At 56.2% G+C, this 45,119-nt stretch carries 38 protein-coding genes; 18 read left to right on the top strand and 20 right to left on the bottom strand.

What is annotated here, in order from left to right; all coding sequences use genetic code 11:
* Positions 1 to 180, bottom strand: a 180-nt coding sequence (locus KGZ66_08270; protein ID MBS3985588.1) for a hypothetical protein, incomplete at its 3' end; no start/stop codon positions are given.
* A gap of 50 nt (positions 181 to 230) precedes the next feature.
* Here KGZ66_08270 and KGZ66_08265 point away from each other — a divergent pair.
* Positions 231 to 1,871, top strand: coding sequence for an amidohydrolase (locus KGZ66_08265; GenBank protein ID MBS3985587.1), 1,641 nt, complete (start codon positions 231 to 233; stop codon positions 1,869 to 1,871).
* Here KGZ66_08265 and KGZ66_08260 read toward each other — a convergent pair.
* Positions 1,860 to 2,828 carry a deoxyhypusine synthase family protein gene (locus tag KGZ66_08260; GenBank protein MBS3985586.1) on the bottom strand — a complete coding sequence of 323 codons (969 nt, stop codon included), beginning with the start codon at positions 2,826 to 2,828 and terminating at the stop codon, positions 1,860 to 1,862. The genes KGZ66_08265 and KGZ66_08260 overlap by 12 nt on opposite strands.
* 382 nt (positions 2,829 to 3,210) lie before the next feature.
* Here KGZ66_08260 and dut point away from each other — a divergent pair, with 382 nt between their 5' ends.
* On the top strand, positions 3,211 to 3,657 hold the full coding sequence (dut, locus tag KGZ66_08255) for a dUTP diphosphatase (protein ID MBS3985585.1): 447 nt from the start codon (positions 3,211 to 3,213) through the stop codon (positions 3,655 to 3,657).
* On the opposite strand, the gene KGZ66_08250 is transcribed toward dut, so the two are convergent.
* Both KGZ66_08250 and KGZ66_08245 read right to left on the bottom strand, forming a co-directional pair.
* Entirely contained in the window at positions 3,651 to 6,200 is a 2,550-nt protein-coding gene (locus KGZ66_08250) for a PAS domain S-box protein (protein MBS3985584.1), read from the bottom strand. The two genes, dut and KGZ66_08250, sit on opposite strands and share 7 nt — an antisense overlap.
* Positions 6,194 to 8,743: a PAS domain S-box protein gene (locus KGZ66_08245; GenBank protein MBS3985583.1), complete on the bottom strand. Its 2,550-nt coding sequence runs from the start codon at positions 8,741 to 8,743 to the stop codon at positions 6,194 to 6,196. Before KGZ66_08245 ends, KGZ66_08250 begins: the two co-directional genes overlap by 7 nt.
* A 96-nt stretch (positions 8,744 to 8,839) precedes the next feature.
* Here KGZ66_08245 and KGZ66_08240 point away from each other — a divergent pair, with 96 nt between their 5' ends.
* The gene (locus KGZ66_08240) at positions 8,840 to 10,618 is read left to right on the top strand and encodes a M3 family oligoendopeptidase (protein MBS3985582.1); all 1,779 of its coding nucleotides are present in this window, start codon (positions 8,840 to 8,842) and stop codon (positions 10,616 to 10,618) included.
* Here the strand turns inward: KGZ66_08240 and KGZ66_08235 are convergent.
* Positions 10,615 to 12,141 (bottom strand): hypothetical protein, encoded by a 1,527-nt coding sequence (locus KGZ66_08235; protein MBS3985581.1) that lies wholly within the window; start codon positions 12,139 to 12,141, stop codon positions 10,615 to 10,617. The two genes, KGZ66_08240 and KGZ66_08235, sit on opposite strands and share 4 nt — an antisense overlap.
* Positions 12,142 to 12,289: 148 nt before the next feature.
* On the opposite strand from KGZ66_08235, the gene KGZ66_08230 reads away from it, so the two are divergent.
* Both KGZ66_08230 and KGZ66_08225 read left to right on the top strand, forming a co-directional pair.
* A complete protein-coding gene (locus KGZ66_08230) occupies positions 12,290 to 12,952 on the top strand; it encodes a L,D-transpeptidase family protein (protein ID MBS3985580.1) in 663 nt (220 codons plus the stop codon).
* Complete coding sequence (locus KGZ66_08225; protein ID MBS3985579.1) at positions 12,949 to 14,238, top strand: extracellular solute-binding protein; 1,290 nt, start codon at positions 12,949 to 12,951, stop codon at positions 14,236 to 14,238. The genes KGZ66_08230 and KGZ66_08225 overlap by 4 nt, the downstream gene beginning before the upstream one ends.
* Here the strand turns inward: KGZ66_08225 and KGZ66_08220 are convergent.
* From KGZ66_08220 to KGZ66_08185, 8 genes are read right to left on the bottom strand one after another with little or no spacing between them, the layout of a single operon-like run.
* On the bottom strand, positions 14,190 to 15,026 hold the full coding sequence (locus tag KGZ66_08220; GenBank protein ID MBS3985578.1) for an aminotransferase class IV: 837 nt from the start codon (positions 15,024 to 15,026) through the stop codon (positions 14,190 to 14,192). The two genes, KGZ66_08225 and KGZ66_08220, sit on opposite strands and share 49 nt — an antisense overlap.
* Positions 15,019 to 16,398, bottom strand: a complete 1,380-nt coding sequence (gene pabB / locus KGZ66_08215; protein MBS3985577.1) for an aminodeoxychorismate synthase component I — start codon at positions 16,396 to 16,398, stop codon at positions 15,019 to 15,021. The genes KGZ66_08220 and pabB overlap by 8 nt, the downstream gene beginning before the upstream one ends.
* Positions 16,395 to 16,988: an aminodeoxychorismate/anthranilate synthase component II gene (locus KGZ66_08210; protein MBS3985576.1), complete on the bottom strand. Its 594-nt coding sequence runs from the start codon at positions 16,986 to 16,988 to the stop codon at positions 16,395 to 16,397. The genes pabB and KGZ66_08210 overlap by 4 nt, the downstream gene beginning before the upstream one ends.
* A 2-nt stretch (positions 16,989 to 16,990) precedes the next feature.
* Positions 16,991 to 17,857 (bottom strand): 2-amino-4-hydroxy-6-hydroxymethyldihydropteridine diphosphokinase, encoded by an 867-nt coding sequence (gene folK, locus KGZ66_08205; GenBank protein MBS3985575.1) that lies wholly within the window; start codon positions 17,855 to 17,857, stop codon positions 16,991 to 16,993.
* Positions 17,850 to 18,674: a dihydropteroate synthase gene (gene folP, locus KGZ66_08200; GenBank protein MBS3985574.1), complete on the bottom strand. Its 825-nt coding sequence runs from the start codon at positions 18,672 to 18,674 to the stop codon at positions 17,850 to 17,852. Before folP ends, folK begins: the two co-directional genes overlap by 8 nt.
* Positions 18,674 to 19,240 (bottom strand): GTP cyclohydrolase I FolE, encoded by a 567-nt coding sequence (gene folE, locus KGZ66_08195; protein MBS3985573.1) that lies wholly within the window; start codon positions 19,238 to 19,240, stop codon positions 18,674 to 18,676. The genes folP and folE overlap by 1 nt, the downstream gene beginning before the upstream one ends.
* Before the next feature lie 7 nt (positions 19,241 to 19,247).
* Positions 19,248 to 20,069: a hypothetical protein gene (locus KGZ66_08190; GenBank protein MBS3985572.1), complete on the bottom strand. Its 822-nt coding sequence runs from the start codon at positions 20,067 to 20,069 to the stop codon at positions 19,248 to 19,250.
* Between the two features lie 37 nt (positions 20,070 to 20,106).
* Complete coding sequence (locus tag KGZ66_08185) at positions 20,107 to 21,375, bottom strand: arsenic efflux protein (protein ID MBS3985571.1); 1,269 nt, start codon at positions 21,373 to 21,375, stop codon at positions 20,107 to 20,109.
* Positions 21,376 to 21,588: 213 nt separating this feature from the next.
* Between KGZ66_08185 and KGZ66_08180 the strand changes: the two genes are divergently transcribed.
* The 3 genes from KGZ66_08180 to KGZ66_08170 all read left to right on the top strand — a co-directional run bounded on the left by KGZ66_08180 (position 21,589) and on the right by KGZ66_08170 (position 26,106).
* Positions 21,589 to 23,043, top strand: coding sequence for a glutamate--tRNA ligase (locus KGZ66_08180; protein ID MBS3985570.1), 1,455 nt, complete (start codon positions 21,589 to 21,591; stop codon positions 23,041 to 23,043).
* A 53-nt stretch (positions 23,044 to 23,096) separates the two neighbouring features.
* Entirely contained in the window at positions 23,097 to 23,714 is a 618-nt protein-coding gene (locus tag KGZ66_08175) for a pyroglutamyl-peptidase I (GenBank protein MBS3985569.1), read from the top strand.
* A gap of 70 nt (positions 23,715 to 23,784) precedes the next feature.
* On the top strand, positions 23,785 to 26,106 hold the full coding sequence (locus KGZ66_08170; GenBank protein MBS3985568.1) for a PAS domain S-box protein: 2,322 nt from the start codon (positions 23,785 to 23,787) through the stop codon (positions 26,104 to 26,106).
* On the opposite strand, the gene ttdB is transcribed toward KGZ66_08170, so the two are convergent.
* From ttdB to KGZ66_08150, 4 genes are read right to left on the bottom strand one after another with little or no spacing between them, the layout of a single operon-like run.
* Entirely contained in the window at positions 26,087 to 26,686 is a 600-nt protein-coding gene (gene ttdB / locus KGZ66_08165) for a L(+)-tartrate dehydratase subunit beta (GenBank protein ID MBS3985567.1), read from the bottom strand. The two genes, KGZ66_08170 and ttdB, sit on opposite strands and share 20 nt — an antisense overlap.
* Entirely contained in the window at positions 26,683 to 27,594 is a 912-nt protein-coding gene (gene ttdA / locus KGZ66_08160; GenBank protein ID MBS3985566.1) for a L(+)-tartrate dehydratase subunit alpha, read from the bottom strand. The genes ttdB and ttdA overlap by 4 nt, the downstream gene beginning before the upstream one ends.
* A 6-nt stretch (positions 27,595 to 27,600) precedes the next feature.
* Positions 27,601 to 28,770, bottom strand: a complete 1,170-nt coding sequence (locus KGZ66_08155; protein ID MBS3985565.1) for an NADP-dependent malic enzyme — start codon at positions 28,768 to 28,770, stop codon at positions 27,601 to 27,603.
* A 33-nt stretch (positions 28,771 to 28,803) separates the two neighbouring features.
* Entirely contained in the window at positions 28,804 to 29,802 is a 999-nt protein-coding gene (locus tag KGZ66_08150) for a hypothetical protein (protein MBS3985564.1), read from the bottom strand.
* A 148-nt stretch (positions 29,803 to 29,950) separates the two neighbouring features.
* Between KGZ66_08150 and KGZ66_08145 the strand changes: the two genes are divergently transcribed.
* From KGZ66_08145 to KGZ66_08120, 6 genes are read left to right on the top strand one after another with little or no spacing between them, the layout of a single operon-like run.
* On the top strand, positions 29,951 to 30,718 hold the full coding sequence (locus tag KGZ66_08145) for an AAA family ATPase (protein ID MBS3985563.1): 768 nt from the start codon (positions 29,951 to 29,953) through the stop codon (positions 30,716 to 30,718).
* 25 nt (positions 30,719 to 30,743) lie between these two features.
* Positions 30,744 to 31,919: an ABC transporter substrate-binding protein gene (locus KGZ66_08140; GenBank protein MBS3985562.1), complete on the top strand. Its 1,176-nt coding sequence runs from the start codon at positions 30,744 to 30,746 to the stop codon at positions 31,917 to 31,919.
* 9 nt (positions 31,920 to 31,928) lie between these two features.
* On the top strand, positions 31,929 to 32,957 hold the full coding sequence (locus KGZ66_08135; protein ID MBS3985561.1) for an iron ABC transporter permease: 1,029 nt from the start codon (positions 31,929 to 31,931) through the stop codon (positions 32,955 to 32,957).
* The gene (locus tag KGZ66_08130; protein ID MBS3985560.1) at positions 32,954 to 33,769 is read left to right on the top strand and encodes an ABC transporter ATP-binding protein; all 816 of its coding nucleotides are present in this window, start codon (positions 32,954 to 32,956) and stop codon (positions 33,767 to 33,769) included. The genes KGZ66_08135 and KGZ66_08130 overlap by 4 nt, the downstream gene beginning before the upstream one ends.
* Positions 33,748 to 35,061: a nitrogenase component 1 gene (locus KGZ66_08125; GenBank protein MBS3985559.1), complete on the top strand. Its 1,314-nt coding sequence runs from the start codon at positions 33,748 to 33,750 to the stop codon at positions 35,059 to 35,061. The genes KGZ66_08130 and KGZ66_08125 overlap by 22 nt, the downstream gene beginning before the upstream one ends.
* Positions 35,048 to 36,283: a nitrogenase component 1 gene (locus KGZ66_08120; GenBank protein MBS3985558.1), complete on the top strand. Its 1,236-nt coding sequence runs from the start codon at positions 35,048 to 35,050 to the stop codon at positions 36,281 to 36,283. Before KGZ66_08125 ends, KGZ66_08120 begins: the two co-directional genes overlap by 14 nt.
* A gap of 17 nt (positions 36,284 to 36,300) precedes the next feature.
* Here KGZ66_08120 and KGZ66_08115 read toward each other — a convergent pair whose 3' ends face one another.
* Both KGZ66_08115 and KGZ66_08110 read right to left on the bottom strand, forming a co-directional pair.
* Positions 36,301 to 37,677, bottom strand: coding sequence for an MATE family efflux transporter (locus KGZ66_08115; GenBank protein ID MBS3985557.1), 1,377 nt, complete (start codon positions 37,675 to 37,677; stop codon positions 36,301 to 36,303).
* A 304-nt stretch (positions 37,678 to 37,981) separates the two neighbouring features.
* Positions 37,982 to 38,665: an N-acetylmuramoyl-L-alanine amidase gene (locus KGZ66_08110; GenBank protein ID MBS3985556.1), complete on the bottom strand. Its 684-nt coding sequence runs from the start codon at positions 38,663 to 38,665 to the stop codon at positions 37,982 to 37,984.
* Between the two features lie 193 nt (positions 38,666 to 38,858).
* On the opposite strand from KGZ66_08110, the gene KGZ66_08105 reads away from it, so the two are divergent.
* The 4 genes from KGZ66_08105 to KGZ66_08090 all read left to right on the top strand — a co-directional run bounded on the left by KGZ66_08105 (position 38,859) and on the right by KGZ66_08090 (position 42,317).
* Positions 38,859 to 39,215, top strand: a complete 357-nt coding sequence (locus tag KGZ66_08105) for a response regulator (GenBank protein ID MBS3985555.1) — start codon at positions 38,859 to 38,861, stop codon at positions 39,213 to 39,215.
* A 54-nt stretch (positions 39,216 to 39,269) separates the two neighbouring features.
* A complete protein-coding gene (locus tag KGZ66_08100; protein MBS3985554.1) occupies positions 39,270 to 40,322 on the top strand; it encodes an NADPH dehydrogenase in 1,053 nt (350 codons plus the stop codon).
* A 354-nt stretch (positions 40,323 to 40,676) separates the two neighbouring features.
* Positions 40,677 to 41,699, top strand: a complete 1,023-nt coding sequence (locus tag KGZ66_08095) for an aspartate--ammonia ligase (protein MBS3985553.1) — start codon at positions 40,677 to 40,679, stop codon at positions 41,697 to 41,699.
* A 102-nt stretch (positions 41,700 to 41,801) separates the two neighbouring features.
* Positions 41,802 to 42,317 carry a hypothetical protein gene (locus KGZ66_08090; GenBank protein ID MBS3985552.1) on the top strand — a complete coding sequence of 172 codons (516 nt, stop codon included), beginning with the start codon at positions 41,802 to 41,804 and terminating at the stop codon, positions 42,315 to 42,317.
* Between the two features lie 70 nt (positions 42,318 to 42,387).
* Here KGZ66_08090 and KGZ66_08085 read toward each other — a convergent pair whose 3' ends face one another.
* The gene (locus tag KGZ66_08085; GenBank protein MBS3985551.1) at positions 42,388 to 44,814 is read right to left on the bottom strand and encodes a DUF4173 domain-containing protein; all 2,427 of its coding nucleotides are present in this window, start codon (positions 44,812 to 44,814) and stop codon (positions 42,388 to 42,390) included.
* Positions 44,815 to 45,119: the final 305 nt, after the last annotated feature.

The raw sequence follows: 45,119 nt of genomic DNA, 5'->3' as shown, positions 1-45,119 counted from the left end.
TTGTACCACAATGGGGGTGGGGCTTGTGGCTTGTCGCTTGTCGCTTGGGGAGTGGCCGCCGGCCGCCAGCTCTGAGCGGTGAGCTGTGAGCAGTGAGCGGTGAGCAGAAAGGGGAACCGATTTCTCCCTGTAAGCTGTAAGCCGTATGCCGTACGCTACGAAGCACGAAGCACGAAGCACGAAGCACGCTCCCCTCTACCAATGATAATCCACAATGGGAGGAATCAAACTTGTCCACTATAGAAAAAATCTTCTACAACGCTAACGTCATCACGGTAGACACGGCACGGCCGCGTGCGGCAGCGTTTGCGGTTACGGCGGGACGGTTCGCCGCAGTTGGCGGTAACCAAGAAGTACTGGCCTTGCGCCAGGCGGGAACCGAGGTATTTGACCTCGGTGGCGCGACAGTGCTGCCCGGATTTAACGACAGCCATATGCACTTAATGAGCATTGGGTCAGGGCAAGAGAAGGCCGATTTGGGTTCCGCCACGTCGCGGCAAGAGCTTATCCGGCTAGGGCGAGACTTTTTGCAGTCGCAGCCTGATCGCACTTGGGTGCTTGGGCGCGGTTGGTCGCAGGAGCGATTCCACGACAAAGCCATGCCCACCCGCCACGACCTAGACGCAATCGCCGCTGACCGCCCGGTGTACTTTGTCCGCGTGTGCGGGCATGTGGCCGTGGCCAATAGCATTGCGTTGAAACTGGCGGGAATCGCAGGTGAGGCCGATGCACCTGCCGGCGGCCAAATCGACGTCGATGCGAGCGGCGCACCCACAGGTATCCTGCGGGAAAACGCGCTTGGCCTCGTCGGGAACTTGTTGCCCGCCGCGGATATAGCTGACTACAAGCGCATGTTTCTTGCCGGCGCGCAGGCTGCGCTGCGCTATGGCATCACAAGTGTTACCAGTGACGATATCGGGGAACTCGCGGATGCGGAGCTAAAGCTTGAAGCGTTGCAGGAGCTCCTGTGCGAAAACCGATTTCCGCTCCGCTACAATATCCAGGCGCGCGTATCCACGCCGGCACAAGTGGAGAAGTTGCGCGAGCTGCGGGAGCGGTACGTTTTCCCGGCTCACACGGTTGAGTTTGGGCCGCTAAAACTCATGTGCGACGGCTCGCTCGGGGGACGCACGGCCGCCTTGAACGAGCCTTACAGCGACGACCCAGAGAACCGCGGCGTGGCCATCCTTACGCAGGAGCGCATTAATGAGATGTTTGCCTTAGCGCACGCTCTCGGCTGGCAGGTTTCGGCACACGCCATTGGCGACCGCACGATGGAGATGCTTATAGATGGGTTTAGGTTTATGCTGCGGCAGAAGCCCGCAAGTGACGCGCGCCCGCGGATTATCCATGCCCAAATTACTAGCCGGTACATACTTGACGCTTGTCGCGAGTTAGGTGTGGTCTGCGACATTCAGCCTATTTTCGTGGCTAACGACCACTCCTTCGTTGAGCGGCGCGTCGGAACCGAGCGCGCTAAGCTCAGCTACGCGTGGAAAACCATGCTGCAACTTGGGATTTCGGCCGCCGGCGGCTCTGACGCACCGGTAGCCGACTGCAACCCTTTGCTTGGCCTCCACGCCGCAGTGACGCGCCAAGACAGCTCAGGCAACCCACCTGACGGTTGGCTGCCTGAACAAAAGCTTACGCTTGACGAAGCTATTCATCTGTTTACGTTAGGTTCGGCCTTTGCCTCGTTTCATGAACACAACCGCGGCTCCATTACCGAGCACAAGCTAGCAGACTTTGTCGTGCTCAGCGAAGACCTGACGCAAGTCGCTCCCAGTGCGCTTAAGGATGTCACTGTCGCCGCGACCTATATCGGCGGGGAGTGTGTTTGCGGCAGTTCGTGCCAAGGGTTACCAGCCTAGCACGTAAGCGAAAATAAGTGGCGCGACTATAGAGGCATCAGATTCAATCATGTACTTCGGCGTGTCTACCCCGAGCTTGCCCCACGTAATTTTTTCGTTGGGAACTGCTCCGGAATAGGAACCGAAAGAAGTGGTTGAATCGCTAATCTGACAGAAGTAGCCCCACAGGCGTACGTCTTCTAGTTCGAGGTCTTGCTCTAGCATGGGTACGACACAAATCGGGAAGTCGCCGGCGATGCCGCCACCAATCTGGAAAAAGCCAATCGGTGCGGTTGCCGTGGTCTTACGATACCAATCCGCAAAGGTGACCATGTACTCGATGCCAGTCCGCACCGTGTGAACGTTCTTTACGTCGCCCTTAATGACGTGTCCGGCATAGATGTTGCCTAAGGTAGAGTCTTCCCACCCGGGGACAATCATGGGCAGTCCCCGTTCGGCTGCGGCGTAGACCCACGAGTCGCGCGGGTCAATCTGATAGTACTCCTTAAGGGCGCCCGACAGCAGAATCTTATACATAAACTCATGCGGGAAGTACGACTCGCCCGCTTGGTCTGCCTTCTGCCATTCCCCAAGCACCGCGCGCTCTAAACGCCGAATAGCTTCTTCTTCTGGGATACAGGTATCGGTGACGCGGTTGAGGTGGCGGTTAAGCAGCCCTTCTTCGTCAGATGGCGTTAGGTCGCGGTAGTTAGGGATACGGACGTAGTGGTCGTGCGCCACAAGGTTAAAGATGTCTTCTTCCAGATTGGCGCCCGTGCAGCTGATGGCGTGCACCTTGCCCTGCCTAATCATTTCAGCCAAAGAAAGTCCTAGTTCGGCCGTGCTCATAGCCCCGGCTAGGGTCACGAGCATTTTGCCGCCTGACGCTAAAAACGCGCTGTAACCGACCGCCGCATCTTTGAGCGCGGCAGCGTTGAAGTGGCGGTAGTGGTGGTTGATAAAATCGGTGACTCGCATCGGGATTCCCCTTCCAGTTACTTTGCACCATGGTACCAAAAAAAGAGGGGGATGTCACGGTGAAGGATTGTCGCTTGGGGAGTGCCGCCGGGCGCCAGCCGCCAGGCGCCAGCTGTGGGCTTTGAGCGGTGAGCGGTGGGCGGTGAGCAGTGAGCGGTGAGCGGTGAGCGGTGAGCGGTGAGCGGTGAGCGGTGAGCAATCGTGAATCGTGAATCGTGAATCATGAACTGCAACGGCGGAGCGGCTTGCCGCTTTCCGCTTTCCGCTGTAAGCCGTAAGCCGTAAGCCGTAAGCGGTGATCGTCTTCTCCACTAAGTGCCAAGTGCGAAGTGCGAAGTGCCAAACTCAATGCGCCTCACCACGAGCCAAAAGGAGGCAAATCATGCGAGAAACTATCACCGTACCGGTAGAACGGCTGCATCCGGCAGCGAAACTCCCTACCTATGCTCATGTGGACGACGCAGGAGCGGATGTCTATGCGCTAGAAGAGACTGTTATTCCGCCGCAGGCGACGGTAGCCGTGCGGACCGGGCTTAAGTTCGCTGTGCCGCGAGGGTACGAGCTACAGGTGCGGCCGCGCTCAGGCTTGTCGCTTAACACTAAGCTCCGCATCGCCAATAGCCCCGGTACCATCGACTGCGGCTTCGCGGAAGAAGTCCTTGTCCTGGTAGACAACACAGGCGCGACTCCGTTTGTCGTTTCGCCGGGGTTGCGGCTATGCCAACTGGTCTTGCAGCGGGTGCCGCAAGCTCTTTTCGCGGAAGTGGAGAGCATTGCCCCGTACCTGCCGGCCGACAGAAAGGGCGGCTTCGGCTCAACAGGTCAGTGAGCGGGCGGGAAAGACATGTAGAATGTCGTCACGCCTTCCTCGCTGTCAAAGGTAAGCGTGGCTCCATGCTGGCGGGCAATGGCTTGACATACGGTAAGCCCAAGCCCCGTGCCCTCAGGCTTAGTAGTGAAAAACGGCGTGCCAATCTGCGCCCGCACGTCAGCAGGGATACCGACCCCTGTATCGCGCACGGATAGCACTACCCGCCCGTCTACAGATGCCGTGCGTACCGTGACATCTCCGCCTGGGGACGAAGCCTCCAGCGCATTGCGCACGAGGTTAACTAACACCTGTCGTATCGCCCGCTCGCTGGCAGAGATATGCGGCACAGGCTCTAGCTCGCACTCTAATACGCACGCGGCCTGTCGGGCATCGGCTTCAAGTAACCCCAGCAGAGCTCTGATGACAGCATTGATGTCGACAGGCAGAAGCTCTACGGGGTGATTGCGGGCCAGTGCGAGAAACTCTGAAAGAGTCTCATTCATGCGGTCTATAGCGCCAATTAGCAGCTTAAACTGGGCGGTGTAACCGACTAGGTCTTCACGCATACAGAACAGCTGCAGGAACCCCCGAATAGTGGTAAGGGGATTACGCACTTCATGGCCGATGCCGGCAGCGAGTTGGCTGGCCAAACTCAGCCTGTCGAGGCGCGCAATCTCTTTGTCGCGGATGTGTTTGGCGGTAAGGTCGCGAAGAATCAGCGATATGCCGTCCGCATTGCCGCGCTGACTCGGCATCAGGGACAGAGTGATAGCCACCGGCACCAAACCCCCGTCTGTCGTATAGAAATTCAAGTTTGCTCGCCGCGCAGCGCGCTCCAAACGGACGCGGTCTAACTCCCGCTGAAAAATACTGCGCTGCTCCGGCTCTACCAGCCCCAGCACAGATTGCCCCACAACCTTCGCGGCGTTACAGCTAAGCAAGGTTCCCGCGGCACTGTTCGCCGTAAGGATGCGACCGGAGAGATCGGTGCTCATAATCGCGTCTTGCGACTGCTCCACCAGTGCCGCCAAATGCGCTGTTGCTTGGCGTGCATTTGCCTGTTCGGTAACATCGCGGCTAACCTCTAGTATGGCAACGGGAAGATGTCGCTCATCGCGCTTCAGTGCCCAGTGACATGACACCAACATCTTTGTGCCATCTCTGTGAAACCTAACTACCTCACCATGCCACTCTTCGTTTCTCTCTAGCTCCGCTTCGATTTGCTCTAGAGGTATTGGGTAGCTAACCCCAAAGAGCGCATGATACTGCTTCCCTAAAGCCTGCTTGCGAGAATATCCGTAGGTGCGCACGGCTCCGCTGTTCCAGAAAGTGATATTCCCGCTCAGGTCCCGTACGATAACGGCGTCGAAGGCTAATTCCAAGAAGAGGCTCTGTTCTTTCAGTAGGGCCGTCGTAGTGCGCAGGGCATCAAGATACTTCCTGTCTTCGGTTATGTCACGCCCTACGGCGTAGACCCTCCCACCCGGCGCGTCGGTCACAAAAGACCAGGCCAGCCACCGCAGTGCACCGTCTGTGCGAGTAAAGCGGCCTTCAAAGAAGCTGTCGCGAGCTTTGGCACCGACGCGATCTTCGGGGTGCGCGAAGTCTAAAAAGTTCGCCACTGGCTGCAGGCCAAACAGAATAGCGGCCTGGTTGGCATGCAAGACCTCGTCCTGCGGACCAAGCACAACCATAAGGTCTTCTGCTAGCTCAAAGAAGTTGCGCAGCTGCTCGATGGCGTCATGCCAAGCTGTAACATCGTCTTCGGTGACGAGTTCCCCACACTCCACCAGAGGCATACTTAATGGTTGCCGCCCGACTAGATACTTGCGCCCGTCAATTAGCAGCGGGTCTTCTCCCGTCACACGGGGAAGCTGCGACGGCTCGACTAATCTCGCTGTTCGATTTGTGGCCAAGACGCGTCCCTTAGCATCCAAGACGGTCAGTCCGGTAGGGAGTGAGGTAACCAGAGCTTCAAGCGTCGCTTGCTCGACGAGCCGCTTGTGTACCTGTGCAAAAGCCACAAAGGCCATGGCCGTACCCAGAGGCGTCAGGCTAAGCAGCAGCAGGGCCAATGGCCAAGTCATTACTATTCCCTGTCGCGACACCAGGGATCCTATCAAGGTGAACGAAATCGTTATTATGGCCAATAGCGTCCCCAAACCTAGGAGGCTGGTCACCGATGGGCCCTTTCTCGCAGGGGTCCTTCGTCCAAAATACACACCGACTAAGCCTGCGGCACATATCGCTGCCACTCCGGGGAAAGCACCGGCGCCCCCCAAGTAGAGCCGATAGAGAGAGCCTATAGAGGCAGCGGTGAGATAAGTAGGCAAGCCGCCTGCAAAGCCGCTAAGAGCGATGACGACAGCGCGAAAGTCAAACAGCCACCCAGGCTGAATCATCACGGGCTTGATCATGGTGAAACAGATTGCTAGGCCAAACACCGCGCCCCACAGCCAGGCGTTTGGCCTTCGGCGAGACGACAAGACAATAGCTGACCCAAATAAGGATACCAGTAGCGCCAAGAGCAGGTTGAGCACCAAGCGCAAAGCCATTAGCATGCCTTATCCTCCCTGCCGAACTCGACCGTAAATGTAGTGCCCTGCGCACCGGTCGCAAACGTAATTCGTGCACCTTGCCGTGTCGCTATACACTCGCAAACTGCTAAGCCTAAACCTACTGCCCCGTCACGCGTAGTAAAGAAAGGTATCCACATTTTCTCCGCAACTTCCCGAGCAATGCCGTGACCGGTATCGGCTACTTCAAGTAGAATAGCGCCGTCGCGCTCCCGCGTGCTAATAGTCAGGACACCGCCTTCGTTCATAGCTTGCAGGCCGTTTCGCGCTAAGTTCAAGATGAGTTGTGAGACATCCCCTTCTACTAGGCGTAGGCTGGGCAAAGGATGGCAGCAGAAAAATACGCGGCAGCCGCGCATATGCGCATCCGCGCGCAACATGGGCAGAACCCCACGCACTACTTGGTTGAGGTCAAGGCATTTTGCCACACCGCCAGAATCGCGCGCCAGTGATAAGAACTGAGAAATTATCTCATGTGCAGCGTCTAGATCTGTCAGCATAATGTCCAACTGCGGGTGAACCGCAGCTAAGTCACTGTTTCTGGCAAAGAATTGCAGAAACCCACGTACCGTGGTTAAGGGGTTGCGCAACTCGTGCCCGATGCCTGCGGCTAACTGCCCCATTACCGAGAGCAGCTCTAACCTGGCAGACTCCCGTTCCATAACACGCTCGGCGGTTACGTCTCGTGCGAGAAGCGATATACCATTAATCTTGCCCCGCTCATCCGTAATGGGAAACACGGAGGACGAAGTGCACAGCGTAGTCCCCAACTTGTGTCTAAAGAGGTCACGGCAGTCGCTGACACTTCTCCCCGCCGCCGCCTCGCGCAGGGCTTCATCTGCCTCGTGGTACTTCTCCTCTGCTACTAGCTCTAGGAAAGGCCTGCCGCACACTTCCTCCTTGGTGAACCCACACATCTGCTCCGCGCCGCGGTTGTAGGTTAGCGTCTCGCCTTTAAGGGAAAGGCTAATCACGGCGTCATCGGTGCTCTCGACGATAGTCGCTAATTGCTGAAGACGGCGGTTGTCGCGCAGGGCAGCCGTAACGTCGCTAGATATTTCTACTATGTCTCGCGGGCTGCCCCCCTCCTCGCTAAGAATAGTCCACCTTACTTCGACGAGCCTGCCTTCGCCTCGCGCTGTGGTGCGTGCCACGGTGCCATGCCAACTTCCATCCCGACATGTGAGCTCTATAATTTCCTCCCGAGGTGAGGGACAGCGCGTAGCCAACAGCAGTGGTTCCTCATGCGCAGTCGCGTTGCGAGCGGTGTAACCATACAGCTCCACAGCTCCGCGATTCCAGTAGCGCACCACGCCCGCAAGCGAAAACACTACTATGGCTTCCTTGACCATGGCGAGCATCTTCGTCTGTTCTACTGCCTGCCGATAGCTCTCCGTCAGTTCGCGCTCGCGCAGGAAACGTGCATGTGTGTCGTGCACGACAAAATAAATGACGTCCTTTTCTTCGCTTAACACACCCGCCACATTTGCCCACCTGTACTCGCCCCCGCGATGGCGGAGGCGCACCTCTACTCGCACGTGTTCGCGGCGCCTAGAGCGCAAGGTATCGGCAAGCATGCGGACTTGATCGCGTTCGTCTGGGTGTACAAAATCCATGACGCAGGGGTTATTAGCACTAGGCGTGTACCCCAACATATCCTCGAGTGCCTGGTTAGCTAAGATGAGCTCTCCGTCTGTCGTGCAAACCCCAAAGCCCTCTGTGGCTAGGGCAAAAAACTCGGCTTTCTCACGCAGAGCCCGGGTCGTGCGCGTAACGTCCTGAAAAGAGGCGAGGCGTCCTACTTCACCGGTAGGCAACGCGACGGGCGACAGGGTCATAAGAAACTGCCGTCCCGCATGTTCTATTGGAACGACGCTGCCGAGCTGATGAAAGAAAACGTTGGAGTGTCGCCTGAGAGCCTCCGCCGCCGGTCCATCCCGCCCGAGAGCAGCGCTTTCCATCATCACTTCGCCGCCCCCGCTGTAGAGGATGACGAGTCCCCCATCGTGTAGGTACCGCTGCCAAACGGCTCGCCACATATTGCGCTGCAGCAGTTCCCGCGCAAAGAGCAGCAGAAAGAGCACACCCAGCAGTAAAAGCAGGCGTGCAGTGAATCCCAACGGCCACAGGAGAAAAATCCCTGTCGCGCTTACCGCAAGTGCAAGTCGTCTTCTATCTCCCCGCCGCAGCGGTATACGGGACCAAACACAGCCTAGCAGCCCGACGAGCAATGATGACCACCAACATACCGGGGCAACGCCTAGCACATAAGCGACGGCCTGTGCCGCGACCCACGACACGAAAACCGTAGTGATGCCCCCGAGATACCCCGCTGCCCAGAGAGGGAGGTAAAGCACACACCCTACCGCCCCGTAGAAGGGCACAACCGCAGCCGCCGTCGCTGTACTCAACGCAAAGGCTAACGCGGTGTGCAAGGCAGAGGGTTTGTCACGCATGAAAGCCACATAGAAGGTAGCTCCGGAGGCTAACAGCAGAGAGAAAACGAAGCTGACAAGTGCATCCGGCAAGCTACCCGCCTCCACATCGCATTATGCGTTTACATTTGCGCTAACAACCAGTTACAATTGGGGTGACGCGAATTCGTAGGAAAGGGTGTTATGAAAATGGCTCTTAACCAAAACTGGGACCTCGAGTCGATTTTCCCGGGGGGCAGTAGTTCGCAAGCGTACATAGCTTACCTAGACTCGCTTGATGCGGCGCTAAAGTCCTTGCTCGCCGAAACGTCCGGTGCCGCTCCGGCAGACGCAGAGCAGTGGGTAGTGCTGCTCGACCGCGTACAGGACTTGGCAAAAAAAGTGCGACACGCCGGCGCCTTTGTGGGTTGCTTGACGGCACAGAATGTCAAAGACGAACAGGCGAAGCTCCTAGCCGGCAGAATGCGGGTTATCGGCGCGGCATTTGCCTCGTCCTTAACCTACCTCGACAAGCACGTCACCGATATGAGTGAGGAAGAGTGGGTCTCGCTCGCTTCTCATCCTTCACTTGCTCCTATCAAGTTTAACCTCGACGAGCGGCGCCGCCGCGCTAAAGAAAAGATGCCCACCGCACAGGAGACTCTCGTCAACGACCTGTCGATTGACGGCTACCACGGCTGGTCTACCCTCTACGACACAGTCGTCGGCCGCATGTCTATTGCCATAGAGGAGAACGGCAAGACAGTGCGCTTGTCGCCGGGTCAAGCCGAAAACAAAATGAAGAGCCCGGACCGCGAGTTTCGCGAACACGTCTTCGCGCGTTGGGAAGAGGCTTGGACCAATGAGGCCGACTTCTGTGCGCTAGCCCTAAACAACTTGGCTGGGTTTAGACTAAACCTTTATAAGCACCGCGGTTGGACGGACGTCACCTCCGAGCCGCTCGACTACAACCGCATGCAGCCTGCCACGCTCGCGGCGATGTGGTCGGCCATCAAAGCCAACGAGGGGCGACTGGTTAAGTTTCTCAAGCGCAAGCAAGAGCTGCTCGGCACAGACAAGTTAGACTGGCACGATGTAACGGCACCGATTGGCTCCGCAGGCAGCCACATGAGTTTTGATGAAGCCGCAGAGTTTATTGTTGAACAGTTCCGCCGCTTTAACCCGGCCATGGCCGACTTCACCGCCAAGTGCTTCCACGAGCGCTGGATTGAAGCGGAAGACCGGCCCGGCAAGCGCCCGGGGGCGTTTTGCACCACCTTCCCGGAAAAACAGGAGAGCCGCGTGTTTATGACCTTCTCGGGCACGATGGGCAATGTAACTACGTTAGCACATGAACTCGGGCACGCCTATCACCAGTCGGTGATGAACGAACTGCCGCCTTTCGCGCAGCAATACGCGATGAACGTCGCGGAAACGGCCTCGACCTTTGCGGAGGTAGCGGTAGGCGACGCAGCCTTAGCTCTGGCCAAATCAAAGGACGAGAAGATTACGCTGATCGAGGATAAGCTGCAACGCGCGGCAACACTACTCATGAACATCCAAGCGCGCTACCTTTTTGAAACGCGTTTCTATGAGGAGCGCAAGCTAGGTGTAGTCAGCAAACAGCGCCTAAACGAACTGATGGTGGCGGCGCAAAGAGAGGCTTTTGCCGATACTCTGGAGAAGTATCACCCGCATTTTTGGGCAGCGAAGCTGCACTTCTACATGACGACCGTGCCGTTCTACAACTTCCCTTACACCTTCGGCTACCTCTTTGCCACCGGCGTATACGCGCAGGCCATGAAAGAAGGCCCCACGTTTGCCAAGAAATACGACGACCTGCTGCGCGATACCGGCCGCATGCGTACGGAGGACTTAGCCTTGCGTCACCTCGGTGTAGACATCACGCGGCAAGACTTCTGGCAGTCGGCCATCGACTCGGCCTTAGCAGAACTAGACGAGTTCTTAGCGTTAACCGCCAAAGCCTAGGGTCGGAACCTCACGCGACTTAAGCGCAGCGCGCCGTTTGGCCCGACGTCTATGCCCTCTACAGATTGCGTGTAAGCAGCATAACGCACGGGGGTAGACAAAAACAGCCAAGGTGCGTCCGCGAGGACAAGCGCCTGCAGCCGCGCAAGCTCCGCGAGCGCGGCGGCCATAGGCTGAGCTCGCGCCTCGGCGAGCCGCTTCTCTAGCTCCGCATTAAAGTAGCCGCCGGCGTTGTTGTTCTTATGTGAAGCATCAGGCCGTGTAAAATTCCCGCTAAGCACCTCGTAAACTTCCCCCGCATAGGGCCGCCAGTGCATGAGCCACATGTCTGGCGGTTTTCCTGTGTCAAGGCGCGTGAAAAGTTCGCCTTGCGGTAAGGCGACCACCTCCACACTTATGCCCACCGCCGCGAGATCCGCCTGAACAGCTAGGGCCAGCGCCTTGGTCTCGCGTCGGTCAGCGACCAAAAGTTCCAGCGGAGCGGCCTGCGTAAAGTCTGCTTCTGCCAGCAGACTACGCGCTCGCGCCGGGTCGTGCGCCAAGGGCTGAATAGGCGCGTGCCCAAATATCGCGGGTGAAATGGGAGTAGCCAGAGCGAGCCCTTGTATACCAGATGCTGTCATAAGGCGCTCTCTATCTACCGCATAGTTCATGGCCCGCCTTACTCTGACATCGCTAAGCTCGCGGCGCGTGAAGTTAAACCCCACAAAGTACACTTCCTGGCGCGGCAGCCTAAGTGTGGTCAGTCCCACGGCAGAAGCTGGTTCTGTAGACGCCGCGGGGAAGGCGGCGTGCGCTTTGCCCTGCTTAAGCATAGCGAGGCGCTCTTTGGGGTCGGGGACGAAGAGGAACCTGAGATGCGTCTTAGGTTTCAAGTCGGCGTTCCAGTAGTAGGGGTTAGGCTCAAGCTCTACATAGCGCCGGCCGTGCCACAGAATAAGGCGAAAGGGGCCGGTGCCCACGGCCGTGTGGGTGAGATTATGTAGCGGGTCGCGGGCTCGCTTGTCTAGTTCCTGCGCCGACTTAATGCCCGCTGCGGGATGCGCGAAGTAATAAGGCAGTGCGTAATCCGCCCGCTTGCTAGTAAAGGTAATGGAGTAAGGGTTGTTGACGGTAATGGTGTCAATAAAGTCAAACAGGTAACGACGCGCCATTTCGTTACTGGCATCTAGCAAAAAGGCAAAGTTCTGTTTAACTGCCGCGGCGTTAAAGGGCGTGCCATCGTGAAACCTGACGTCTCTGCGCAGGGTAAAGGTAATGGCACGTCCGTCCTCACTGACCGCAAAGCCTGTGGCAAGCTGTGGCAAAACAGAATTGTTCTCGCCTAACGCAAGTAACCCTTCGAAAATAACTTGTTGTATGACCGGCGATATATGGTCGACAGCATTAAAGGGGTCGAGCGTAATCGGCTCGGCCTCTATGGCTACAACTATCTCTTGCGGCGCAGGCTGCCGCGCAACTAGCCAAATAAAGGGGGCAACGAGTAATACGACCCCCACCGTCACCAGAATGATTCGCTTCATGTGCACCTGCCCTTTCCACCCAAAAGCACGCCGCTCGCGCAGGCGTGCATTATACCTATTCGCTGTGCTAGAGCCTAGCTCCTGCCCACTCATATCACTTTTGGGCCGCACATATACTTAGGCGATAATGCACGGGAGGTTCGCGTCTATGGCGAAGCGGCTGATGGTAAGTTTACTGGCCATCCTGGTATCCTTAGCTTGGTATGCGACGGCTGCGCCGGCACCGGAGGGCATGCGTCTGGTCATTGACACGGATAAGCGCACGCTTACAGTGTTGGTTGACGGTCGGCCGACGCGGACGCTCCCCTGCGCAGTCGGCAAGTCACTTACGCGGACACCGGTAGGTGAGTGGACCGTAGTGGACAAGAGCACCAACTGGGGGGGCGGCTTTGGTACGCGTTGGCTCGGGTTAAATGTCCCGTGGGGCATTTACGGCATTCACGGCACCAACAAACCCTCCTCTATCGGCACGGCGGCGAGTGCCGGGTGCATCCGCCTACAAAACCGCGACGTGGAATGGCTGTATTCGGTGGTGAAAATCGGCACGCGGGTAACGATAGTCGGCGCTCGCCAGAGGGTAACGGTGGAGCGCCCGTTGCGCCGCGGGCAGACAGGCAAGGAAGTGCTGGAGCTGCAGTTCGCCCTGCGTCAGGCGGGATTTCACATTGACCCGGTAGACGGGCGCTTTGGCAGTCAGACAGAGCAGGTGGTCAAAGCAGTGCAAGCCCGTTACGACTTGCCCCAAACCGGCAGGGCCGACAGGAACGTGCTAGCCCTGCTGGGTCTACTGCCTGCGACGACAGGCAGATGACGATGTTACGGCGAGTCGTCGCTCTTATCGCCCTCGCGGTGAGTTTAGCTCTGGCGCTAAGTGCAGTGAGAGACCTTGCCGACGCGCCGGTCAAGGTCAACCCGAGCGTGCAGCTGTCGGCACACGAAACGTACTCCGTCAGCATGTGGGTCTCGGTTCCCGCCATGCCGCGCAGCGAGTTGTTTGTACAGGCTATAGAGGAACTCGTGGCTACCTTCACCGCTACTTGGAGCAACGTGGCCGTGACAACGTCGTTTGTTCCCGCACAAGAATTGCAGGATGCCTTGCGCGCAGCGCTGACGCGGGGCGAACCGCCGGACGTACTCGTCAACTCTGCTCCTTCGCCCGCTGATTACGGCGCGCTGCAAGTGCCGCTTGGCATGTACTTAAGCGCCGCCGAGAAGGGGCGCTTGTCGCCAGCGATTATCGCGCAGCTTTCCGCACGAGGGGAGCTCGCTACTTTGCCGCTTGCCTACACCTTTCGCGTGTTTGCCGCCAACCCGGCCGTGTTGCGAGCAGCGGGAGTAGACATAGCTCTGTACGCACAGCGGGCTTGGTCATGGGACGAGTTCTTTGCGGCAACCGCGGCACTTAACCGGCAGGGCAAGCGCGGGCTGGTTCTGACGAACGCTCACTTTCCTCTGCTGCGTAGCCTGGCAGCCTCACTTGGCAAGCCATCTCCGTTTGGCGCGGGAGGCGGCTTGGAGTGGGGCCTTAGTGAACTACAGGCCCTAGGGGAGACGGCGAGGCGATTGGCGCCTGCGGAAGCCGATGAAGATGCGCTGGCGCGCTTTCTCGGCGGGCAGGCAGGGCTAATCGGCCCGCTTAACCCTGAGCTTACCCGCTGGCTGTTGTCAACCGCACAAAAAAGGGGGCTAACGCCCCTGCTCTTGCCTGTGCCATTTCTAGGGCCAACCCCGGTTGTTGACATAGCCGCTGTCAGTGTGGTGCTCATTCGGCAGGCAGCCTTCCGCGGTCACCGCCACACCCGCGCGGCGGCAGAGCTAGCCAAGCACCTCTCTGCTAATGCAGCGCCGGTTTTTAGCACGCATCTCGCCTTATTGGCTCAGCACACGGAGGGGGCAGCCTACGCCAATCTGTCCTTGGCGCCTGCTACCCCCTATTACCCTGCTTGGGGTATGGCGCAACACGCGCACGGCTGGGAACAGGCCCTGCTGCCACTGTGGCTTCGTCTGTTGGCCGGAGAGCTCTCGCCGAGTGAGTTCGCCACAGAAGCCTACTCTGTCCTCAGCGCATCCGTCAACCGCGCGGTGACTGGTCGATAGCTCCCAAAATGGTGGTCCTCTACACGGCAAAGCGGCATAATCTGCATCAAGGCATTAGTTACAAAGGCCTCGTCGGCAGAAAAAAGGTGGTTCGGCTGCAGCGTAGTTTCGCTTACGGCTAAGCCAAGGCTGTCACAGACTCGCATCACCTGCGAGCGCATAATGCCGGGCAAGGCTCCGTCCGTCAGCCGCGGCGTCAGGACAACGCCGCCACTAACCAGAAACAAATTCGTAATCGCGCCTTCGGCTAGATTCCCGGCCGTGTTCTGCAATATGGCTTCGTCGGCGCCGCGGGAGCGGGCTTCTTGCTTGGCCAGTAAGTTGTCGCCGAAGCCGGTGGTCTTGTGGCTACACAGCGGCGAATGCTCGTTTCTGCGGGTAGAGCGCGCAATTACGGCGACGAGTCCCTGTTCGTATTGCATGGCGGTGTAAGACGAACCTCGCCGCGCCGTGACAGTGACGTTGATGAGGCTGTCTTTGGCGGCAAATACGCCTAGGCCGGCACGCGGGGAAAGTGTGAGGCGAAGCGCCCCGCTGTCGAGGGCATTTTTGGCCACGACCGCGCTTACCGCCTCCCTGAGTAAGCTAGAGCCGGGCACTGTAAAGCCAAAAGCTGCGGCCGACTTTGTGATGCGCGCGAGATGTGCCGATAGTAGTCGCACTTGTCCCGCGCGCACTGACATCGTCTCAAACAGCCCTTCCCCATAAAGGTATGCTCGGTCGGTAACGGGGACAGACCCCTCCGTTAGCGGCAACAGCTCGCCGTTGACATAGCAGTAGTCAGTCATACCGCTCTACTCCGAGGCTCAGTAGCATGGCCCTAGCTTTGTGCAGTGTCTCCTCGTATTCGAGTTTGGGTACGGAATCATACACCACGGCACCACCTACCTGTAGATACAGCCGGTCCGCTTGATTAACAATTGTACGTATCGCGATATTTAGGTCGGCACTGCCGTCAAACCCAATGTAGCCGATAGCCCCGGTATACACGCCGCGGCGCACCGGCTCTAATTCTTCTATGATTTCCATGGCGCGGATTTTTGGCGCGCCGGTAATCGAACCGCCGGGGAAAGTAGCTTTCAGCAAATCCACAAAGTCCTTGGTCGGGGCAAGCTCGCCGCGCACCGTCGAGACGAGGTGAAATACCTTCGCGTATTTTTCAAGTACCATCAGTTCAGGCACGTGCACTGAGCCATAAGCGCAAACGCGCCCTAAGTCGTTACGCATAAGGTCGATGATCATGACGAGTTCGGCGCGGTCTTTAACACTTGCCAGGAGTTCCTTGGCATTAGCTTCATCTTCGGCAGCTGTGCGGCCACGCGGACGCGTCCCTTTGATGGGGCGCGTTTCTACTTGGCGATTCCTAAGCGTCAGGAAGCGCTCCGGCGAGGAACTTAGCACCCGCAGTTCGCTGCCGCAGTCTAAGTACGCGGCAAAAGGCGCGGGGTTAGCCCGCCGCAGCCTGCGGTACAACTGAAAGGGAGGTAACCGCAGAGGGGCACTAAGGCGCTGGGTCATATTGACTTGGTAGACGTCGCCCTGCACTATGTATTCCTTGATGGCCTCTACGGCCCGCGCATACGTGTCGCAATCAAAGTGAGCCTCTATTTCCGGCGGGGAAAGCTTTGGGCCTGCCCACGGGTCGGATATCAGCGGTTCTGCCGCCAGCACCTGCTGCCGGAAGCTCCCGAGCTCGCTTTCTGACTGTGAGACAATGTAGGCCTTATTCTCGCTGTGGTCAAACGCCAAGACCGTTCTGTAAAACGACAAATAGATGTCCGGAGTTGCAAGGTCGTCTTGCGCTAATCGCGGCAAAGATTCAATCATGCGCCCAAAGTCATAGGAAAAAAAGCCCACAGCTCCGCCGGTAAAGGGAATGGATACCTCTGTAGGTGGCAGGGCATAACGCTTAAGTAGCGCCCTAAGTTCGGTCAGCGGATTGGCATCCTTGACCATGGGCTTACCCTGCTCCTCGTACCACACTTTTCTCCCCCACGACTTAAATGTCAGGAAAGGGCGGCTACCCATAAACGACCAGCGGCCGAAACGTGCGCTTGCAAGGCTGCTGTCGAGCCAAAACGGGTAGGGGTCGTGCCGCAGCACGTCAAAGATGTCTTCGAGTGTGCACAGAAGCTCAACTTGCTCTACGAGGACCTTCATTGCGCCACCCTCTCGACCCTAATGTCGTAGCGGAGAAAGTTGGCGAGGAGTGTCTTACCGTGCTCGGTCAAGATGGCCTCGGGATGAAACTGCACGCCTTCAACGTAGGCAACCGTGCGGTGGCGTAGTCCCATGATTTCGCCGCTCGCAGTCTCCGCCGTCACCTCGAGGCAACCCGGCAAACTCGCACGCTCGACAAGCAGCGAGTGATAGCGCGTCGCCGAGAAAGGCGAGGGCAGGCCCAAAAAAACGCCTTGCTGCGCGTGGACAATATCTGAGTTCTTGCCATGGACCGGCACGCCGGCTTTGACCACGCGCCCCCCAAAAACTTGGCCCAAACACTGGTGTCCAAGGCAAATGCCAAGTATTGGGATATGGCCGGCAAAGCGACTAATGGCGGCAAGCGATACTCCGGCCTCATGCGGTGTACATGGGCCGGGGGAGATTACGAGGTGGCTAGGATTCAGGGCGGCTATCTCGTCACAGGTGATGCTCCGGTTCCGGAACACGCGGATATCCGCGCCTAACTCACCGAAGTACTGCACGAGGTTGTACGTGAAGGAGTCGTAGTTGTCGATCATCAGGAGCACAGCTACACCTCTTTACCTAGCACGCGCGCGCAAAGCTCTTCTATTGTTATGTTGTCGGGAGGTACGATTGCGTGTGGTGCAATCTCGATAAACGGCACCAACACAAACTCGCGCTCGCGCATACGAGGGTGCGGGATGACAAGCCCTTCTTCACTAATGACTTTGTTGCCATATAGGAGAATATCTATGTCGAGTGTGCGGGGGCCGAAGCGAATGTCCCGCACTCTACCCGCCGCCTCCTCAATGCGCTGCACCGCCAGCAATAGTTCGCGCGGACTCAGGGTAGTGTCTATCTCTACCACTGTGTTAAGAAACTTTCCCTGCTCTAAGTACCCCACCGGGTCGGTCTCGCGCACTGCGGCTACTTGCCGCACCATGATACCGGGCGTAGCCGCTAGAGCCTCTACGGCGAACGACAGCATTCTTGCTCTGTCGCCTAGATTGCTTCCCAGACTCAAATACGCCCGCTCAAAACCAAAACAAGGGGGACCAAAACAAGGGGGACGGTTCTTTTTGTTTTTTCGCTTTATTTGTACCGCGGCGTAGTCCATTTGGATGGCCACAGGGGGGTGTAGTTTTTTAACCGTTACTAGTACCGAGACTGCCCCCATAGCCAACACAGCGGACGCGATTTTTTCGGCGACAGTTTCTAGGAGCTTGCAGGGTGGGCCCTCCACGATGTTTTTAACTACTTCGCAAACAGCGGCGTAGTTAAGCGCGCGGGACAAGTCGTCGCACTCTGCGGCAGGGCGCGTATCGACCTCTAGTTCCAGCGAAACCGAAAAACGCTGCCCAAGCACGGCCTCCTCAGGCAGAGCGCCGTGATAGCCATAGAACAACATATTGGAAAGAATTAGCCTGTCAGTCAACTGACGCGCCTCCTCGCATTAGGGCATCCGTCATTTGCGCTACCCGTTTCATAGCTTTAACATCGTGCACGCGCACGATTTTTGCCCCCATCGCAATGCTGTAGGCGACGGTTGCGGCAGTCCCTTCCAAGCGCTCGTCTACCGGGAGCCCTAAAACGTGGCCGATCATGGATTTGCGGGAAGTGCCGATTAACAGCGGAAAGCCTAAGTCCACAATCTCGCGCAAGCGCTGCATCACCACGAGGTTCTGTTGCCATGTCTTACCGAAACCAATCCCGGGGTCAAGGATGATATCGCCCCTTGGTACGCCGGCCAGAAGCGCCTGCTCTGCCATGCTGGCGAGGTCGCACTTTATCTCCCCGATGAGGTCGCGATAGCGCGGCTCTGCTCGATTGTGCATAAGGCAAATGGGGACCTTTGCTGCGGCGGCAAGTGCCAGCATGGCCGGTTCTCTCTGTCCTCCCCACACATCATTGAGCATGGCGGCTCCTTCCGCAAGTGCTAGGCGCGCAACCGCGACCTTATATGTATCGACGGACACCGGCGTAGAAGTAGCGCGGCACACGGCCCGCACCACCGGGATGACGCGCTCTGTTTCCGCTTGTGCGTCTATAGGTGTGGCCCCGGGTCGCGTAGACTCTCCTCCGATATCGATTATGTCGGCGCCTTCGTCTACCATTTGTAGCGCGCGCTCGACGGCCATAGCGGGGTCTAGGTATGTTCCGCCGTCGGAGAAAGAGTCAGGCGTAACGTTCAATATGCCCATAACGAGCGTGCGCGGCACATGAAAGTCGATAGTTCTCTGCTGTTTGCCCATTACAGCCTACCCTTAATCAAGGTCAATGCTTCGGTGCGTGTAATATGGTTAGTGCGAAAGATACCCCGCACGGCAGAAGTAACGGTTGTAGAACCGGGCTTCTTTACGCCGCGGATAGTCATACACAAGTGTTCTGCCTCAATCACGACTAATGTGCCTTTGGCCTCTAGCTTATGCATGATCGTGTCGGCAATCTGTGTGGTCAAACGCTCTTGGAGTTGCGGCCGACGCGACAGCGTCTCTACGACGCGTGCTAACTTGCTTAATCCGGAGATTTTTTTGGGATGAGGAATATAGGCGACATGCGCCTTGCCGAAGAACGGGAGCAAGTGATGTTCGCACATGGAATAGAGGGCGATGTCGCGCACAAGCACCATTTCGTCATGCCGCTCGGTATAAAAGCACTTATCTAGGTGTTTGCCGGGGTCAGCGTGCAGTCCCGAGAACACCTCTTCGTACATTTTGGCCACCCTGAGCGGCGTCTCGCGCAGCCCTTCGCGGTCTGGATCCTCCCCTACCGCCTCTAGAATCATGCGCACAGCTGTCTCAATCTTAGCGTGATCAATCATGTCGTTATTGAATCGTCAACTTGGCGGCTAGGTTCTTTAGTTCTTCAATTGATGCGGCAATCTCCTGTACCGCAGCCACTACCTCGTCTAAGGACTGCGACTGCTGCTTGGTGACGCTGTCAATGAGTTTTGCGTCGCGCATAATCTCGTCGCTTGAGCTGCGAATACCTTTGACGATGTCTTCTATCTTCGTGACAGACTGAGAGCTGCTCTTAGCTAACTTACGTATCTCGGCCGCGACGACGCCGAAGCCACGCCCTTGCTCGCCTGCACGCGCTGCTTCAATAGCGGCGTTAAGGCCGAGCAAGTTCGACTGGTCAGCTACAGACTTAATAAACTGCAGAATAGTATCTGTCTCCGCGATGTTTGTCGCAGACTCCTCCGTCAGCCCGTGCAAGCGTTGCCCGATGCCGTTAAGTTCGGCCGCTACACCGGCGATCTTCTCGGTGGTAGAGGTGATATGCTGCATGCCATTCCACAGCTCGCTCGTTAAGCGTGTTAGGCCTTCGTGTCGCTCAACATTCTCCATGAATGAGACCGCACCAACAATCTCATCTCCCTCGAAGAGGGGAACAGCAATCCCAACATAAGGGAAGCCAAAAAGCTCTGGGCCTACGCGAGCCGCTTTGCGCCCGCCTTCGCGCATGGCCAAATCCACTAGCGTTCCCTTCTTAAACTCCTGTCCAGTGACTACTTTGTGGTCAAGGGTCTTGCCCTTCTCGTAGTGCACATAGCGCTCCCTGTCAACTACGGCGATGGCGATGTCTGATGCGATCAGATTCTTAATGTGCGGGGCAACGGCGACAAATGCATCTAATATGTTCATATTTGCTCAGTTCCTCACTTCTTGTTTGTATGCGAGACTATACTAGCGCTATAAGCCAGTTCCACGCTACGGTCAGAGCCGCGAAGATATCGGTGTTTAGTTCCAACCAGTACGCGGCAAGCCCAATCAAAGCAGCGGGGACAGTGGTAATCACTACGGCAGACCACGCCGAACGCCGGTCGAGGGCAATCAGTGGAAGTATGGCATCGCCGTCCTGAGAAATGGCGTTTGCTATGAGGGCCGCAAAAGGCACGTGTCCCTGCATAAACAAGGTGACAAAGATAATCTGTGGTCCACACCCGGGAATCATGCCCACGAGGGCACCTATCAATACTGCCGCAATGCCGGCTGTCCTTAGCATTGATTCGATTAGCAGCTCACCTTGCGCGTAGTCGCCGCGACCGATACCAAGCACGGCCAACTCGTAAACAAGCAATCCCACAAACACCCACGTAATTACGAACGCCGTCTCTTGCGCGTTGTGGATAAGCGTCTCGCGTAAGGAAGTAACCTTCTGTTCCGTCTCCTCGTGCGTGTCACTGGTCAGGAGCTTCTTGCCCAGCAACATCCATACGATCGATAACACGGTACCCAACACGCCGACAATCAACCCGAGGTTAGGTATCGCTAGGGCGTTAATATCTACTTGTGCCAGACCCAGTATGCCCAGCACCAAACCAAATCCTAGCAGCAGCCAATACCAAGCGTACCCATAGTGCGTGATGCGATACGCCAATGTATTGGTCGCCTGATGGCCGCGCGCATGGTGGTGCAAGGTGAGATCGATATCGTCACCGTCGGCGTGCCCAATATGAGGCACACGCACGGTGTGCTGAGCTCTGCTATGCTGCTTCTTGAGTTCACTTTTGCTGCGCCTGTTTTTCTCGTAAGCAGCGCGGAGCTTGCTGCCAATCTGAGTGCCGTCAATGACGTACCCGGTAATCATGCCCACTAATACGGCAATGGTACTTACCACTATGTACTGCCGCGGAATGCCGGCGATCATCACGAATGACGAGTCACCGGTGGTAGCGATTAGTGCCGCCACTACTGCACCAAACGTTACCGAGCCCTTAATGAAGAGCGGCATCAGGAAAATAGCGCCACCACACCCGGGCGTGACTCCAAGCAGTGCCCCAAACACTGGCTGCCAGCGCTTTGACTGCGTGATGGCGGACACAAATCGACCCGACATCTTATAGTTGAGATACCCAAACAAGAGAAGCACTGCCCCTACAAACACACCGATGTCTACAAACGCGCCGGCGGCACTCGCGAGAACTAACTCCAGAACTTTTTCCAGCACCAATGAGCCTCCTTCTTTAGTAGTCGCGCAACTCGCGACTCACTTCATTTACACTTGGCTAAATTCGCTACAATCGGCCCGTCTCCTGCCAGCTACGCCTAAGCTTAAGCGAATGCAATCCTTAGTCTCCCCGCATGGCGCATGGTCTTGACACTCGGGGGGTGAAACTGTACATTGATTCGTAATGAAGGGAAAACAAGGAGAGTGCCTACCTTGACTAGCACAAAACCAGTAAGAGTACGCATCGCCCCTAGCCCCACGGGCGATGCGCACGTAGGAACCGGGCGGACTGCCCTGTATAACTACCTCTTTGTCAAGCAAACCGGTGGGACGTTTATTATGCGCATAGACGATACCGACCTAGCTCGCAACACCGCCCATGCCGAGGCTGGGGTCTACCAAGGCTTACATTGGCTCGGCCTTGACTGGACTGAGGGGCCGGACAAGGGAGGGCCGCATGTGCCTTATCGCCAGAGCGAAAGGCTTGCGCTGTACCACGAGTATGCAGAGCGGCTGCTGACAGCAGGACACGCCTACTATTGCTTTTGCACCGCCGAGGAACTAGAAGCGGAGCGCGCCGCGCAGACTGCCGCCAAAGAAGACCCGCGCTACAGCGGCAAGTGTCGCCTGCTATCGGCAGAGGAGCAAGATGTGCTCCGCTCCTTAGGGCGCATACCCACGATTAGGCTTAAGGTAAAAGGCGGCGTAATCGGATTTGACGACTTAGTGCGCGGTTGGATTGAGACCGACACGTCACTGATGGGCGACTTCATTATCATAAAGTCAAACGGTATTCCCGTCTACAACTACGCCACTGTCATCGACGACTACTTGATGGAGATTAGCCATGTCACCCGGGCAGCGGAACATATCGTCAACACTTTCCCACAGCTACTAATATATGAGGCACTAGGGTGGGACAGGCCACTTTTTGCCCACTTTAGTACGATGCTTAACGAAGACAAGAGCAAATTGAGTAAGCGCAAGGGAGCTACGTTCATCGGGCAGTACGCCGAAATGGGCTACCTACCGGAAGGGATGGTGAACTTTCTAGCCTTCCTCGGTTGGAGCCCCGGCGACAGCGACGAGGAGATGTACACCTTGGACGAACTGGTGGCCAAGTTCTCTTTTGCGCGCTGCACCGCCAGCAATGCCATCTTTGACGTCAAGAAGCTAGACTGGATGAACGCCAAGTGGATTAGAAAGCTCGCGCCAGAAGATCTAGCGCAGCGCATTCTACCCTTCTTGCGCAAAGCCGGGTTAATTGAGGCAGATGTAGACTTTGCCTGGTTGACGCGCATGACGATGTTGATTCAGGAGCGGATGGTCCGTTTAGATGAAGCCCCTGCCGTGGCAGCGGTTTTCTTCCGCGAACCGACAGCCGCTTTAGAAGAAGTGCGCACTGTGCTTGGTGATGCGGACGGCCAGGCTGTGCTCTTGGCGGTGGCGACAGCATTAGAGACCGTTAACTGGACAGAAGCCGACATTGAAAGTGCTCTCCGTAGCCTGCAGCAAGAGCTAGGCCTTACCACCAAGGTCTACTTTATGACCTTGCGCTTGGCCGTTACCGGAAGCAAAGTCTCACCGCCCCTGTTTGCGAGCATCGAGGTTATCGGGCGCGAGCGTGTGTTGAGCCGTATCCGGAGCCTAAGAGAGAGGATGTCGTAGAGGGACGGCACCCTCCTCCGTCCCCAAAATCCTCTCCCAAGGAGGTTTCCCCCGTGACACGTGTTCTTCTTCTTACCGGCTTTGAGCCCTTTGGAGGCGAGAAGATTAACCCTTCGCTAGCAGCCGTGCAACAGCTCGATGGCTACCGGGCAGGCGATATTGCCGTCAAAGCTTTAGGGCTGCCGGTCTCCTGGACACAGGTGACACCGCTCCTGGAGCAGGCCATGCGAGAACATAGCCCGTCCTACGTTGTATCGGTCGGACAAGCCGGGGGTCGTGCCAAACTGGCCGTCGAGCGCATCGGCATAAACATCTGCTTTGGCAAAGATAACGGCGACGAGTCCCGCAACGGCGAACGCATTGTGGCTGCAGCACCGGACGGCTACTTCTCCTCGCTGCCGGTCACTGCTTTGGCCGAAGCCATAAACAAGGCTGGGGTCGGAGCTTACGTTTCGGACAGCGCGGGAACCTACCTGTGTAACTTTACGCTGTTCACACTCGAACACTTGATCCGCCAAGCGAACCTGCCTGTTGCTGCCGGCTTTATCCACATACCGTATATGCCGGAGCAGACAACAGATAAGCCACAGCAGCTTCTCCCGAGCATGTCACTAGAGACAGTCGTTACTGGCCTTAAGGCCGCCGTTAATTATCTAGCAGGCCACTCCTAGGCAAAGATTGACAAGAGGGGGAACTACGATTAAGCGAAGGTTCGTGGCGCTGTTGCTAGGGATATGCCTTATGGTCGCAGGCAGCGACGTGGCACAGGCGACGCCTAATTTGGATTTCTTCGGGCTCTTTAACAACCACGGCTCTGTAATGCTGGTGATTGATGCTGAGACGGGAACGATTGCCTTCGCCAACCAAGCGGCTCATGCCTTCTACGGTTTTCCGGGCGTGGAGCTTGTCGGCATGAACATTAACCAAATAAACACGTTGTCGCCCGAGGAGGTAGCCCGAGAGCGCCAGGCAGCCGCACGTGAAGAGCGAAACTTCTTCATCTTCCGCCACAGACTGCATTCGCAGGAGATTCGCACGGTAGAAGTGCGCTCTTATCCTATCCGATTGCAGGGCGAAACCTTCCTCTATTCGATTATCACCGATATCTCTGACAAACTCGCACTTGAGGCGGCACACGCACGCAACACGCGCTTGACCATCGCCATGTTGGGTTTGGTGATGATAGTGCTCGGGCTAACCGGCGTTATTCTGCTTCTGAGTGCTAGGCGCGAGGCGCGGCTACGCAAGCTCTTTGAGCAAAGCGAAAGAAAGTATCGTGGCATGATTGCCAACGTCCCCGGCATGGTCTACCGCTGCAAGTTCGACAGGCGCTGGACCATGGAGTTCTTAAGCCAAGGATGCATGGAACTTACGGGCTACGAGCCGAGCGAGCTACTAGGAAACGCGGTAATAGACTTTAACAGCATTATTCATCCCGACTACCGCGACCTGCTGTGGGAGAAGTGGCAGTTAATAGCCACACAGGGCGGCACCTTTAATGCTGAGTACCGGATTGTCACTAAGAGCGGTCGCGAGAAGTGGGTTTGGGAACAGGGATACGTAGTCTATAAGGAAAACGGTCAAATTGAAGCACTTGATGGCCTGATTATGGATATATCTAGGCAGAAGGAAACCCAGCTAATGCTGCAAAAGAACGAAGCTAAGCTTTGGGCCACTTTAGTATCCGTGGGAGATGGCGTAATTACTACCGATGCCTATGGAAGGGTCGAGTTTCTTAACCCTATCGCAGAGCGTCTAACCGGATGGGCTGCTGCAGATGCGATAGGCGAACCGTTCACCCGGGTCTTCTCAATTCTTAGGGAACATGACCGTGCAACCGCGGCAGACCCTGTTCAACAGGTTTTTGCAACCGCTGACGTCGTCACCTTGCCCGCTGATACAATCCTTGTGTCAAGGCACGGTGAAGAAAGAGCCATCTCGGACTCGGCCGCCCCAATTAAGGACGCCACCGGAGCACTGACAGGTTCTGTAGTTGTCTTTAAGGACTGTTCACTAGAGAAGGCGCGCCAGCGTGAAATCGAATACATTAGCTTTCGCGATTATCTGACAGGATTATATAACCGACGTTTCTACGAGGAGGAATTGCGGCGGTTAGATACGCCTCGCAACTTGCCCCTAGCCGTCATTATGGCTGATGTCAACGCCCTAAAGACGATTAACGACGCCTTTGGTCATGAGGCCGGCGACGAAATGCTTTTAAAAGTAGGCGCCGTGTTAAAGCGTGAATGCCGCGCGGACGACATCGTGGCACGCATTGGGGGCGACGAGTTTGTTCTGCTGTTACCAAAGACCACCGTGCAGGCTGCAGAGGCAATCGCACTCCGCATCGCTGAGAGGGTCAAGGATGAAGTGGTTTGTGGTGTTCCTGTGTCTGTCTCCTTAGGTTGGGCTGCTAAGACGGTAGCTGCGGAGTTAGCTGCCGATACACTCAAGCACGCAGAAGATCTCCTCTACCGCAAGAAAGTCATTGAAAATGTAGATACTCGTAATGCCGTCGTGCGCAGCATACTGCAAACCTTGTTCACACGTAGTCCTAGCGAGGCGATTCACGCTGAAAGGGTCAGCGAGCTAAGTAGCAAGTTAGCTCGAGAACTTAACCTCAGCGCGCGCGAGGTTGAGGAGGCCGGCAGAGCTGGCCAAGTACATGATATAGGCAAAATTTCTTGCTCCACCCACTTGTTGTTGCGCGAGGCCCCTTTGACTGATGTGGAGCATGCGGACCTCCGCCGCCATCCGGAGACTGGGTACCGCGTGCTGTCGACCGCAACAGAATTTGCTTCTGTAGCCGATGCCGTTTTGTCTCATCATGAGTGGTGGGATGGAACCGGATACCCGAAAGGATTGCGCGGAGAAGACATCCCCCTACTAGCGCGCATCATTGCCGTAGCTGACGCTTATGCCGACATGATCTCCCCATATCCCTATCGGCAGGCCCGAACACACTTGGCTGCTTTAGAGGAGCTTCAGCGTTGTGCCGGCTCGCAGTTTGACCCCGAGGTTGTGCGTTGTTTTGTAGAGAAGGTTATGACCTCATCTGTCTAGCTATCGCTTGAGCTACCGCATCCTTGCGCTCTGTATAGAGCGCTTTGTTTGTTTCAAAGAGATTGTTGCCGTGGACGTCGATAGATACAATCAGCGGACCAAGTTCTTTGACGCGCATAATCCAGAAAGCTTCAGGCATGCCTAGGTCTAGCCACTCGACACCTTCTAATTCTTCGACTGCTGTCGCGCCTAGTACGGCGCATCCGCCGGGGAACACGCAGTGCAAGGCTTTGTGCTCACGACAGGCCGCAGCCGTCTTGGCACCCATACCTCCCTTGCCGACGACAACTTTTACGCCTGTCGCGGCGATGAACTCGGCTTCAAACCGCTCCATACGCATACTGGTCGTTGGGCCGATAGCTACCATTCTGTAGCCTTCGGATGTCGGCTCGACGATAGGCCCAGCGTGGAAAATAGCTTTGCCGGCAATGTCGTAGGGCAAATCTTGACCAAGCTCAATAACGCGCCTATGCGCTACGTCGCGGCAGGTAACTATGTGCCCGGTAAGATAAACTATGTCCCCGGCCTTTATGTCTAACAGGTCGGCGTCGCTGATGGGCGTATGCAGTACTCGCTTCATATCGCAACCCCCCGGTGTGAGACTAATTCATAGGTCAGGTCATCGTGTAATACTAAAGTGCCGCGGCGATGCGCCCAGCAACCGACACTTACTCCTACAGACAATGACGAAGGATGCCTTGCGGCAGTCTCAACGTGCACGCCCATCACAAAAGCCTTGCCGGGCAGTCCCTGTGCCCCCACCCCCAGGTTATTGAGTCCTTCTGCTAACAACTGCTCGAACTGCGTTCCACGCGGGTTCGGGTGGGAAGTACCAAGCGGGCGCAATATAGCCTTTTTAGACAAGAGCGACGCAATCTCCGCCGAGCCGGCAATTCCTACGCCTACTAACAATGGCGGGCATGCGTTGACGCCAAGCTCCACCATTGTGTCTAGTACATACTTCGCCACGCCGTCATAACCCGCCGAGGGCATTAGCGTGATTGCTCTGCCTGGCAGACTACCGCCGCCCCCCGCCATGTAAGCTTCGATTTCCACTTCGTTGCCGGGAACAATGTCCCAGTAGATAAAGGGAATACGCTCACCAGTGTTTGTGGCAGTGTTCTTCTCATCAAGTATGGCCACGGCGTTGTGGCGCAAGGGAGAACTGACAGTAGCCTCTAGCACGCCTTTCGTTAAAGCCTCTTTAAGAATGGGCAGTAGCTTAGAGTCACTGCCCACCTTTACATAGAAGCTAATCACGCCGGTATCCTGACAAATAGGGCGATTAAGTGCTTGGGCCTGTGCCATGTTCTCGAACATAGAGTCGTAAATGACTTGCTCTAACCCCGCTGCGGCATCAGTGCGCATCTCGGTTAGGCGCTGCATTACATCGTCTGGCAACCGCTTGCCGACGATATCTAGGAAGCGTGCGATTAGAGACGTAAGCTCTGCCACATTGTCTGTCAAAGTGCGACCTCCCTTTGTCATTGCGGGCTAACGACTTACATGTGTAGCGTGTGCTAACTTCCGCACGGCCTCGGCCACGGTGGGAACGACACGCCCGTCAAATGGGTCTGGGATGATGTAGTCGGGATGAAGCTCGTCGTCATTTAACACGCTGGCTATGGCGTGAGCGGCAGCTAGCTTCATCGCCTCGGTAATGCGACGCGCGCGGCCGTCGAGTGCCCCGCGAAAAATACCTGGGAAGGCCAAGACGTTGTTTACTTGGTTAGGAAAGTCAGAGCGTCCGGTACCAACTATAAAGGCTCCTCCTGCTTTGGCATCCGCCGGCATAATCTCGGGCACAGGATTGGCCATAGCTAGTACGATTGACTTCTGGCTCATGCGTGCCACCATGGCACTCGTCACCGTATTGGCCGCAGACACGCCGATAAACACATCGGCATCGACGAGTGCATGTGCCAATTGCCCTGTTTCGCCCTGCGGGTTAGTCAATGCGGCGAGTTCTGCTTGGGGTTGAGATAACCGTGGGCCGGACGGGGAGATTATGCCCTGACGGTCACACACCCGCATGCTTTTCACACCGGCCATGAGCAGGAGCTTAGCGATAGCCGTTCCGGCCGCACCGGCGCCGTTTATGACGACTTTGACGTGGTCAATCTTTTTGCCAGCTACTCTTAGAGCATTCAGCATGGCGGCCAGAACCACGATAGCCGTACCATGTTGATCATCGTGGAACACAGGAATGTCTAACCTCTCCTGCAACTGCCTTTCAATTTCAAAGCAGCGTGGCGCGCCGATGTCTTCTAGGTTAATGCCGCCAAAAGTAGGGGCCATGAGCTCGACGGCACGAACAATCTCGCCTACATCTTTCGTGTCCAGACAAATGGGTACGGCATCTACTCCGGCAAAGGCCTTGAACAAAATGGCCTTGCCCTCCATCACAGGTAACGCCGCCTTAGGACCTATGTCGCCAAGACCAAGTACGGCCGACCCATCCGTCACTACGGCCACCAAGTTCCCCTTTGTGGTGTAGCGATAGACATACTCGGGATTCTGATGGATCTCCTTGCATGGTTCCGCCACACCAGGCGTGTAAGCTACGGCTAGCTCGGCGCGACTAGAAAGAGGAACTTTGCTGACGACTTCGAGTTTGCCTTTGTTCTCTTCATGCAGGCGCAATGCCTGCTCGCGCATTGACATGTGCTCATCCCCCTAGAAGGCCATAAATATTATCTAAGAGTACAGCGGCAGATAGCGCTGAACAACCTCCCAGTCAAACTCCTCCCACACGCGCGTGTCGGATGCAGCGGCTACGGCCCGCAACGTCGCAAAGTCCCATTCCGCAACAACAATCTCTTCTTTGTCGAGACTTGACGCCTCTGCCAGAACGCCGGAGAGATCGGGCGTAAGGTCGATCGGTGCAAGGATAGAAGACCGCCCGCAGTATGGCTCCTTAAATTTGAGGCTCAGGTCGTTCTTCCCCACCAAGCAGCTATGTAGACCAAAGACCTGATTGTCTTGTACGCGCGACCATGCACCGGCGCGAATTTTGGCGAAGCATCTCTCCCCCGGACAGGCCGACACATTAATTAGGGCTTCCGCGCCCTGGAAAGCCATGAATCTCCCGACTTCGGGAAACATGCCCTCATAACAGATGGTAATTCCAAGCTTGCCAAAATCGGTAGCAAACACTTTAATCTCCTCACCGGGAGAACACAAATGCCTGTCTTCGACGTAGAGATGTATCTTATTCTGGTAGCCGATAGTCTCGCCGTCCGGCCCAAAGAGATAGGAGGCGTTGACTATGCGCCCGGTCACCTCGTCCGGCAAGTAGCTACTACCGGCTACAACATACATGTTGTGCGCGCGTGCTTCCGCAGCAAAAATATGTAAGTAAGAGCGACGCATGCTTAGGCCGTGCTTGTCTAACGTCTGCTTAAAAATGCCTGGCAAGTCCTGCACCGATGAGGCCGTATCCACAAGCTTTCCGAGCAGTCTTTGACCCACCGACAAGAGCCCGTGAGCATCATCCTCGTTGTAGGCGGCCATCAGCACCCGCACTAGCGGAGCTGCCAAGTATTGCGCCGCGAGCATGGCACCCACCCCTTCGGGGAACACGACCAGTCCACATCCTGTGGCCTTAGCCTGCTGCATAAAGCGGGAAATCTCAGCCCGAAAAGCATCGTCGTTGGGGAAAATCTTCACCTTCTGTTGTACACACGCGACTTTCATCCGTTGCCTCCTTGCGCCATATTGCCACTTATGTTCGCTTTGCGCAGGCATTTTCCTGCACTCTGCCCGTTGACTTGGCAATACCTGCGTGCTATACTTCGTGTGATAATGATTCTCATTCGCACATAAGACATAGAGAGGTGACTAAGTGAAGAAGATCGCAATTTACGGCAAGGGCGGCATCGGCAAATCGACTACGACGTCGAACTTATCTGCTGCTTTAGCTGTGTCTGGCTTGCGCGTCATGCAAATTGGGTGCGACCCAAAAGCCGATTCCACCAAGACCCTGATGTCGGGACGAGTAATTCCCACCGTGCTTGACTCCATTAAAGCCAAGCGGGAAGACCTTAGACTAGAGCACATCGTACATCAAGGGTTTGCCGGTGTGCTGTGCGTAGAGGCTGGCGGGCCAACGCCAGGCGTCGGTTGCGCCGGGCGCGGCATTATCTCGGCTTTTGAAAAGCTAGAGGAGCTTAAGGCTTTTGAAGTTCATCGCCCTGATGTCGTCATTTACGACGTCCTAGGCGACGTCGTTTGCGGCGGCTTTGCTATGCCGCTCCGCGGTGGCTATGCCGAAGAAGTGTACATAGTAACGTCGGGTGAGATGATGTCGCTTTACGCCGCGGCCAATATTTCGCACGCAGTCAGGCAGTTTAGTGTGCGAGGCTATGCCAAACTAAGCGGCCTAGTCCTTAACGCCAAGGGAGTCGAAGACGAGACTGCCTTAGTTGACAAAGCCGCGCGCGAAATCGGCACGGAGATAGTCCACTACATTCCGCGACACCCTCTAGTGCAAAAGGCCGAAAACGTAGGGCGAACCGTCCTCGAGGCCTTCCCTGACTCTGACGTAAGCGGAGTCTATAAGGCTCTCTCTGCCAAAGTTGTTCGTCCGACCGTCACTGCAGAAGCCATATAACCAAACTAGGAGGCGAGAAGTTCCCATGAGAAAATTCCTTGCTCTCACACTCGTAGTCGCATTAGCGGCATTTACTGTCGGTTGCGCTACGCAAACTGCGCAGCCTGCACCTGCCAACCAGCAAGCCCAAACTCCGCCCGTGACGAATCCGCCCGTAAGCACGCCTGCGCCGACAACCCCACCGACAACTCCTGCGCCTGCGCCTGCGCCAAGCGTGGCCGCGCCTGCCCCAACACCATCCACCCCAGTCGTGGCGCAACCCGCAGCTCGTCCGGTGGCCACAACACCCGTAGCGCCTGCCCCCTCGCCCGCACCGCAAGTCCATACTCCGCCTGCGGCTGTTACGCCCGCCCCCACAGAGCCGCATGTCTTTAGGCTCGTCGAGACAGACGGAACAGAACTAGTCCTGGAAGAAATTCCTCGCCGCATCGTAGCGCTGTCGGTCAACACGGCAGGAGTGCTCGCCAGTATGGGGATTATGCCGGTAGGTATGTCCACGACGGCGCGGGCACACCACATATTGCGCGATGTGCCGCAGGTTGGCCGTCCGGCGGCTCCCGACATTGAGCGTTTGCGTGCCCTCAGACCCGACCTTGTAATCGCCAATATTCTCTTTAAGCCTTCTCTCGCGCCTGTCTTTAGGCAACACGGCTTGACTGCCTACTTTATTGACAACCAGCGCTACAGCGACGTGATAGCTAACCTAGAAATGTTCGGGCGCGCGTTCTTCAACAACGCTAACCACGCGCAGGCGCTAATCGACCATATTCGCCAGCGCGAACGCGCGGCTCTGCGGGCTGCGCAAGGTAGGCCTTCACCACGCGTGCTAATCATCTGGGGAACACCGCAGTCCTTTATGCTCTCTACGCAATACTCCTATGTCGGAGAAATGGTCAGCATGTTAGGCGGCCGCAATGTCACCGAAGGCATGAATGTAGCCCGCCACACACAGACCATCCCGCTCAGCATGGAGAACATAATCGCCTTTAACCCCGAGATTATCCTGCGCATCTCGCACGGGTCGCCGGAACAAATGGCCCAGATGTTCCAACGCGAGTTCACGCAGAACCCGGTATGGGGGCGTCTTGCCGCGGTGCAGAACGGTCGCGTCATCGACCTGCCGGTAGACCTGTTTATGTCTAACCCTGGGCTCCCGATGATTGATGCCTTGGAAGCCCTAGCGCGCTTTATGTACCCATAGGTTTTGCGCATGACAGCAAGAAGTGCCGTGCGTCCATTACCTCGCGACTTAAGGGCCGCGAAAAAGATACTGGTTCTGCTGCTAGCGTTAGGCCTACTTGGCACTGTGGCTATCGCCTCGCTCCGTTTCGGTAGCTTAAGCTTTGCGACGCAGGACATCTTGCAGGCTTTGCTTGGTGCCGAAGATACTTTAGCCAAGGTTGTCGTCCTAGACGTACGTCTCCCCCGCATGCTACTAGCGCTTATGGTTGGGGCTAACCTTGCTCTCTCCGGCGCTCTCCTGCAGGCAGTGATGAGAAACCCTTTGGCAGACCCCGGTCTAACCGGGGTCTCCACAGGTGCGGCCCTAGCTGGCGTTACCATTATGTTGGCATTGCCCCAGTTTGGGGCTTTAGTTCCCTTTGCCGCGTTTGTAGGTGGCGCAATTGCCTGCGCACTGGTCTTCGCGCTCGCCTGGAAGCGCGGCATCGAGCCAATTCGCATCATCTTGGCCGGTGTTGCGGTGAACGCAGTCTTTGGCGGCGGCACATCGCTTCTTTCAATCCTCTATAGCGACCGCATCCAAGGCATTTTAATGTGGCTTAACGGCAGTATCGCCGGGCGCAGTTGGTACCACGTGCGCATGCTCGCGCCTTACACGGCTGTAGGGTTGGTGGTTGCCTTACTCTGCATTAAGGCAGCTAACTTGCTGCAGCTAGGCGACGACGCAGCGCGCAATCTGGGTCTTAATGTAAATCTCGCCAGAACGGCCTTGTCATTTGTCGCGGCTTTTCTCGCCGGCATTTCTGTGTCTACCGTAGGCTTAATTGGCTTTATCGGCCTGATTGTGCCCCATGTCTGTCGCCTGCTTATCGGCTCTGACTATAAATTTATGTTGCCGCTCAGTGCCATCCTAGGCGCGTTGCTGCTAATCGTCGCAGACGCGAGTGCTAGGACTATCTTCCGCCCTGTCGAGCTACCGGTTGGCATCATTATGGCCGTTGTGGGCGGACCGTTCTTCCTCTATTTACTGCGTAAAGGGGGCTCGTATCGCGTATGATAACCGCCGAGAAGCTCTGCCTCTGCTATGACAAGAAAAACGTCGTGAGTGACTTTGACTTTGCCGTGCGTCCCGGGGAAATAGTCTCCCTTATTGGGCCTAACGGCTCCGGCAAATCCACTGTGCTTAAGGCCATTTCGCGCCTCATGAAGTGCTCGTGCGGCGTTGTTCATCTAGACGGGCGCGATATCTACAAACTGCCTACGCGCGAGGTAGCAACCAAACTGTCGATACTATCGCAAGTGCATACCAGCCCGCCCGACTTTACCGTGCGCGAACTCGTCAGTTACGGCCGGATACCGCATCAGAGATGGTACGAAACGTTAAACAACGAGGACAGGGAAATTGTCGAGTGGGCCATAGAGCAAACACGGCTTGAAGAGCTTGCCGATAGAACCGTGAACTCACTTTCGGGTGGCGAGCGCCAGCGCGCCTGGATTGCCTTGGCTTTAGCTCAGCGTCCGCAGGTGCTGCTGCTTGATGAGCCCACGACATTCCTAGACATCTGCCACCAGATTGAGGTCTTGGAGCTTGTAAAAGAGCTTAACGCCTCGCTTGGACTCACCGTCATCATGGTGCTACACGACATGAACCATGCCGCGGCCTACAGCCACCGCCTCGTGGTAATTAAAGACGGGCGCAAGGTAGCGGAGGGGACACCTTGCCATGTGTTGACGCCTGCCCTACTCCGGGACGTATATAATGTCCAAGCGGAAATAGCCCTTCATCCGCTGACTGGGAAGTTGTACTTTCACGCTTTAGGGCTAGCCTGCGCTAGGAGGGAACTTGCATGCAACCAAGTTACAGCTTAAGCTCGCTCAGGCGAGTATCGCAAATAAGCACGGCCAAGGATATACGCCAGTTGTCCCACGCGCAGTTCCCCGGCACCCACTGTCCGCTCTTTGGCGTTGCGCTGACGGCAGGCTATATCAAAGATATGGTCGTCCTAATTGTTGGCACGGATGAATGCACCTACTACACTCAGACCTTCAACATGGGGCGGCGGGCAGCCGACAGCAACATGCAGGATAATTTTTGGTCCTTTGCCATCAACCAAGACGACGTCGTTTTTGGCTGCGCCGAAAAAGTCGAAAAGACCATCCGCCAGATTGACGCCACACTTACGCCGCAGGCCATCATGATTGTAACTACGTGCGTTCTAGAAGTAATCGGCGAAGACTATGAGGCGCTAGCCGAGAGCTTGCAGCCGGAGGTTAACGCTAAGCTTCTTGTAGTGCGTACGGAGCACTTTAAATGCAATAGCCATATTCCGGGCATTGAGCGAACTCTGACGGCACTAGCTAAGCTCATGCAGCCGGAGCCGCGCGAAGAAGGCAGGGTCAACATCCTTGGACATCGCTACGGGCAGATTGAAGATACCGAGCTGTTAAAACTCCTCACAAGCCACGGGGTTTCTGTCAACTTGGCTATCCCGTCGCGCTCTACCGTCGCCGAACTAATGAGAGCAACGTCCGCTAGCCTCAATATTGTTACGGACTTCACTGCACTACCGCTCGCAGAAATCATGCAAGACAAGTTCGGCGTACCCTTTGTGTACTTTGACAAGTACATGTCGCCGCGGCGCATTGAGGCCGCCTACACGGAGCTTTCGACGAAGCTCGGACTAGACCTAGGAAGTCATCTGCAAAGCCAGAGACGGGCGCTCGATGACATTATCGCGGCAAAGTCACATGTACTTAAGGGCAAGCGCTTCATCTACGGCAATACGCCGCTCCTAGCGTTTGAGTTTACCGGCTTTTTGGGAGAACTTGGCATGCAGCCGCTCTTAGTGCAGGCACGCGACCTCTACCAAAACGACGCTGCTTACATGGGAGAAATACTGCGGCAAGGCTACGACCCCTATGTCTCGCGCATTGCGAACATCGCACCGCTGCAGGCGCTATACGCGGAGCTTCGCCCTGATGTGTATATCGGCCATGAGAACCCACAGCGCTTGATGGAGCTAGGTATTGTGCAAGTAGCCGTCGATATGGCGGCGTCTAAGCTAGGTTACGAAGTGCCCCTAATGGTACTTCGCACCATTGTCGCTGCCATAGAGGCCTTCGGAGATGCGAAAGGAGCGAAGTTGCATGCAGCTGTATAGGTTTTTGCCCCTCGCCTCCGACCGCATGGGCGCGCTGTGGACGCTATCGACCATCAAGGACTGCTGCATCTTAGAGTATGGACCCGCGGGCACGACCCACTATGGCATCGAGGGACTAATGCATCTTAATGCCGCGATGGAGTCCCGCCTCTTTACCACCCATATGGACGAAACAGACATCGTTTCCGGAGACAGTGACCGACTTGAGCGCACTATCCGCGAAATTGACGCCGTGTATCGCCCGCCTGTAATCTTTGTCTTCGCGTCAAGCATCTCCTCAATTATTGGGACAGACATCGAGACTATTTGCCACGCTTTACAGCCCACGACCGAGGCGAAACTAATCGCCATCAGCGGGGGCGGGTTTAGGGGCGACTTTGCGTTCGGCGTTACGGAAGCACTAGCTGCCTTGGCCAAACACGTAGTGGCTCCGCCTGCTGCGAAGAGTGCACAGACGTTTAACATCATCGGCGCTAACGCCGACTGCTACAACTTCCGCTCGGACGTGCGGGAGATAAAGTCGATGATGGCTGAGTGCTTCGGGCTTAAGGCAAATGCCGTCTTCACTGTCGGGACTTCCGTCGCGGAGATTGCCGGAGCGTCTAACGCCGCGTATAACCTGGTCACACGCCTTGAGGGCATCCCCTGTGCTGAAACGCTAAAGGACACTTACGGCATCCCTTACTTCTACGGCACGCCGTATGGCTACCAGGGATCTGTCGGGTGGCTGAGGCAAGTGGCGGCAGCGTTCGGCTTAAACTGTGACAAGACATATCTAGAAGAGGTCGGACGCACCGCGCGTCAGCACACCATGTACTTCCGCCGCGCGTTTTTTGGCAAGACGCAAGTTTCGTGCGTAGTGTCCGGCAACTACGACCAGGCGGTCGGCATGGCCGGGTATATGAGAGAAATAGGTATAGACGTACGCAAAGTGCTGGTAAACCACAATCGTCCCAGTGCGGCTCTGCGTACAAGTGACGAGTTGGCGGAACGCCTTGTTTTTGCCCCAAGCGAAGACAGGCGCCGTCAAGTGCTGCATGACGAAAAGCCGACCTTACTGCTCGGCGACGGTGTTTTGCTGGAGATGGGGGCTGAAATCCCCGCCAAAATACAGGTGGCCAATCCGAACATTCACAAGACACAGCTCTTTGACGGTACGCCCTTCGTAGGCCCGCGCGGCGCGACCTACCTGTTGGAGCAAATAATAAACGCTCTGCCGTGAGGTGGGAGAGAGTCCCTCTAGTCAGTCGCGGGTTCTACTTGCGCGAGCAAGCTTTGCCGCACAACGGCTTTGGTCTTCCAGACGCCGGAGAAATAGCGGTACGTTGGGACAAGAACAGCTACCGACCACCCAATCGGTATCGACCACCAGATGCCGCGGTAGGTAAGTGCGGTATTCACTAGGATATAGGCAGAGGCTACGCGTATCGCCAGACTCGTCATCGTTGTGAGAGTCGGTATCCAAGCGTCGCCTGCCCCGCGCAACACTCCGTTGAACACCATTAGTGCGCCGAAAACTGCGTAAAACACCGAAACAGTGCGCATATAGTCAATACCTTGCGCCACAATCTCTGCTTGTTCCCCGGTTATAAACAGCCGAATCATCTGCCCGCCGGCAGAAAACACGAGCACTGAGACGATAAGGCAAGCCGCGATGACCATCATTAAGGTAGCTTTAAGCCCCTCAGTCACGCGGTCTAGCCTGTTAGCTCCAATGTTCTGTCCGGTGAAAGTAGATACAGCCATGCCGAAGTTCATAATCGGTATCATGGCGAAGGAGTCCATGCGACTAGCCGCCGTGTAAGCCGCCATCGTCACCGGACCAAATGAGTTAACCAAAGACTGCACTACCATCATGCCGACCGAGGCTAGAGCCTGCTGCAGCGAGGACGGGGCGCCGATGCGCACCATTGTCCAGAAGATGCCCCAGTCAAACACAAGTTCTGCCCGCGTAAACTGCAGCAGGGGCACTCGCTTGTAAATGTAAACGAACGTAAGCACAGAGGAAATGCCTTGGGCTATGAGGGTAGCCCACGCCACACCTCGCACGCCAAGACCTAAGCCCACGACGAAGTAAATATTAAGGCCGACATTTAACAGACTGCTGATAATCAAAAAGTATAACGGCGTCTTGGAGTCTCCTAACGACCGCAGGATGCCGGCGAAGGCATTGTAGGCGAACATAAACAAGATGCCACCAAAGAATATCTGCATATAGGCGGTGGCGTCACCTAAGATTACGTCTGGCGTGTTAAGCAGTAACAGCAACGGGCGGCTGAGAACGACGCCCACCGCACCCAGAAAGGCCGCGAAAATCAGCTGAAAGGAAAGAGCCGTGACGACGGCGCGGCGCGTCCTGACCATGTCCTTCGCCCCAAAGAACTGCGAGATTACGACTCCGGAACCCATCGTCATCCCTAGCACTACTGAAACCAAAAAGAAAATGATGGGGAAGCTTGTCCCTACCGCCGCAAGCGCATTCGGGCCTACATACCGCCCCACTACAATGGCATCGACCATGTTGTAAAGCTGCTGAAAGATGCTGCCAATAAACATAGGTACGCTAAAGGCCCAAATTAACTTCGCGGGTGACCCCTGTGTCATATCCCTAAGCATGTGCGACTCCCCCTGTCTGTTCATGCTTAGGATATCATACTTTTCGGTAGTGTTGCTATGGGCGCAAGTGCGAGAGTGGGGTTGCCGGCTCCTAGTAGAGGGAGTGCCTAGTGCCTAGTGCCTAGTGCCTAGTGCTCAGTGCCCAGTAGAGCGATGTCGCAATGGCCCCCGGATCTCCTTATGCCTTTGACCTTTCCACCCCACTACAGCTCAAAGCTCAAAGCTCAAAGCTCACTGCTCACAGCCCATTCCCCTCAAGCGACAAGCGACAAGGGACAAGCGACATACAGGCGCGGCTCAAAGCTCACAGCTGGCGGCCCACCCAGCGCTCGGATGCCGTGGTTACCTGAAGAATCTCTCTATCTATAACCACACGTCCGGTGTTTTCATCCCAGCTGACGGCGTATCCTAGCTGTTCGAGCAGCATGCGGGTGGGCACGAAGCTTCTGCCGGAGGCCATAAATCCGGGAAACTCGCGAGTTTCACCGTTCATCTCAATGGGGACATTGGCAAAAGAGGGCTGTTCACCTAGCTCTAAGCGGATGTCGCGCATAAACCTAGCCCACTCCGGCAGAATCAGGCGTGGGCAGTTTTTGCCTGTCCAGTCGCGGTGAGTTCTCACCTGCTCCGCGCCAAACCCATGGCGCCGCAACAGGCTCACTACAAACAACACTGCTCGCCGCCACACCACGTGCTGATTGCCGCTTTCACATATCTCTACGCCGATAGAAGCGGCGTTGCCGGACTCGGCGTGATAGGCCATTTCAAAGTCTGGGATGGCCTGTATAATGTTTGTTTCGTCTAGGACATAGTGCCACGAGGCGAAGTTCCCGCTGTTTAAGTTTACCGGATTGTCGAGCCAAGCGCGCTCGTTAGCGGCGGTGCTGCGTGGGTTACCGGTATTGTGTACGGTGATAGATGTCGGCACAATTGCGCGCCCCGGCCGAAATCTGTGCCCAACGCTAAGCAGCGCAGTAGTTACTTCCACAAACTCACTCCCCCAAACTCGCTTTGTATCAGAGTATGCGCGTCGTGAGCAGTTGTCGTCAAGCATCTAGCAGGCCTCGACAACGGTCGACAGCAAGCGCCAAAAAATCACATGAATTCCACACACACACTGACAAATATTGCGTCATATAGTTGGTAAATTGTCTATACAAGTAAAGAAAGGAGAGAGAACGTTGGCTAAGGTGCTTATCGTTGAGGATGAGCCCGGCATTACCCTGGTGCTCACGCAGCTGTTGCTTGAACATGGACACGACGTAGCCTCCGCCCCGAATGGTAGGCGCGGGTTCCAGCTACTCCAGCAGCAAGTGCCCGACATCACATTTGTTGACCTGCACATGCCCGAGATGGACGGCAGAACGCTGGTCGAACTTATGCAAACCGATGTTAAACTGCGCCATATTCCTGTGGTAATCATGACAGGGTCGCTCTTGCATGCCGACATCCTCCCGCCTTGGGGCTCCTTCCGCGCTGTCCTGAGAAAACCCTTCGACCTTGCTGACGTGCTGTGCTGCGTGGAAGCGATGGCTTGACTGCTTCTCGCCTAAGGAATATTATCAGGCAAAGACGAGTGAGGAGTTGTTCACATGGATCCCAAAGCTTCTCCGGGCGCCCTTTCGTTCACTCCCCTGCGAGTAAGGAACCTAGAGCTACGCAATCGCTTAGTGCTCCCCCCAATGTGCCAGTACGGAGCACGCGAGGACGGCCATGTCACACCTTACCACTTAGCGCACTACGGGGCCAGGGCGCTGGGCGGAATGGGTCTGGTAGTGCTCGAAGCTACGGCAATCCATCCTGACGGCAGAATTTCTGGCAACGATCTAGGCCTGTGGTCGCGGGAGCAAATCCCGGGGCTTAGAAGTATAGCGGAGATTGTTAGCTATAACGGGGCAGCGCCCGGCATTCAGATTGCTCACGCCGGCCGCAAGGCTTGGCGTCACGTGAAGCGGCTCGTAGCGCCATCGGCAGTCGCCTTCTCGCGCGACCATGCCGTACCGAATGCGCTCACGATAACAGAGATCTCAGCCCTGGTGCAGGAGTTTGCACAGGCGGCGCTATACGCATGGGAGGCGGGCTTTAAGGTCATCGAAATACATGCGGCACATGGATATTTGCTGCATGAGTTCCTCTCTCCCCTCGCCAACAACCGCACCGACGAGTATGGCGGCTGTGGCGAAAACCGACTCCGGCTGCTTAGGGAAGTGGTCAGGAGTTGCCGACACGCCTTGCCGGAGGAGGCCGTGCTTACAGTGCGCATTTCGGGCGCCGAGTTTAGCGGCACCGAGCACGAATATACGCCCAAAGATGCTGCCGGGATAGCTGCCGCGCTCGCCGCAGACGGAATTGATGCCATACACGTAAGCGGCGGCGGAGTACTGCCTGTGCGCCCGCAGGTCTGGCCGGGTTATCAGCTTGGCTACGCCAAACAGGTTAAACAGGTCGTATCGGTGCCGGTGATTGGCGTAGGCATACTAGGCAAACCTGAGCTAGTCGAGTTTGCGCTGCGCGAAGGCTACTGCGACCTCGTAGCGGTAGGACGCGCCGCGCTAGCCGACCCGCATTGGCCTATTACGGCAGCTCGTTCACTCGGGGCAGAACTCCCGGTCCCCGAGCATATGCGGCTTAACCTCTCGCGGTAGGGCCAGCGCTGTATCCCATAAATTACCGCATTGACACCCCGCACGCCAAGCGGTATACTTTCAGGCAATTACATTCGCACAAGCGTTGATGAGGAAAAGTACGCGCGGGAAGTAGTCACAGAGAGTTGGCGGTGCTGGGAAGCCGATACGATGCTCGCGCAGAAGAACATCTCGGAGCTTTCACCCGAAATCTTAGCGAAAGTAGGCCTGAACGGGGACACGCCGTTAATGTGAGGCCGCCTGCGGGCGGTCGCTAAGCGAGCTCTCAGCTCAAGTAGGTTGGTACCACGGAAGCAAGCCTTTCGTCCTTTACGGATGAAAGGCTCTTTATATTTTTAACAGGAGGTTAGGCACATGTGCAAATGCATCGTACCGGCACACTATAAACCGCTGCTTGGAGTCAAAGACACCCAAATTGCCATTAAGCGCACCAAGGACTTCTTTGAGAACGCACTAGCGGAGGAGCTGAACTTAACGAGAGTGTCTGCGCCCATGTTTGTGACGCAACAATCCGGACTCAACGATAACCTAAACGGCAGCGAGCGTCCGGTGGGATTTGATGCACGCGCTCTAACCTACGGACCTGGGTCGCTAGAGCTGGAGGTAGTGCAATCCCTAGCCAAATGGAAACGCATGGCGCTTTACCGCTATGGCTTCCCTTTGGGCAGCGGCCTCTATACCGATATGAATGCCATTCGCCGCGACGAAGAGCTCGACAACACTCACTCTATCTACGTCGACCAATGGGACTGGGAGCGCGTAATCTCCCGTTCCGAGAGGACGCATGCGCATTTAATGGATGTCGTACGAAGCATCTACAGAGTCTTTAGGCACACCGAGCAGCATCTGCACGCGCATTATCCTGCGCTCGTGCCATCTTTGCCGGAGGATATCTTTTTTATCACATCACAAGACTTAGAGAATCGCTACCCTAATCTAAGCCCTAAAGAGCGCGAAAACGCTATCGCGCGGGAAATGGGGGCCGTGTTTATCTCGCAAATCGGCGGCACGCTTCTCTCTGGGACTAGACATGATGGGCGAGCACCTGACTACGACGACTGGAGTCTTAACGGCGACATAATCTTTTGGTTTCCGGTGCTCGAAGCAGCACTAGAGCTCTCCTCGATGGGCATTAGAGTCGACGCGCATGCTTTGCAGGAGCAGCTAATGCTAAGCGGGTGCGAGGAGCGCGCCAAGCTTGACTACCACAGTAAAGTGCTGAGGGATGTTCTCCCCCTGACTGTAGGCGGCGGCATCGGGCAGTCGCGCATCTGCATGTTCTTTCTGCGCAAGGCCCATATCGGGGAAGTACAGGCTAGCGTGTGGCCGGACGAGACTGCCGCGGCCTGCGAGAGAGCTGGTATCACCTTGCTGTAGACAGCACCGAAGCGGCCCCCACTGGTCGTCCAGCGATTGACACCTAGTACGGCTCATGCTATAGTGCATGCAGTAACGATTCTCGCAAAGGAGGCTGATCTAATGGGTAAGAAGTCTGTCAGTATAGCCAATCTCGATGTCGACAAGTTGATTCAAATGCTTAATGAAGCTCTCGCTGAGGAGTGGCTAGCGTACTACCAGTACTGGATTGGAGCTCGCGTAATGGAGGGGCCCATGCGCAGTGAAATTGAGCCGGAGCTCCTACTGCACGCCACCGAAGAGCTTGCGCATGCCGAACTGCTAGTGGATCGCATCCTACAACTAGGTGGAACTCCTCTACTTAATCCCGCGCAGTGGCCGAAGTTCGCGAAGTGCCCTTACGAGGAACCCACTGACCCCTACATCGAGGTCATTTTGACGCAAAATCTTGAGGGAGAGCGTTGCGCCATTGCCCGTTACGAAGAAATCGCTAGCTTCACTAACGGCAAAGACCACGCCACCTACCAGATGGCTGTGCAAATCTTAAACGACGAAATCGAACACGAACAGGACATCGAGGATTTCCTCGTGGACATCAACCGCATGAAAGACGATATCCGCAAATTAAGAATGTGCTAGACTGAAAGAGAGCGCCTCCCTGCTGGGAAGCGCTCTCTTTTCTTTTGCGTCGCAGATAGTCTTACTGGACTTACTCAGGGCGCACCAGTGATAGTAGGCGCAAATCACTGCCGTCTGCGTTCACCCGCCATTCGGCCTCCCCAAGTTCCTGCCTAACCCGCTGACGCAACGCGGCGTCGCGGTAGCGGTGGTCCTCTACCCCACGGACGGCCACAGTCCTAAAGCGAAGCGACTCGCCGTCAGCTTCCCAAGTGACTTGGCGAATCCACGGCTTAAAGTCGGTGACCGTCAGGCCCGGGAAAAGTTGCGCTAGCATTTGCTCGCCCGATATACTCGCTATCCTCTCTTTGCTGCTCACGCAGTCGATGTACAAAGTGCTAACGGGATCGTTATACGGTGGTAACAAACTCCCATCATCAAAGACGAACCCCGGGTTGCCGTATTTGATGTATTGCCCGTTAGGAGACCACTGCGGTTCCCAAGTGACCTGCCGCTCGCCAGTCGGCCAGCGCGGGCTCCACGCGAAGGCACTGCCAAAATTAGCCATTCCCATCAGATGCGGCCGCATCGTAGCCAAATCAAAGAAGCCGACTAAGCCCATGCCGTGAAACATACCGCCGCGGCCAACGAAAAGCAGGCCTAGATTCTCCCCGTCCGGCGACAAGCCGAACAGCCGCAGGACTTCAAGTGTTGCCCCCCCACCCCGACCATGCAAATTGCTGTCGCTAGGAATGAGATGCGCCCAGTGCTTACGCAACAGCTCTTGCACTGCTTGCCCCTGCATCAGCACGGTCCCATCGCGCAAGTCCATTAACAACACATCGGTTTCCTCCGCGTGCATGGCATGAAAAGCCGCATAGGGAAATTCTACCTGCTCCAAAACCATCAGCCTGTTCCCGACCATAACCTGCATATTAGGAAAGCGCGCGACTGCGTCGCCGGAACGAGCCACGGTAGCTAAGACCTCGTCAAGTGTGGCGTGTGGCTCTACGTCAGCCATCAGTTCGCGGGCCCGACGGCGCTGCCAGGTTTCGATCAAGAGACCATACCCGAGCTCCCGCTCGCGCGTCACTAGGCGGTCGCTCTCTCTCTGTTGAGACAAATACCCGCGCAAGAGCGCCTGGAGCGCAAGGTTATCGGTTGAAGCTAACAATCGCGCCGCTACCGGCACGCCTGCTATCCCCACTTGGTAGAGCACGCCGACATCAAATTGCGACAACGTGCCGTCCAAGTAACGCGTCGCGTTGTAATTGACTACAAAGCCTTCTACGTTTAGCCAAGAAAAGGCCAGCATGATGAGCACTCCGGTCGCTACCGCCAAGCGCACGCGCGAGTAGCGGAACTTCTCACCGAGTACGAGGCTAAAGAATACTACCGCAAGCAAAGTCAAAACTGCGGCAGGCTTAACTCGCATCATGGTAAGGCCAAACTGGTCAATGTAAAGCCAAAGCTTACTAAAGGCTGTGCCGATAAGTAGCAGTGTTAACAAAGACAACAGACTTAGCATACTCTGTGTGACAACGCTCTTGCTTATCTTTGCCTCCGTGCCGAGGCGGACGAAGGTGATTACACCTAAGTTTAACACCGCGACGACACAGAGCTCAAAAAAGCCTTGTCTTGCAAACTCAGCGACGGATACCCAGTTCTCGGGCAGGCGCCCGAGAAAGGCCGAGAAGAAGTACGGTAGCTGCGCGGCAATGAACGCTAGGTACAGTGCATTAATCACTGCGAGCAGCGTCGCGGCGGTAACGACCGGCATAAGGCGATATCCCGCGAGACTAGCTTCGGGGAGCGCGGCTGCCTTATCCTGCCGCTCTATGCCGCGCAGCTTGTTACCTACGACCAACGCAAAAATGTATGCGGCGGTAGGTATGCCAAGCACAAGCTGCAGCTTAAGCAGCGGCGGTATGCCAAGATTAAGGCGAAAGCCGGACAGCCAGCGCCAAGCCTCACCAAAGCCACCGGCATCGGCGGCACTAAGGAGGGGCATGACTAGCGATATAAAGATTAGCCCTAAACCAAGGCCCAGTAGGCTCGGCCAAGCCTTACGGCCTATCCCCATCCCCGGTCGCTTAATGCCTGCGAGGCTGCGGTATTGTAGCCCTAAGCCCAGAAACGGCACGGCGATAATTCCGTTCAAGAAGTCTAATACGCTCCAGTCGCTGGTCTTACCTTTAGCTGTGTTGCCGGTAGCCATTACCACCCAATAAGTCGCGGCTCCAAACAAGAACAGAAATCGCCACGGCGCAATCGTCTGCGCGTTCCAAACAGCAAACGACATTGCCGTCGCCAACACCACCGCTAGCCACAGCCGCGCCTCGGTATTTTGCCTGACACCTGCAGAGCGAAAGTACCAGCTGACAGCCGCGACATACACGACCGTGAACAGCGTCATGCCCCACCCCTGAAATCCAAAGACCATGACGATAAGGAGCCACCGCCAAAAGAGAAACCCCACCACAAAGGCAATTAAGGCGAACCACTGCTCATGAAGCAAAAGGGACGTTGTGCCAAGAAGGTGAATGAGTACACCTAAGGTGTGCGAAAGACGCTGTGCTACACAAGAGATGAGGGTAGGCCCCTCGGAGCCGCTATGCAGTTGGAGGCTCCAAACCACCTTAAGCTGCGGTGACCAAAAGTCACGGTGGTGAACGTTAAGGCGAAAAGTCGGGGATGAGACCCCGGCAGGTATGGGCTACGGAGACGAATGAAAATGAACCGCCGATGAAGTGCCGGAATGCTTCAGATGTCATCAAAATCGGGGCCTCGTCCCTGCCCCGAGATTAACCTAGAGGACAAACT

The sequence above is a fragment of the Selenomonadales bacterium genome (genome assembly GCA_018335585.1).
Classification (GTDB): Bacteria; Bacillota; UBA994; order UBA994; family UBA994; genus UBA994.
This window is presented reverse-complemented; position numbering and strand designations above follow the sequence as displayed.

Coding starts and splice junctions, on each gene's coding strand:
- KGZ66_08100 (MBS3985554.1), top strand. CDS start 39,270: ATGGATCCCAAAGCTTCTCCGGGCGCCCTTTCGTTCACTCCCCTGCGA.
- KGZ66_08220 (MBS3985578.1), bottom strand. CDS start 15,026: ATGACTGACTACTGCTATGTCAACGGCGAGCTGTTGCCGCTAACGGAG.
- KGZ66_08120 (MBS3985558.1), top strand. CDS start 35,048: ATGCAGCTGTATAGGTTTTTGCCCCTCGCCTCCGACCGCATGGGCGCG.
- KGZ66_08260 (MBS3985586.1), bottom strand. CDS start 2,828: ATGCGAGTCACCGATTTTATCAACCACCACTACCGCCACTTCAACGCT.
- KGZ66_08230 (MBS3985580.1), top strand. CDS start 12,290: ATGGCGAAGCGGCTGATGGTAAGTTTACTGGCCATCCTGGTATCCTTA.
- KGZ66_08170 (MBS3985568.1), top strand. CDS start 23,785: ATGGTCGCAGGCAGCGACGTGGCACAGGCGACGCCTAATTTGGATTTC.
- KGZ66_08190 (MBS3985572.1), bottom strand. CDS start 20,069: ATGAACATATTAGATGCATTTGTCGCCGTTGCCCCGCACATTAAGAAT.
- KGZ66_08235 (MBS3985581.1), bottom strand. CDS start 12,141: ATGAAGCGAATCATTCTGGTGACGGTGGGGGTCGTATTACTCGTTGCC.
- ttdA (MBS3985566.1), bottom strand. CDS start 27,594: ATGACAAAGGGAGGTCGCACTTTGACAGACAATGTGGCAGAGCTTACG.
- KGZ66_08090 (MBS3985552.1), top strand. CDS start 41,802: ATGGGTAAGAAGTCTGTCAGTATAGCCAATCTCGATGTCGACAAGTTG.
- KGZ66_08250 (MBS3985584.1), bottom strand. CDS start 6,200: ATGCTAATGGCTTTGCGCTTGGTGCTCAACCTGCTCTTGGCGCTACTG.
- KGZ66_08095 (MBS3985553.1), top strand. CDS start 40,677: ATGTGCAAATGCATCGTACCGGCACACTATAAACCGCTGCTTGGAGTC.
- KGZ66_08150 (MBS3985564.1), bottom strand. CDS start 29,802: ATGAAAGTCGCGTGTGTACAACAGAAGGTGAAGATTTTCCCCAACGAC.
- KGZ66_08225 (MBS3985579.1), top strand. CDS start 12,949: ATGACGATGTTACGGCGAGTCGTCGCTCTTATCGCCCTCGCGGTGAGT.
- KGZ66_08140 (MBS3985562.1), top strand. CDS start 30,744: ATGAGAAAATTCCTTGCTCTCACACTCGTAGTCGCATTAGCGGCATTT.
- KGZ66_08240 (MBS3985582.1), top strand. CDS start 8,840: ATGGCTCTTAACCAAAACTGGGACCTCGAGTCGATTTTCCCGGGGGGC.
- dut (MBS3985585.1), top strand. CDS start 3,211: ATGCGAGAAACTATCACCGTACCGGTAGAACGGCTGCATCCGGCAGCG.
- KGZ66_08130 (MBS3985560.1), top strand. CDS start 32,954: ATGATAACCGCCGAGAAGCTCTGCCTCTGCTATGACAAGAAAAACGTC.
- KGZ66_08135 (MBS3985561.1), top strand. CDS start 31,929: ATGACAGCAAGAAGTGCCGTGCGTCCATTACCTCGCGACTTAAGGGCC.
- KGZ66_08115 (MBS3985557.1), bottom strand. CDS start 37,677: ATGCTTAGGGATATGACACAGGGGTCACCCGCGAAGTTAATTTGGGCC.
- KGZ66_08155 (MBS3985565.1), bottom strand. CDS start 28,770: ATGTCAATGCGCGAGCAGGCATTGCGCCTGCATGAAGAGAACAAAGGC.
- pabB (MBS3985577.1), bottom strand. CDS start 16,398: ATGAAGGTCCTCGTAGAGCAAGTTGAGCTTCTGTGCACACTCGAAGAC.
- folP (MBS3985574.1), bottom strand. CDS start 18,674: ATGGGCAAACAGCAGAGAACTATCGACTTTCATGTGCCGCGCACGCTC.
- KGZ66_08125 (MBS3985559.1), top strand. CDS start 33,748: ATGCAACCAAGTTACAGCTTAAGCTCGCTCAGGCGAGTATCGCAAATA.
- ttdB (MBS3985567.1), bottom strand. CDS start 26,686: ATGAAGCGAGTACTGCATACGCCCATCAGCGACGCCGACCTGTTAGAC.